Annotated in this window: 55 protein-coding genes and 1 riboswitch (2 of these 56 only partly in view); of the genes, 31 read left to right on the forward strand and 24 right to left on the reverse strand. The window is 68.5% G+C overall.

All coding sequences use genetic code 11. The features are described 5' to 3' along the window. On the forward strand, positions 1-129 hold the final stretch of the coding sequence (atpD, locus tag HHL15_RS05815) for a F0F1 ATP synthase subunit beta (RefSeq protein ID WP_169144885.1). Its footprint begins 1,248 nt before the window's first position; 129 of the gene's 1,377 nt are visible here — the last part of the coding sequence; its start codon lies beyond the left edge, outside the window; the stop codon is at positions 127-129. Between the two features lie 61 nt (positions 130-190). After that, complete coding sequence (locus tag HHL15_RS05820) at positions 191-616, forward strand: F0F1 ATP synthase subunit epsilon (protein ID WP_169144886.1); 426 nt, start codon at positions 191-193, stop codon at positions 614-616. Positions 617-691: 75 nt separating this feature from the next. Here the strand turns inward: HHL15_RS05820 and HHL15_RS05825 are convergent, their stop codons facing one another. From HHL15_RS05825 to HHL15_RS05835, 3 genes are read right to left on the reverse strand one after another with little or no spacing between them, the layout of a single operon-like run. After that, on the reverse strand, positions 692-1,267 hold the full coding sequence (locus HHL15_RS05825; RefSeq protein WP_169144887.1) for a ubiquinone biosynthesis accessory factor UbiJ: 576 nt from the start codon (positions 1,265-1,267) through the stop codon (positions 692-694). A gap of 11 nt (positions 1,268-1,278) precedes the next feature. Then, on the reverse strand, positions 1,279-2,016 hold the full coding sequence (ubiE, locus tag HHL15_RS05830; RefSeq protein ID WP_169144888.1) for a bifunctional demethylmenaquinone methyltransferase/2-methoxy-6-polyprenyl-1,4-benzoquinol methylase UbiE: 738 nt from the start codon (positions 2,014-2,016) through the stop codon (positions 1,279-1,281). A 56-nt stretch (positions 2,017-2,072) separates the two neighbouring features. After that, positions 2,073-2,498 carry a gamma-butyrobetaine hydroxylase-like domain-containing protein gene (locus HHL15_RS05835; RefSeq protein ID WP_169144889.1) on the reverse strand — a complete coding sequence of 142 codons (426 nt, stop codon included), beginning with the start codon at positions 2,496-2,498 and terminating at the stop codon, positions 2,073-2,075. Between the two features lie 156 nt (positions 2,499-2,654). Between HHL15_RS05835 and phoB the strand changes: the two genes are divergently transcribed. Together phoB and phoR are read left to right on the forward strand one after the other, a co-directional pair. Next, entirely contained in the window at positions 2,655-3,365 is a 711-nt protein-coding gene (phoB, locus tag HHL15_RS05840; protein WP_169144890.1) for a phosphate regulon transcriptional regulator PhoB, read from the forward strand. Between the two features lie 3 nt (positions 3,366-3,368). Continuing rightward, the gene (gene phoR / locus HHL15_RS05845) at positions 3,369-4,715 is read left to right on the forward strand and encodes a phosphate regulon sensor histidine kinase PhoR (RefSeq protein WP_169144891.1); all 1,347 of its coding nucleotides are present in this window, start codon (positions 3,369-3,371) and stop codon (positions 4,713-4,715) included. Between the two features lie 39 nt (positions 4,716-4,754). Here phoR and HHL15_RS05850 read toward each other — a convergent pair whose 3' ends face one another. The 3 genes from HHL15_RS05850 to HHL15_RS05860 all read right to left on the reverse strand — a co-directional run bounded on the left by HHL15_RS05850 (position 4,755) and on the right by HHL15_RS05860 (position 7,766). Next, positions 4,755-6,365: a hypothetical protein gene (locus HHL15_RS05850; protein ID WP_169144892.1), complete on the reverse strand. Its 1,611-nt coding sequence runs from the start codon at positions 6,363-6,365 to the stop codon at positions 4,755-4,757. 18 nt (positions 6,366-6,383) lie between these two features. Continuing rightward, a complete protein-coding gene (locus HHL15_RS05855; RefSeq protein WP_169144893.1) occupies positions 6,384-6,827 on the reverse strand; it encodes an HIT family protein in 444 nt (147 codons plus the stop codon). A gap of 81 nt (positions 6,828-6,908) precedes the next feature. Beyond that, complete coding sequence (locus tag HHL15_RS05860) at positions 6,909-7,766, reverse strand: class II glutamine amidotransferase (protein ID WP_169144894.1); 858 nt, start codon at positions 7,764-7,766, stop codon at positions 6,909-6,911. 118 nt (positions 7,767-7,884) lie between these two features. On the opposite strand from HHL15_RS05860, the gene HHL15_RS05865 reads away from it, so the two are divergent. Together HHL15_RS05865 and HHL15_RS05870 are read left to right on the forward strand one after the other, a co-directional pair. Continuing rightward, positions 7,885-8,700, forward strand: a complete 816-nt coding sequence (locus HHL15_RS05865) for an NAD-dependent deacylase (protein WP_169144895.1) — start codon at positions 7,885-7,887, stop codon at positions 8,698-8,700. Between the two features lie 75 nt (positions 8,701-8,775). Continuing rightward, complete coding sequence (locus HHL15_RS05870; protein WP_169144896.1) at positions 8,776-12,129, forward strand: DEAD/DEAH box helicase; 3,354 nt, start codon at positions 8,776-8,778, stop codon at positions 12,127-12,129. Between the two features lie 987 nt (positions 12,130-13,116). Here the strand turns inward: HHL15_RS05870 and HHL15_RS05875 are convergent. The 5 genes from HHL15_RS05875 to HHL15_RS05895 form a co-directional block, all read right to left on the reverse strand. Next, positions 13,117-14,067, reverse strand: a complete 951-nt coding sequence (locus HHL15_RS05875; protein ID WP_169144897.1) for a D-2-hydroxyacid dehydrogenase — start codon at positions 14,065-14,067, stop codon at positions 13,117-13,119. Positions 14,068-14,189: 122 nt separating this feature from the next. Then, a complete protein-coding gene (gene cobO, locus HHL15_RS05880) occupies positions 14,190-14,804 on the reverse strand; it encodes a cob(I)yrinic acid a,c-diamide adenosyltransferase (protein ID WP_169144898.1) in 615 nt (204 codons plus the stop codon). An 18-nt stretch (positions 14,805-14,822) separates the two neighbouring features. Further along, the gene (locus tag HHL15_RS05885) at positions 14,823-15,605 is read right to left on the reverse strand and encodes an ABC transporter ATP-binding protein (RefSeq protein ID WP_169144899.1); all 783 of its coding nucleotides are present in this window, start codon (positions 15,603-15,605) and stop codon (positions 14,823-14,825) included. Further along, positions 15,602-16,585: a FecCD family ABC transporter permease gene (locus tag HHL15_RS05890; protein ID WP_169144971.1), complete on the reverse strand. Its 984-nt coding sequence runs from the start codon at positions 16,583-16,585 to the stop codon at positions 15,602-15,604. Before HHL15_RS05890 ends, HHL15_RS05885 begins: the two co-directional genes overlap by 4 nt. 63 nt (positions 16,586-16,648) lie before the next feature. After that, positions 16,649-18,475: a TonB-dependent receptor domain-containing protein gene (locus tag HHL15_RS05895; RefSeq protein ID WP_169144900.1), complete on the reverse strand. Its 1,827-nt coding sequence runs from the start codon at positions 18,473-18,475 to the stop codon at positions 16,649-16,651. Between the two features lie 143 nt (positions 18,476-18,618). After that, a riboswitch (cobalamin riboswitch) is annotated at positions 18,619-18,865 on the reverse strand. A 98-nt stretch (positions 18,866-18,963) separates the two neighbouring features. On the opposite strand from HHL15_RS05895, the gene cobU reads away from it, so the two are divergent. The 11 genes from cobU (at position 18,964) to HHL15_RS05950 (ending at position 27,538) form a co-directional block, all read left to right on the forward strand. Then, complete coding sequence (gene cobU, locus HHL15_RS05900; protein ID WP_169144901.1) at positions 18,964-19,509, forward strand: bifunctional adenosylcobinamide kinase/adenosylcobinamide-phosphate guanylyltransferase; 546 nt, start codon at positions 18,964-18,966, stop codon at positions 19,507-19,509. A 123-nt stretch (positions 19,510-19,632) separates the two neighbouring features. Continuing rightward, positions 19,633-19,926 carry a protease inhibitor I42 family protein gene (locus tag HHL15_RS05905; protein ID WP_169144902.1) on the forward strand — a complete coding sequence of 98 codons (294 nt, stop codon included), beginning with the start codon at positions 19,633-19,635 and terminating at the stop codon, positions 19,924-19,926. Positions 19,927-20,046: 120 nt separating this feature from the next. Then, entirely contained in the window at positions 20,047-21,081 is a 1,035-nt protein-coding gene (gene cobT / locus HHL15_RS05910; protein ID WP_169144903.1) for a nicotinate-nucleotide--dimethylbenzimidazole phosphoribosyltransferase, read from the forward strand. Between the two features lie 27 nt (positions 21,082-21,108). Next, positions 21,109-21,879, forward strand: a complete 771-nt coding sequence (locus HHL15_RS05915; protein ID WP_169144972.1) for an adenosylcobinamide-GDP ribazoletransferase — start codon at positions 21,109-21,111, stop codon at positions 21,877-21,879. Continuing rightward, positions 21,864-22,445: an alpha-ribazole phosphatase family protein gene (gene cobC, locus HHL15_RS05920; protein WP_169144904.1), complete on the forward strand. Its 582-nt coding sequence runs from the start codon at positions 21,864-21,866 to the stop codon at positions 22,443-22,445. Before HHL15_RS05915 ends, cobC begins: the two co-directional genes overlap by 16 nt. A gap of 57 nt (positions 22,446-22,502) precedes the next feature. Beyond that, positions 22,503-23,357 carry an alpha/beta fold hydrolase gene (locus tag HHL15_RS05925; RefSeq protein WP_169144905.1) on the forward strand — a complete coding sequence of 285 codons (855 nt, stop codon included), beginning with the start codon at positions 22,503-22,505 and terminating at the stop codon, positions 23,355-23,357. A 124-nt stretch (positions 23,358-23,481) separates the two neighbouring features. Further along, positions 23,482-23,916 (forward strand): hypothetical protein, encoded by a 435-nt coding sequence (locus HHL15_RS05930; RefSeq protein ID WP_169144906.1) that lies wholly within the window; start codon positions 23,482-23,484, stop codon positions 23,914-23,916. Positions 23,917-24,014: 98 nt separating this feature from the next. Further along, entirely contained in the window at positions 24,015-24,659 is a 645-nt protein-coding gene (locus HHL15_RS05935; RefSeq protein WP_169144907.1) for a paraquat-inducible protein A, read from the forward strand. Next, complete coding sequence (locus HHL15_RS05940) at positions 24,656-25,330, forward strand: paraquat-inducible protein A (RefSeq protein ID WP_235943243.1); 675 nt, start codon at positions 24,656-24,658, stop codon at positions 25,328-25,330. Before HHL15_RS05935 ends, HHL15_RS05940 begins: the two co-directional genes overlap by 4 nt. Continuing rightward, a complete protein-coding gene (locus HHL15_RS05945) occupies positions 25,323-26,981 on the forward strand; it encodes a PqiB family protein (protein ID WP_169144908.1) in 1,659 nt (552 codons plus the stop codon). The genes HHL15_RS05940 and HHL15_RS05945 overlap by 8 nt, the downstream gene beginning before the upstream one ends. After that, positions 26,978-27,538: a PqiC family protein gene (locus HHL15_RS05950; RefSeq protein ID WP_169144909.1), complete on the forward strand. Its 561-nt coding sequence runs from the start codon at positions 26,978-26,980 to the stop codon at positions 27,536-27,538. Before HHL15_RS05945 ends, HHL15_RS05950 begins: the two co-directional genes overlap by 4 nt. A 14-nt stretch (positions 27,539-27,552) precedes the next feature. On the opposite strand, the gene HHL15_RS05955 is transcribed toward HHL15_RS05950, so the two are convergent. From HHL15_RS05955 to HHL15_RS05975, 5 genes are all read right to left on the reverse strand, one after another. Next, positions 27,553-28,032, reverse strand: a complete 480-nt coding sequence (locus HHL15_RS05955) for a c-type cytochrome (RefSeq protein ID WP_169144910.1) — start codon at positions 28,030-28,032, stop codon at positions 27,553-27,555. A 41-nt stretch (positions 28,033-28,073) separates the two neighbouring features. Beyond that, positions 28,074-28,862, reverse strand: coding sequence for a substrate-binding periplasmic protein (locus tag HHL15_RS05960; protein ID WP_169144911.1), 789 nt, complete (start codon positions 28,860-28,862; stop codon positions 28,074-28,076). A 60-nt stretch (positions 28,863-28,922) separates the two neighbouring features. Next, the gene (locus HHL15_RS05965; RefSeq protein WP_169144912.1) at positions 28,923-30,677 is read right to left on the reverse strand and encodes a PQQ-dependent dehydrogenase, methanol/ethanol family; all 1,755 of its coding nucleotides are present in this window, start codon (positions 30,675-30,677) and stop codon (positions 28,923-28,925) included. Positions 30,678-31,035: 358 nt separating this feature from the next. Beyond that, entirely contained in the window at positions 31,036-31,668 is a 633-nt protein-coding gene (locus HHL15_RS05970) for a Clp protease ClpP (RefSeq protein WP_169144913.1), read from the reverse strand. A gap of 82 nt (positions 31,669-31,750) precedes the next feature. Further along, positions 31,751-33,481 carry an Ig-like domain-containing protein gene (locus tag HHL15_RS05975; protein ID WP_169144914.1) on the reverse strand — a complete coding sequence of 577 codons (1,731 nt, stop codon included), beginning with the start codon at positions 33,479-33,481 and terminating at the stop codon, positions 31,751-31,753. 223 nt (positions 33,482-33,704) lie between these two features. Between HHL15_RS05975 and rfaE1 the strand changes: the two genes are divergently transcribed. The 5 genes from rfaE1 to HHL15_RS06000 are packed head-to-tail and all read left to right on the forward strand — an operon-like array spanning position 33,705 to position 39,714. Further along, a complete protein-coding gene (gene rfaE1, locus HHL15_RS05980) occupies positions 33,705-34,961 on the forward strand; it encodes a D-glycero-beta-D-manno-heptose-7-phosphate kinase (protein ID WP_169144915.1) in 1,257 nt (418 codons plus the stop codon). A 12-nt stretch (positions 34,962-34,973) separates the two neighbouring features. Next, positions 34,974-35,636: a tyrosine-protein phosphatase gene (locus HHL15_RS05985; RefSeq protein ID WP_235943244.1), complete on the forward strand. Its 663-nt coding sequence runs from the start codon at positions 34,974-34,976 to the stop codon at positions 35,634-35,636. Then, positions 35,633-37,375: a lipid A export permease/ATP-binding protein MsbA gene (msbA, locus tag HHL15_RS05990; RefSeq protein WP_169144916.1), complete on the forward strand. Its 1,743-nt coding sequence runs from the start codon at positions 35,633-35,635 to the stop codon at positions 37,373-37,375. Before HHL15_RS05985 ends, msbA begins: the two co-directional genes overlap by 4 nt. A gap of 1 nt (position 37,376) precedes the next feature. After that, a complete protein-coding gene (locus HHL15_RS05995; protein WP_169144917.1) occupies positions 37,377-38,432 on the forward strand; it encodes a polysialyltransferase family glycosyltransferase in 1,056 nt (351 codons plus the stop codon). Positions 38,433-38,436: 4 nt separating this feature from the next. Continuing rightward, on the forward strand, positions 38,437-39,714 hold the full coding sequence (locus tag HHL15_RS06000; RefSeq protein WP_169144918.1) for an O-antigen ligase family protein: 1,278 nt from the start codon (positions 38,437-38,439) through the stop codon (positions 39,712-39,714). 1 nt (position 39,715) lies between these two features. Here HHL15_RS06000 and HHL15_RS06005 read toward each other — a convergent pair whose 3' ends face one another. After that, positions 39,716-40,540, reverse strand: coding sequence for a DUF5672 family protein (locus HHL15_RS06005; protein ID WP_169144919.1), 825 nt, complete (start codon positions 40,538-40,540; stop codon positions 39,716-39,718). A 196-nt stretch (positions 40,541-40,736) separates the two neighbouring features. Here HHL15_RS06005 and HHL15_RS06010 point away from each other — a divergent pair, with 196 nt between their 5' ends. From HHL15_RS06010 to HHL15_RS06035, 6 genes are read left to right on the forward strand one after another with little or no spacing between them, the layout of a single operon-like run. After that, positions 40,737-41,471: a glycosyltransferase family 25 protein gene (locus tag HHL15_RS06010; RefSeq protein WP_169144920.1), complete on the forward strand. Its 735-nt coding sequence runs from the start codon at positions 40,737-40,739 to the stop codon at positions 41,469-41,471. Positions 41,472-41,511: 40 nt separating this feature from the next. Further along, positions 41,512-42,555, forward strand: coding sequence for a glycosyltransferase family 9 protein (locus HHL15_RS06015; RefSeq protein WP_169144921.1), 1,044 nt, complete (start codon positions 41,512-41,514; stop codon positions 42,553-42,555). Continuing rightward, positions 42,555-43,598 (forward strand): lipopolysaccharide heptosyltransferase II, encoded by a 1,044-nt coding sequence (gene waaF, locus HHL15_RS06020; protein ID WP_169144922.1) that lies wholly within the window; start codon positions 42,555-42,557, stop codon positions 43,596-43,598. The genes HHL15_RS06015 and waaF overlap by 1 nt, the downstream gene beginning before the upstream one ends. Next, a complete protein-coding gene (locus HHL15_RS06025) occupies positions 43,595-44,683 on the forward strand; it encodes a glycosyltransferase (protein WP_169144923.1) in 1,089 nt (362 codons plus the stop codon). Before waaF ends, HHL15_RS06025 begins: the two co-directional genes overlap by 4 nt. Further along, positions 44,680-45,750 (forward strand): glycosyltransferase, encoded by a 1,071-nt coding sequence (locus HHL15_RS06030; RefSeq protein ID WP_169144924.1) that lies wholly within the window; start codon positions 44,680-44,682, stop codon positions 45,748-45,750. The genes HHL15_RS06025 and HHL15_RS06030 overlap by 4 nt, the downstream gene beginning before the upstream one ends. Beyond that, a complete protein-coding gene (locus HHL15_RS06035; RefSeq protein WP_169144925.1) occupies positions 45,747-46,487 on the forward strand; it encodes a polysaccharide deacetylase family protein in 741 nt (246 codons plus the stop codon). Before HHL15_RS06030 ends, HHL15_RS06035 begins: the two co-directional genes overlap by 4 nt. Position 46,488: 1 nt before the next feature. Here the strand turns inward: HHL15_RS06035 and HHL15_RS06040 are convergent, their stop codons facing one another. Further along, positions 46,489-47,505 carry a transporter gene (locus HHL15_RS06040; RefSeq protein ID WP_328824995.1) on the reverse strand — a complete coding sequence of 339 codons (1,017 nt, stop codon included), beginning with the start codon at positions 47,503-47,505 and terminating at the stop codon, positions 46,489-46,491. Between the two features lie 88 nt (positions 47,506-47,593). Beyond that, positions 47,594-48,100 (reverse strand): HPP family protein, encoded by a 507-nt coding sequence (locus tag HHL15_RS06045; RefSeq protein WP_169144926.1) that lies wholly within the window; start codon positions 48,098-48,100, stop codon positions 47,594-47,596. 94 nt (positions 48,101-48,194) lie between these two features. Between HHL15_RS06045 and HHL15_RS06050 the strand changes: the two genes are divergently transcribed. Then, positions 48,195-48,812 carry a TetR/AcrR family transcriptional regulator gene (locus HHL15_RS06050; protein WP_169144927.1) on the forward strand — a complete coding sequence of 206 codons (618 nt, stop codon included), beginning with the start codon at positions 48,195-48,197 and terminating at the stop codon, positions 48,810-48,812. Here the strand turns inward: HHL15_RS06050 and HHL15_RS06055 are convergent. From HHL15_RS06055 to HHL15_RS06075, 5 genes are all read right to left on the reverse strand, one after another. Next, positions 48,803-50,089: a Glu/Leu/Phe/Val family dehydrogenase gene (locus HHL15_RS06055; protein WP_169144928.1), complete on the reverse strand. Its 1,287-nt coding sequence runs from the start codon at positions 50,087-50,089 to the stop codon at positions 48,803-48,805. The two genes, HHL15_RS06050 and HHL15_RS06055, sit on opposite strands and share 10 nt — an antisense overlap. A 73-nt stretch (positions 50,090-50,162) precedes the next feature. After that, complete coding sequence (locus HHL15_RS06060; protein WP_169144929.1) at positions 50,163-50,942, reverse strand: LamB/YcsF family protein; 780 nt, start codon at positions 50,940-50,942, stop codon at positions 50,163-50,165. Further along, the gene (locus HHL15_RS06065) at positions 50,939-51,973 is read right to left on the reverse strand and encodes a 5-oxoprolinase subunit C family protein (protein ID WP_169144930.1); all 1,035 of its coding nucleotides are present in this window, start codon (positions 51,971-51,973) and stop codon (positions 50,939-50,941) included. Before HHL15_RS06065 ends, HHL15_RS06060 begins: the two co-directional genes overlap by 4 nt. Beyond that, positions 51,970-52,668 (reverse strand): 5-oxoprolinase subunit PxpB, encoded by a 699-nt coding sequence (pxpB, locus tag HHL15_RS06070; RefSeq protein ID WP_169144931.1) that lies wholly within the window; start codon positions 52,666-52,668, stop codon positions 51,970-51,972. The genes HHL15_RS06065 and pxpB overlap by 4 nt, the downstream gene beginning before the upstream one ends. An 18-nt stretch (positions 52,669-52,686) precedes the next feature. Beyond that, positions 52,687-53,349: a DUF4197 domain-containing protein gene (locus HHL15_RS06075; protein WP_235943245.1), complete on the reverse strand. Its 663-nt coding sequence runs from the start codon at positions 53,347-53,349 to the stop codon at positions 52,687-52,689. Positions 53,350-53,397: 48 nt separating this feature from the next. Here HHL15_RS06075 and HHL15_RS06080 point away from each other — a divergent pair, with 48 nt between their 5' ends. Both HHL15_RS06080 and HHL15_RS06085 read left to right on the forward strand, forming a co-directional pair. Next, positions 53,398-53,892, forward strand: a complete 495-nt coding sequence (locus HHL15_RS06080) for a TlpA disulfide reductase family protein (protein WP_169144933.1) — start codon at positions 53,398-53,400, stop codon at positions 53,890-53,892. Next, positions 53,889-54,837, forward strand: the 5' portion of a protein-coding gene (locus tag HHL15_RS06085; protein ID WP_169144934.1) for an efflux RND transporter periplasmic adaptor subunit. The gene runs 290 nt beyond the window's last position; 949 of the gene's 1,239 nt are visible here — the first part of the coding sequence; the start codon lies at positions 53,889-53,891; the stop codon falls past the right edge of the window. Before HHL15_RS06080 ends, HHL15_RS06085 begins: the two co-directional genes overlap by 4 nt.

Genomic DNA, 54,837 nt, shown 5'->3' on the forward strand with positions numbered 1-54,837 from the left:
GTCCCCCTGAAGGAAACGATCAAGGGCTTCAAGACGATTCTCAGCGGTGAAGTGGACCACCTGCCCGAGCAGGCCTTCTACATGGTCGGCCCGATCGAAGAAGTCTTCGAAAAAGCGAAGACCCTCTGATCAATGCGACCATCGCCCGGCGGCGCTCTAGCGGGCCCGCCGGTTTGAGGAGGAAATAGCTATGGCAATGACTATTCACGTCGACATCGTCAGCGCAGAAGAGCAGATCTTCTCCGGCTTGGCCGAGTTTGTGGCGCTCCCCGGCGAAGCCGGTGAGCTGGGTATCCTGCCCGGCCACATGCCGCTGATGACCCGGATCAAGCCGGGTGCCGTGCGCGTCAAGGTCCAGAACCAGCCCGAAGAAGAACTCGTCTTCGTGGCCGGTGGCCTGCTGGAAGTTCAGCCCAACCTGGTGACGGTTCTGGCGGATACCGCTATCCGTGGCAAGGATCTGGACGAGGCCAAGGCACTCGACGCCAAGCGTATCGCGGAGGAAGCCATGCGTAACCAGGGTTCTGCCCTGGAATATGCAAAAGCCCAGTCCGAGCTGGCATCGGCGCTTGCGCAGATCGCAGCGATCAACAAGCTGAAGAAGCGCGGCCACTGAGCAAGACAGTCGCGGTAGCAAGACAAAAAGGGCAGACCATACGGTCTGCCCTTTTGTCGTTTACCGGACTCCGCTTCAGCGCTTTGCCGATTCCAGTTTTTTCAGGCGCTTGTCGAGGCGGGCGATATCATCCCGCAGGGCGGCAGCTTCGCCACCAAGATCTTCCAGGAGCGTCTTTTTCACGAGAACCGGCTGTTCCTCGCTGAAATACTCGGCCAGGTTATCGATCACGTTGCGGGCCGTCTGGCGCTGCCAGCCGATCACGTTCCTCGCCGTGGCTACGGCCCGGTGGGCGACGATGTCGCCGGTCAGGCGCGACAGGGCTTCCTCGCCATCCCAGCGCAGCTTGCGCAGCACGAAGCCGAGGGCGTCGGCGAGGTCGGCGTTGCCACTGATGCGGATGTCGGACATCAGCGCATCGGCGCCGCCGACCAGCTTGGGTAGGCTGCCGATCGGCAATTCCAGGGATACGTCGGGATCGTCGGTGGCAGACTCGGTGAAATAACCCGCCGCGTCGATGCCCAGGCTGATCTCGACGGGCTTGAGCACCACGCAGGCGCTCCGCCCGGCGAAGGGCATCAGGCGCTCGCGGGCCCAGGGGGCATCCTGCAGCAGGTGATTCAGGCCGTTGATCACGGGTGAGGAAAGCATGACGGCGCCGTTCAGAGTTTGTAGCCGCGGTGCAGGGCGACGACGCCTGCGGTCATGTTGAAATACTCGACGCGGCTCAGTCCTGCCTCTTCCATCAGGGTCTTGAGGGACTCCTGATCGGGATGCATGCGGATGCTCTCGGCCAGGTAACGATAACTGTCGGCATCCCTGGCAACTTTCTCGCCCATCATGGGCAGCAGCTTGAAGGAATAGAAATCGTAAGCCGGGGCAAGGGGCTTCCAGACCTTGGAGAATTCCAGCACAAGCAGACGGCCACCGGGTTTCAGCACACGCCGCATTTCTGCGATGGCCTGGTCCTTGTGGGTCATGTTGCGCAGCCCGAAAGCGACGGTCACGCAATCGAAGTGATTGTCGGGGAAGGGCAGCTTCTCGGCATCGCACTGGGCCACCGGAAGCAGGAAGCCCTTGTCCACCACCCGGTCACGACCGCGTGACAGCATCGCGTGGTTGATATCGGTCAGCCATACTTGGCCGCTCGGCCCGACCTTCTTGGCGAAGGCGAGGGACAGGTCGGCGGTGCCACCGGCCACGTCAAGCACCCGGTCGCCGGCGCGTACTCCGGCTATCTGCACGGTGAAGGCCTTCCAGAGGCGGTGCAGGCCGAAGGACATGAGGTCGTTCATCACGTCGTAGCTGCTGGCGACGGACGAGAACACGCCGCGAACCTTGCTGGCCTTTTCGGACTCGGCGACCTTCTGGAAGCCGAAATGGGTGGTCTTGTCGTTCATGATCTGCTTGCGGGATCGATATCGGTTGGCCGGCCCGGCGGGGCGTCGGCAGGAAATCAGTGGTGATGGCCGCAGCCACCGCCCTTGGGTACGGGAGCGGGCTGATCGGCGGGATCGCGGCTGCCCCCTGCTTCGGCGAGGCGCAGCAGATAGGTCTGCCACAGATCGTCGCGGGTCTCGCCGATCTCGTAGAGGTAATCCCAGGAATACAGGCCGCTGTCGTGCCCGTCCGAAAACACCGGGCGGATCGCGTAATTGCCTACCGGTTCGACCCGGACGATATCCACGTCACGCTTGCCCAACTGCAGCACTTCCTGGCCCGGGCCATGGCCTCGGACTTCGGCGGACGGGGAATACACCCGCAGGAACTCGAAGCTGTATTCAAAGCGCTTGCCGTCGTCGAAACTCACCTCCATGAGGCGTGACAGTTTGTGCAGCTTGATCTCGGTGGGGACGGGATCGTCCTTGCGAAGGCCTGCCATGGATCGCTCCGTATTCTGATTGCGCGAGCCCGAATGATACTCGAAGGCGGCCCGGCTTCCCGATACCGGGCAGGCATTGCAGACCTGTGACCTGTCATCAAAACTTCAACTTGCTGCAATACACTGGCCTGGTTGCCAGCATTCCTTGAGGTTTTCATGCCCGCCACCATCCTCCTCGTCGAAGACGAGCCCGCCATTCAGGAACTGATCGCCGCCAATCTCATGCGGGCCGGGCACCATGTGGTGCGGGCATCCGACGCCGAGACGGCCCAACGCATCGTGCGCGATGCCCTGCCAGACCTGGTCCTGCTGGACTGGATGCTGCCAGGCATGTCCGGTGTCGAATTCGCCCGCCGCCTGCGCGCGGAAGAACGCACCCGGGGCATTCCGCTTATCATGCTCACCGCCCGCGGCGAGGAGCAGGACAAGGTCTCCGGCCTCGAGGCTGGCGCCGATGACTACATCACCAAGCCGTTTTCGCCGCGCGAGCTGGTGGCCCGCATCAAGGCCGTGCTGCGCCGCCGTGCGCCGGAAACCACCGAGGATCCGGTGGAACTGGGCGGTCTGCGGCTTGATCCCTCCACCCACCGCCTGGCGGCTGCCGGTGTGCCGGTGACCCTGGGCCCCACCGAATTCCGCCTGCTGCATTTCCTGATGACCCACCCTGAGCGGGTCCATTCCCGTGCCCAGCTGCTTGATCAGGTGTGGGGCGACCACGTATTCGTCGAGGAGCGCACTGTCGATGTGCACATCCGTCGCCTGCGCTGCGCCCTCGAACCGAGCAACCACGACAACCTCGTGCAGACTGTGCGTGGCAGCGGCTACCGCTTCTCGACCCAGCAGGAATCCCCGGCCCCCGTGCGATAATCGATGACAGTCCAGTCAGTCGAAGGAGTACCGGTCATACGGTCGATCCGTTACATCATTGTCGCGGCTGTCCTGTCGCTGTTCGTGATGGTGCTTGCCGCCCTGGTGGTGTGGGCGGCCTGGGGGCCGCAGGAAGCGCTGCTGGCCTTTGCGGCGGCATCCATACTGCTGGGTGCCCATCACTTTGCCAACATCTACAAGCTTGTCCGCTGGTTGCGCACGCCGGTGGACAACGCCGTGCCCACCCCTCGGGCCATCGGCCTGTGGAATTACGTCTTTGCGGAGATGAACAGCCGGGTGCGCAGCGCCAACCGGCGCCAGCAGCATCTCTCGACCGCCCTCGAGCGCTTCCGCGAAGCCAGCCAGGCCATGCCCCATGGTTTGCTGTTCCTGTCCGACACCCATTCGATCGAGTGGGTCAATCACCAGGGGGAGCAGCATTTCGGGCTGGATCGGGCGCGGGATCAGGGAACGCCGATCACCAACATCGTCCGCCAGCCGGACTTCGTGCGCTACCTCCAGGAGGGCCGTTACGACAAGCCGCTGACCCTGAGCATGGGTCGGCCCATCGGCCGGACCCTGATGGTGCACGTCGTGCCCTTCAGCGAAGACATGCTGCTGCTGATGTCGGAGGACATTACCCAGGGCGAACGCCTGCAGACCATGCGGCGGGACTTTGTCGCCAATGTCTCCCACGAGATGCGCACGCCTCTTACCGTGGTCGCGGGCTTCCTCGAAACCGTCATCGACGGGCTGGATGATCTGGAGAAGGACGACATCTCCCATTATCTCGGCCTGGCCCATGAGCAGGCAGGACGCATGCAGCGCCTGATCCAGGACCTGCTGACGCTATCCGCCCTGGAGTCTGATGCCCCCATCCTCCAGGAGGAGGCCGTGGACGTCGCGTCCTTGCTGAAAGAAGTCCTGCAGGAGGCGCGGGTGGTCTCCGCCGGCCGCCATCGCATCGATCTCGACTGTGCTACCCACGCACGGCTGCTCGGCAATGCCAAGGAGCTCTACAGCGCCATGGCCAACCTGGCGATCAATGCGGTGCGCTACACACCCGAGGGAGGGCGTATCCAGATCAGCTGGCGTCAGCGGGGTTCGGTGGTTGAGTACGCCGTCAAGGACGACGGCATCGGGATTGCACCGGAGCACATTCCCCGCCTGACCGAACGCTTCTACCGGGTGGACCGCGGGCGCTCCCGCGAAACCGGTGGGACTGGGCTGGGACTGGCCATCGTCAAGCATGTGCTGAGCCGCCACCAGGGTGACTTGCTGATCGACAGCGAACCGGGCCGTGGGAGCACCTTTACGGCTTGCTTTCCGGCCCGGCGCCTGGTGGCCTGAGCGAAGGGACGATTGCCGGAGATTCCGGCAATCGTCGTTTCAGGTGGCGACCGACTCGTAGGTTGCCTGATCGAAGTTGGTACCGCGGGCCACCAGGCTGGTGAGTCGGACCTGGCGTGATTCACCTGTGTGCAGCTCGAGGACCCGGTCGGCCTGGAACCAGCCGGCCGGCAGCACGATGCTTGCGGGCGCGCGCATGGCCGCGATCTCCGGCAGCATGAAGCCCTGGATATAGGGCTCGTGCGATGCCACGTTGATGCCCGTGCCGCGGATGGCCACCGAGGATGGCAGCCCGGACAGCAGATGAATGCCTGCCATCAGGGTGCCGTCCGGCTCGTACATCAGCCAGCTGACCTGCCCAAGCAGGTACTGGTTGCCGTCGCCCGGCTTGATGCCCACCAGCTGGTGATGTTCGATCCGCTGCCCCGGGTGTCTGCGCTGCAGGCGGAATCCCGATACCGAATGATCCACCGTGGCCCATTCCTCGATGATGAAGCCACGCCGCCGGGCTTCAGCCTCGGCATCCAGGTCAGGCTGGGTCTCGTCGTCGGCCCGTGCCCCAAAGGTGAGCACGTTCATGTCGTAACGGTTGCTCATCAGCTGGCGCCGGTTGGGGGGCACGAACTCGCGCCCCGAAACCAGCAGTCCGATGGCTTCCCAGTCGGTGCTGATGAAATTGCCACCCCTCTTGCTCCGCCGCGGGAAGCGGCGTCCGGCCGCCGACATGCCCCACGGCCGGTAGAGGGACACCAGCAGGCGGGCGCAGGCGGGCTGGGCGCAATCGTCACCCAGGCCCAGGGAGGCCGGCGTGGTGCCCTGCTTGAACTCCGCCAGCATGGCCTTGATCTGGGCCGCCAGGCGATGCCCGTCAAAGCGGCGCATGCCGGGCCGGGTGCCGATCAGGGCGATCGGGCGCAGGCCATGATCTTCGTTGAGGTCGAGGCCGTAGGCACGGGCATCATCCTTGTCCCACTCGGACTGGAGGATGCAGTAAGGGGCAAAGCGCTGGGCCCAGCGGCAGATCCAGTTGAGTTCGCGCTGATTGCGGCCGTAGGGGTTGGTCAGGTCGATCAGCAGCAGGGCGATATAGGCTTCGTCGGGGCTCTGGGCCTTCCAGGTGTTGTTCAGGGGGTCAATGACCCGGCTGTGGGTGACGCCGGCACGTTCTGCCTCCTGGTAGGCCGCGTGCACCACCTGCCAGGCACCGGGCGGCTCAGCCCGGTGGGCGCGAAAATACTCGATGATGACCTGGCCCAGATACTGGATGCGCCGCTGGGCGAGGAGAGGCCACTGGGCACGGAACTCGTCGCCCGTGCTGCCGCTGTGCTCGGCGAGGCGGGCGTAGGCGGTGCTGAGGGCGGTCCACAGCTTGACCACCTGGCGCAGGGTGGCGTCTTCCGCGCTGTCGGGCGGCAGGGGATGGGCCGCATAGCGCGACGACATCTCGTGCTGCACGAAGGTGATGGTCTGGCGGGCCGACTCCAGGACCTCGAGTTGCTCCTCCGGCCCCAGGGGGCTGGCCAGCAGGCCCTCGAGCATGCGCACCAGCGTGGCGTGGCTTTCCCCTGCATTGAGGGTGTGCAGATTGCGCAGCAGCTTGCGGTACTGGTCCACGCTGCGCAATTCGGTGTAGTTCAGGGGAGTTTCCATGATCGGCGGATCTCCGCGTCAGCCGGCGATCTGCTCGGCGATGGCATTGCGCACGGCCAGTGCCAGGCGCGCATCATCAACTTCGGGTGCCGGGGAGCCCCGGCTCTTGCGCTGGGCCTGCCCCCAGACGGGCTGCGGGTAATGCAGGTCGTCCAGGTAACGGGGAATGACATGCCAGTGCAGGTGTGGAACGACATTGCCGAAACTCGCCAGATTGATCTTGTCGGGCCGGAAGCACTCCCTGACTGCGACTTCCACGGCCATCAGGATATTGAAGCAATGGCGTTGCTCGGCCGGCGTCAGGTCGCTCATCTCGGACACATGATCTTTCCAGATCAGGCGGCAATAACCCGGGTAATCCGCATCAGGAACCCGGATCACACGGCAGCTCGCATCGTGCCAGAGCACGATCTCCTGCTCGGGGAAGCACAGGGGGCAGTCTTTCGGAGCGTTAATCGGCATGAAGGTTTCGACCCGCGTTGGCAATATCCCTTGATTCTAGCCCGGATACCCTGCGATTTCTCATCGCGACCCGGTGTGAGTTTATTCCTTGAAACAAGTGCTTTCGTTGTCATTCGCGGGGGCCGGCGACCCGCATTCGCTGCGCACGAAGGCACAGGTTCCGGCGGGCCCGCAATCCACCGCCTCGCCATCCACAAACAGCATCAGGGTGCCGGGTGCGATGGGGGTCCAGGTCTCGTTGTCGGTGAGCGGCGTCGTCGCCACAACCGCCACCCGGTCGGCCGGCGAGGTCAGCTCCCGGAAGTCGACAGTGATGTCCTGATCCTTCAGGTGGGCCCGGTCGAAGGGAGCCTTTCTCACGATGTAGGCCAGCCGTGATGCGCAGTGGGCAAACAGGCAGGTGCCGTTGGAAAGCAGGAAGTTGAATTCTCCATGGGCGCCGATTTCTGCCGCGATGTCGCGAATGGCCACGAACAGGGTTTCGCGTGGCGGCTCTCCCTCGGGAAACTGGCGGCGCAGGGACTCCATCAGATAGCAGAAGGCCAGTTCGGAATCGGTCTGCCCCACCGGCTGGAAATAGCCCCGCAGTTCCGGTGCAAAGTCCTTCAGGTTGCCGTTGTGGGCAAAGACCCAATAGCGCCCCCACAGCTCCCGCTGGAAGGGGTGGGTGTTTTCAAGGCTGACGAAGCCCTGGGTCGCCTTGCGGATGTGGGCGATCACGTTGAGGGAATGGATGGGATAGCCACGCACCAGCTCGGCCACCGGGGAATGGGCGCTGGCCTTGGGGTCGAGGAAGAGGCGCACGCCGCGGCCCTCGAAGAAGGCAATTCCCCAGCCGTCGCCATGCACATCGGTCAGCCCGCCCCGCGCCTGGAAGCCGGCGAAGGAGAAGCAGATGTCCGTCGGTGTATTGCAGTTCATTCCCAGCAACTGGCACATTTTTGTTTGCGATTCCCGTATGGCTTGAGACCGTCACGCTGGTCCGGATTAAACTCACGGCGCTGCTTGCCGACAGCCTGCGTGCAAGAGCGCCGAATTTTCCCGCAAGGGACTTCCCATGACAAATCACACCTTAGCCGATCACGCGGACCGGATCACTGCCGCAGGTCGCCTGCTATCGACCGCAAGGCGCATCCTCTTCATCACCGGCGCCGGCCTGTCGGCAGACTCCGGCCTGCCCACCTACCGCGGGGTCGGCGGCCTGTATGAAGGCACCCTCACCGACATGGGCCTGCCCATCGAACAGGCCCTGTCGGGTGAAGTGTTCCGCCGTCGTCCCGACATCACCTGGCGCTACCTGGCGCAGATCGAGGCCAGCTGCCGCGATGCCCGCCCCAATGCCGGGCACTACGCCATCGCCCGCCTGGAAGCCCTGCACGGCCACGTGACCGTGCTGACCCAGAACGTGGATGGCTTCCACCTGATGGCCGGCTCGCGGGACGTGATCGAGATGCACGGTACGCTGCGCCGCCTGCGTTGCGTTGATTGCGGTCGTTCCCGCCATGTGGACAACTATGCCGGCCTGACGATCCCGCCCGAGTGCCCCTATTGTGGCGGCACCCTGCGGCCCGACGTGGTGCTGTTCGGCGAAAGCCTGCCCGATCCGGCGATGCACCGCTTCGAGGCGGTGCTGGCGGCCGGGCCCGATCTGGTGCTGTCGGTCGGCACCGGCAGCGCCTTTCCCTATATCGCCGGGCCGGTGCTGTGGGCGATCTCGGCCGGTGTGCCCACCATCGAGATCAACCCGGGTGAAACGCCGCTCAGCGACAAGGTGGACATCCGCCTGCGCCTGCGCGCCGCCGAAGCCCTGCCGGCCATGCTCGATGCCGCCGGCTATTCCCTGGACAGCGGCCGGGACGCCAGCGCCGGATAGAACATCACCGATCCACCGTTTCGCTGCAGCGCCGCAAAGCCTAGAATCGGAGGTTTTCGCCGCCCGGACGCAGGCATGGATCTCCCCCGACTCCTCGCACAGCTCGACGACACCCTGCTGGGAGAACTGTTTTCGGCCAATGCGTTGACGCGCGCCCGGACTTACGTGGGCCGGGTACGCAACATCGAGGTGGCCGGCAACCAGCTGCAAGCCCTGGTGCAGGGGTCGGAAGCCGCGCCCTACCGGGTCAGCGTGCGTCTCGAGCGGCGGGAGTTCTTCGGCAAGAGTTCGGTCGAGCTGGCCACCCGCTGCACCTGCCCGGTGGGCAACCGCTGCAAGCATGCCGCTGCCCTGGTGCTGGCGGCCCGGCGGCCGGGGGCGCTGGCCGACAACAAGCCGCGTGCCGAGGTGCTGGCCTGGGCCCGCGGTCTGCGCGAGCGCATGGACAAGGCCGGCAAGGCGCGCAAGGCGGCGGTGTCCAGGGAAGGCATCTTCTACCTGTGCTCGGTGCTGCATCTGCCCACGGGCGACGAGCTCGAGTTCAGCCTGCTCAAGGCGCGCACCGGCGCCGACGGTGAGCTGACCAGCGTGGCGGCCGAGTGGACCAACTACGAACAAGCCCTGCTGCGCCCGCCCGCCTTTGTGCGCGACGAGGACCTGCATGTCTTCCGCCTGCTGCGCGAGGCCAACCGGCGCACCGGCGGCTATGGCTGGCCCCACCTGGCGGGTGCGGCCGGACTGGCCCTGCTGGAGGCGGCCATGGCCACCAGCCGGTGTTATCTGCAGACCCTGTCCGACGGGCGGGTGCGCCCCCTGAAGGTCGGAACGGCGCGGCCGGCGGCCCTTGAGTGGGTGCCCGGCGAGAACGGCGTGCGCGCCCGGGTGGCCGTGGAGCCGCCGGCCGGCCTGGTGATCCGCACCGAGCCGCTGGCCTACATCGACATGGTGGGCAGCGAGGCGGGCCGCGTGCACATCGATGAGGCGCTGGTGATCGGCGAACTGCTGACTTTGCCGGCCCTCTCGTCTGCCGAACTCCCGGTGATTGCCGAGGCACTCGCCCAGGTGGCACCGGGGTTGCCGTCTCCCCAGGGGCGCGAGTCCGCCGAGCTGCCCCTGGTGGACCTGCCCTGTCAGCCGGTCTTGGGCCTGTCCAGCCTGTTTTGCTGGAGCTGGCGCAAGCATCGGGGCTACGAAGCCGACTTCGGTGGCCGCGAGTACGACGTGGCCACTCCGGTGTTCACCTACGGTGAGGCGCGCTTCGAGCCGGGCTCCACCGGCGACCTGGCCAGCCTCCCCGATGGCCGCGCGGTGCGCGTCAAGCGCGACCCGGCGGCCGAGGCGGCCGCCTGGCAGGCCTTCCTCGAGGTGGGCTTCCAGCCCCTCAAGCGGGGCTGGCTGATCAGCCCGGGAACGGTCACCGAAGGCCTCTACGGCCTCGACAGCGAAGCCCGCTGGGCCCATTTCTTCGGCCTCATCGCGCCCGACCTGCGCAGCGCCGGCTGGCGCATCGACGCCCCCAAGGATTTCCGCCACCGGGTGCTGGTGGCGAGCGGCTGGGAAGTGGCCATCGAGGAGAGCGACGACGGCTGGTTCGAGGTGTCGCTGGGGGTCGAGGTGGAGGGCCGCTGGGTCGACCTGGCGCCGATGCTGCACCTCGTGTTCCGCCAAGACGCCCGCTGGCTCGATCCGAAGCTCATCGATCAGATCCCCGACGAGGCCCAGGTCATCGTGCAGCTCGACGACGGCGACCGGGTGGCCCTCGCCGCCGAACGGGTCAAGCCGATCGCCCGCAACCTGGTGGATCTCTTCGACACCCCGTCGGCCACGCTGCGGGTCTCCCGTTTCGATGCGCCCAGGCTCTCCGAAGTGCTGGGCGAGGGCTGGCGGGCAGAAGGCCTGGCCAGCCTGGAAGACTGGATCAAGCGCATCCGCGGCGCCGGCAAGGTCAAGGCGGTGGCCGAGCCCAAGGGCTTCGGCGTGGCCCTGCGCCCCTACCAGCTGGAAGGCCTGGCCTGGCTGCAGCACCTGCGCCGGCATGGGCTGGCCGGCATCCTGGCCGACGACATGGGCCTCGGCAAGACCGCCCAGACCCTGGCCCACCTGCTCACCGAAAAGCGCGGCCGCCGGCTCGGCAAGCCGGCCCTGGTGGTGCTGCCCACCTCCCTGGTCTTCAACTGGCAGCGCGAGGCCGAACGCTATGCGCCGGACCTGAAGGTGCTGAGCCTGCGCGGCAGCGGCCGTGCCGAGGCGTTTGCGCAGATCCCCGCGCACGACGTCTGCCTCACCACCTACCCCCTGCTGTGGCGCGACCGGGAGCAACTGGCCGCGCACGAATACCACTCCCTCATCCTCGACGAGGCCCAGACCGTCAAGAACGCCGCCAGCCAGGCCGCCCAGGTGGTGCGCACCCTCAAGGCCGAACACCGCCTGTGCCTGACCGGTACCCCGCTCGAAAATCACCTGGGCGAGCTGTGGAGCCAGTTCGACTTCCTGCTGCCGGGCTTTCTGGGCGACACCAAGGACTTCACCACCCGCTGGCGCACGCCCATCGAAAAGCACGGCGACAACGTCCGCCGCGACCTGCTGGCGCGCCGCATCGCACCCTTCGTCCTGCGCCGGCGCAAGAACGAGGTGGCCAAGGAACTGCCACCCAAGACGGTGGTGGTGCGCAGCGTGGAGCTGGAAGGGCGCCAGCGCGACCTCTACGAAACCGTGCGCGCCTCGATGGACCAGCGCGTGCGCGACGAGATCGCCGCCCGCGGTTTCGCGCGCAGCCAGATCGTCATCCTCGATGCCCTGCTCAAGCTGCGCCAGGTGTGTTGCGATCCGCGCCTGCTGAAGACCGACGCCGCCGCCCGGGTCAAGGAAAGGGCCAAGCTCGACCTGTTGATGGACATGCTGCCCGAGCTGGTGGAGGAAGGCCGCAAGGTGCTGCTGTTCTCCCAATTCACCGGCATGCTGGCCCTGATCGCCGCCGAACTGGACACGCGCCGCATCGAATACGTCACCCTCACCGGCGACACCCAGGATAGGGAGGCCCCGATCCGTGCCTTCCAGGATGGCGATGTACCGATCTTCCTGATCAGCCTCAAGGCCGGCGGCGTGGGCCTCAACCTGACCGCCGCCGACACGGTGATCCACTACGACCCCTGGTGGAACCCGGCGGTCGAGAACCAGGCCACCGACCGCGCCCACCGGCTCGGCCAGACCAAGTCGGTCTTTGTTTACAAGCTGGTGGTGGCCGGCTCCATCGAAGAGAAGATCCTCGGCCTGCAGGAGAAGAAGGCCGAGCTGGCCGCCGGCATCCTGGCCGAAGACCATGAAGGCTCGGTCAAGTTTGGCGATGACGATCTGCGCGCCCTGCTCGAACCCCTGCCCGAAGCGGCGGGCGATACCCCTAACGCTCCGAGGAAGCGCGGGCGGGGCTAGGGTCCGTGCAGGGGGAGGCTTCAGCCGCCCGCGAGCTCGGATCAAGCACTGCGTCTGTGCCTTTACTGGGCGGCTTTCCGTTGTTCCGCGTTGAGTTGGCCGGGATTTCGCCCCGGCGGGCGACCCCTTTCTTTCCCCCTTTCTTTGCGTCGCCAAAGAAAGGGGGAAAGAAAGGCGACCCGGCTTCCCCGGTCGTCCGCTGCGCGAACGACTCCCCTGCGCTGCTCGCATCGGGCGGCCGGCGCGGAACTCGTCGGCTGCGCCTCCTCAGACAGCCGCGCCGGACTTCCCCGCCCGCTGCTGCGCTGCTCGGCGGGTCAGAACGGGCTTTCAACAAGCACCGAGCCTCTGCGGAAAATCCGGTGGATGCTAGACGCTGGGGTTTTGCTTGTGCGTTGATCATCACGCCCTGCTTCAGCAAACGCGCGGTGTTTGCGAAAAGCCCGTTCCGACCCGCCGAGCAGCGGAACGGCAGGCGGGGAAGTCCGGCGCGGCTGTTTGAGCCCGAAGGGCGAGTTCCGCGCCGGCCGCCTGGCGTGAGCAGCGCAGGGCAGTCATTCGCGCAGCGAATGACCGGGGAGGCGGGTCGCCTTCTTTGCCTCCTTTCTTGGCGAAGCAAGAAAGGAGGTCGCCCGCCGGGGCGAAATCCCGGCCAATTCAACTCAAAACAACGGAAAGCCGCCCCTGCAGCATGGCAGGCCCTGTCCGCACGTGCCTCGCGAGGGTTGATGGGACAGGCTGCCCCTGTCCCGCAGACCGGCCCACCCACACCTCGGAACCCTGGCGAGACACCTTGAGATCCTCCCGAGCACTTCCGGGATAGGGCCGGCCTGTCCGGGAGAGGGACAAGAGCAGCCCGCGGAATGGGCCGGCCTGTCCGGGAGTGGGAGCGGAGGGCGGCTGGGAGGGTCGCTTCGGTCGCCTGCCAGGGCGGGTCGAGCTGCGAGGGGGGCTGCTCCGTCCCCGCCGCCCTCGTTGCCCCCGCCCTCAGGCCACCCGGTTGCGCGCCTGCCCGGCGACGAAGGCCTCGATGTTGTCGATCAGCTGGTCGGCCAGCACCTGCATGGCCTCCCGGCTGGACCAGGCCACGTGGGGGGTGAGGATGAAGTTGCCCGCCGCGAGCAGGTCGGGGGCCAGCAGGGGGTTGTCCCGCGGGGGTTCCTCGGTCAGCACGTCGAAGCCGGCGCTGATGTGCCCGGCGCGCAGGGCGGTGGCCAGGGCCTGTTCGTCCACCAGCCCGCCCCGGGCCGTGTTGATCAGCAGGGCGCCGGGCTTCATGGCGGCCAGCTCGGCGGCGCCGATCAGGTGCCGGGTGGTTTCGTTGAGGGGGCAGTGCAGGCTGATCACGTCGGCTTCCCGGATCAACTGCGCGAAGGCCACGTAGCCCTCCCGGACCTCCGTCACGCCCTTGCGTTCGCCACGCAGGACCCGCATGCCGAAGGCTTCGGCCAGGCGCGCCACGCCATCGCCGAGCACACCGCTGCCGAGGATGCCCAGGGTGCGCCCGGCCAGGTCGCGGATCGGGTAATCGAAATAGCAGAACTGCTCGCTCTTCTGCCAGCGTCCGGCGGCCACCGACTGATGGAAGGGGCCGATCTGCCGAGCCAGCGCCAGGAGCAGCGCAAAGACATGTTCCGGCACCGTCTCGCGGGCGTAGCCGCGTACGTTGGACACCACGATGCCGCGCGCCCGGCAGGCGTCGAGATCGATGTTGTTGTAGCCGGTGGCGGCGATCGCCACCATGCGCAGCTCGGGCAGGGCCGCGATGGTGTCTGCGTCGAGGCGCAGCTTGTTGACCACCGCGATGCTGGCGCCGGCAAGGCGCTCGGCGACCTCCACCTGGGCCGTGGCGACGTGTTCCGTCCAGGTGTGGGGAAAGGCGGGGCGGCGCAGATCGGCGATGAGGGCGCCGGATTCGAGATAGACGATGCGGTGCATGGGCAGGCCATTCCGTGGACGGAGAGCGGCAGCTTAGCCTGCCCCGGTGCTTCTGCTGAACCGGGGTTTACCGCAGTGGGTTCTCAAGGAAAGGCCGGGCCGTAGCCCGGCCCTGGGGGCGCTTAGAACTCCACCCCCGGCTGGGCGGCGATGCCGGCCTTGAAGGCATGCTTCACCATGCCCATGTCGGTTACCGTGTCGGCGGCTTCGACCAGCGCCTCGGGGGCGCCCCGGCCGGTGATGATGACGTGCTGCAGGGGCGGGCGGGCCTGCAGGTCGGCGATGACTTCCTGCACGTCCAGGTAGGCGTACTTCAGCACGATGTTGAGCTCGTCCAGCACCACCAGGCCGATCGCCGGGTCGCGCAGGAAGGCGCGGGCCTGCTCCCAGCCGGCGCGGGCGCTGGCCATGTCGGCGCTGCGGTCCTGGGTGTCCCAGGTGAAGCCGTCGCCCATGACGTGCCAGCTGACCTCCGGCTGACGGCGGAAGAAGGCCTCTTCGCCGGTATCGGAGCGTCCCTTCACGAACTGCACCACGCCGGCCTGCATGCCATGGCCCAGGGCCCGGGCCAGCACGCCGAAGGCGGCGCTGGACTTGCCCTTGCCGTTGCCGGTGTTGACCAGCAGCAGGCCGCGGGTGTCGGTGGCGGCGGCGATGGCGGCATCGACCACCGCCTTCTTGCGTTCCATGCGGTTCTTGTGGCGGCTGTCGCGGTCGCTGGAGTTCTGGTCGGTCATCTGTTCTTCTCTCTTCTTTCAGGCCGGTATGAACAGGGTCTGTGCCCCGTCTGCAACGGCTCTCAGGGGGTGGCCGAAGGCGCTGGACAGGCGTTCGGTGGTCAGTACGTCATGGGCCGCACCAAAGACATGGCCGCCTGCGCCATCGAGCAGCAGCACATGGCTGGCGTAGCGGGCCGCCAGATTGATGTCGTGGAGCACCATCACGACGCCGGCACCTTCCGCCGCGAGCGCGCCGAAGTGGTCGAGCACGGCGACCTGGTGATGCAGGTCGAGATGGGCCAGGGGTTCGTCCAGCAGGTAAAGGCGCGGCCGCTGTGCCAGCAGCGCGGCAATCGCCAGGCGCTGGCGTTCGCCGCCCGACAAGGTGGGCACCTGGCGTTCGGCAAAGCCCTCCAGGCCCATGCTGGCCAGGGCTGCCAGGGCGATCGCCTCGTCCTCGGGGCTTTCCCAGTCCCAGCGGCCCAGGTAGGGGTGGCGCCCGACCAGGGCGGTCTCCAGCACCGTGGCGCTGAAGAAATCGGGCTGGCTCTGGGCCAGCAGGCCGCGCAGGCAGGCTTCGTGACCCCGCGGCCAGGCCGCGTAGGGTTGGCCGGACAGCAGCACCACGCCGCGGGCGGCGTCGCGCAGGCCGGCGAGGGTGTGCAGCAGGGTGGTCTTGCCGGCACCATTGCGCCCCAGGATCACCAGCGTGTCGCCGGGCTGCACGGTGATGTTCAGCTCCCGCAGCACATCGCGCCGGCCCACATGGACGGTGAGCTGCTCGGCCGCCAGCACGGGGGGGCGCACGTCCATCTTCATCGCGGGTGTCTCGCCAGCAGAAAGAGGAAGACCGGCACGCCGATCAGGGCGGTGAGCACCCCCACCGGCAGCTGGATCGGGGCCACCACGGTGCGCGCCGCGGTGTCGGCGGCGCACAGCAGCACGCCACCGGCCAGGGTGGCGGCAGGCAGCAGCAGGCGCTGGTCATTGCCGATGGCGAGGCGCACCAGGTGGGGCACGATGAGGCCGACAAAGCCGACCGAGCCCACCGTGGTGACCGCCACCGCGGTGAGCAGGGAGCCCAGCCCGTAGACCAGTCCGCGCAGGCGGGTGACCCGCACGCCGAGGGCGCGGGCGGTGATCTCGCCGCGGGCCAGCAGGTTGAGCTCCCGGGCGAAGGGCAGCACGCTGGCCAGGCCCACGACCAGCAGCCCTAGGGCCGGCCACGGGCGGGTGGCGCCGCTGGCGTCGCCCATCAGCCAGAACAGCATGCCCTTGACCCGACCTTCCGGGGCCAGGCTGAGCATCAGGGCCACGGCGGCGCCACAGCCGGCGGCCACGATGACCCCGGTGAGGAGCAGGCGGGTCTGGGTCCACGAACCGTCGCCGCGGGCCAGGCCGAAGACCAGCAGGGTCGCGCCGAGGGCGCCGATGAAGGCGCCACCGTCGATCCACCCCGAGGTGGCGCCGGCCACGATGGCGCCGAGGGCGCCCACCGCCGCACCGCCCGAGATGCCCAGCACGTAGGGGTCGGCCAGGGGGTTGCGGAGCAGCACCTGCATCAGCGCGCCAGCCAGGGCCAGCAGGCCGCCACAGGCAAAGGCCGCCACGGCGCGGGGCAGGCGCAGGCTGCGGATGATGTCCGCCTCCATGCTGCCGTCGCCGCCCTGCAGGGCGCCGAGCAGATCACCGGGGCCGACCGGCAGCGCGCCGGCTGTGAGGGACCACACGAAGGCTGCCAGCGCAGCCAGGACGAGGCCGGCCAGCACCTGTAGGGCACGCCGCCGCTGGACCGGCATGCCGCCCCCCGCGGGGTGTGTTGCGCTGTGGCCGTGGGCCATCGTCCCTCCGTGCATGGCGTCTTATTTCGGAGCGTAGCGTACGCCGAAGAAGACGTTCGCGCCGGCCGTCTGGAAGCCGCGGACGGTCTCGTACTGCTTGTCGAGCAGGTTGTTGGCGCGCGCCTCGAGCGCCCATTCATGCGTGACCGCGTACTTGGCGAAGGCGTTCAGGATGCCGTAGCCACCCATCGGGTTGATCTCGGCGGCCCGGTCGTAGCGGCCACCGGCACCCTGCCATTCGGCGCCCACGGTGAGGGCCTGGAAGCGCCGCGTGACGGCGAGGTTGGCGGTCTTGTTGGCACGCCGCTGGAGGCGCTTGTCGGTGTCCAGGTCCTTGGGGTCGAGGAAGTCGATGCTGCCGTTCAGGTCGAAGCCGGCCAACTGGCCGCCGTAGCCCAGGCTGATGCCTTCCAGGCGCGCATTGGCGATGTTCTGGGGGATGAAGTTCTGGTCGTTGGCGATCAGGTTGCTGATGCGGTTGCGGTAGTAGGTGGCGCTCAGGCTATGCCCGGCCTTCTCCCACAGCAGGCCGATCTCCTTGTTGTAGGCGCTCTCGGGCTTGAGGTTGGGGTTGCCGAAGCCCGGGTAGTAGAGCTCGTTGAAGGTGGGGGCGCGGAAGGCCGAACCGACGCTGCCCTGGACCCGCAGGCTGGGCAGGATCTGGTAGCCATAGCCGGCGTAGCCGGTGGTCTTGCCGCCGTACTGGCTGTTGTCGTCGTGGCGGGCGTTGAGCTGGACCTTGTGGGCGCCGAAGCTGGCCGTCCAGCCCAGCAGGGCCGAGTTGACGGTGCGGCCGACGTCGAAGGTGCCTTCATTGACGGCCTTCTGGTGCAGGTTCTCGAAAGCGGCCAGCAGGGTGCCGACGGGCAGGCCGATGTCGTTCTGCCACATCAGCTGATCCTGGGTGGTCTTGATCGTCGCGCCATTGGGGGCGTAGGACGCGAAGTTCCGGGCGTCGTCGATGGACTGGCCGAAGCGCAGGGTGCTGGTCCAGTTGTCGAGCAGGCGGTTGCGGCTGAAGACGTTCCAGGCGCTGGTGACGTTATTGGCGTAGTTGTCGAAGCCGGCGCCGGAGTCGTAGTGGTTGCGCGACTCGGCATACAGCACGGTGGCGCCCAGCTCGTGGCCGGCGGCCGGGCGGTAGCTCAGGTTGCCCGAGAAGCTGCTGTTGCGGTACGGGTCCTTGTCGCCGTTGTAATAGAAGGGCTGCTTGGCCTTGCTGTAGATGGCGCTGTAGCTCTTGCTCTCGGTGTAGGCGCCACGCAGGCTGTAGGACAGCTTCTCGGTGCCGCCGTACACGCCGGCCGCCACATCCTGGGTGCCGTAGCTGCCGGCGCCGAGGTAGGCGTCCACCTTCGGTGCGCCGCTGCCCTTCTTGGTGAACACCTGGATCACGCCGCCGATGGCGTCGGAGCCATACAGGGCCGAGGCGGGGCCACGCACGATCTCGATGCGTTCGATCTGCGACAGGGGAATGTCCTGCCAGGCCGCGGTGCCGAGGGTGGCGGAGCCGACGCGCATGCCGTCCACCAGCAACAGGCTCTGCTTGCTGCTGGTGCCGCGGATGAAGACGTCGGTGGCCTTGCCCGGGCCGCCACTGTTGCTCATCTGGATGCCCGGCTGGCGGGACAGCAGGTCGGGCAGCGAGAAGCTGGGGCCGGCCCGTTCGATCTGCTCGCGCTCGATCACGGTGATGTCGGCCAGGGCTTCATCGGCGCGTTGGGTCTGACGGGTGGCGGTGACCACCACGGTGGGCTGTTCGGCCGGTGCGGCGAAGGCGGGAAGGGCAAAGCCGAAGGGGAATGCGGCAGCGACCGCAAAGGCGGTGGCGGAAAGGCGGATGGTCATCGAAGGGGTCTCCCTGGCCCGGTGGCGTCCCCGCCGCCGGGTGGATTGCGTATGGAGGCGCCGGGGGAGAGGGGGAGAGAGAGGGAGAAAGGCCTGGAGGACACACCATGACCGCGCTCGTCGCCACCACCCCGTGGCACTTCCGCTTTCGTGTGGTCAAGGCCGGTATCCGGGCTCACAAGCTGTGCCGGTGCGGCAAATGCCGGACCGGACGCGGTGGGTCGCCTTCCCAGGCCTGAGGCCCAGTGGCGGAGTGACTCACCTTGCGCTTGCTTACCGTTGCGGGGGCAGCACAGGTATTGCGGCTTCGAAGACGGAGCACGCTCACCTGTTTCCCGTTTAACTCCTGGGCCGGAAAGCCCGTGGAGCACCTGGAGCACGTTTGCCTGCCGCGAAATGCTCCGCTGGCAGACAGGCTGCGATAATACCACCAAAATCATGGACTTCCATGAATTGGTTAACGTGCACGGAACTTGTGAAAGCCCCTTATGCCTTGTGAATTGATACTGGGCGGCGCCCGTTCGGGCAAGAGCCGTCATGCCGAGAGCCTGGCCGGTGCGGCGGGACTGGCGGTCTGCGTGATCGTCACCGCAGAGCCGCTGGACGAAGAGATGGCGGCCCGCATCGCCCGCCACCAGGCCGATCGTCCTGCCGGCTGGCAGGTGGTCGAGTCGCCCCGGGGGCTGGCCCGGACGCTCGCCCGGGAAGCCCGGGCGGATCGCTGCGTGATCGTGGATTGCCTCACTCTGTGGCTTGCCAATCTGCTGGAGGGCGCCGAGACCCTGCCTCCCGGCGTGGGCGGCGAAGGCCTGCCACAGCTGCTGGAGGAACGTGCGGCCCTGCTCGAGCTGATCCCCTCGCTGCCGGGCCGGGTGATCTTCGTGGCCAACGAGGTCGGCCTCGGTCTGGTACCCGAAACCGCGCTGGGCCGCCTGTTCCGCGACGAGGCGGGGCGGCTCAACCAGGCGGTGGCGGCGGCCTGCCCGCGGGTGACCTTCGTGGCTGCCGGCCTTCCCCTGGTGCTGAAGGGATAGGTTACAGATCGTGTCGTTGGAACTAAATCACATGGACGCCATGGTGTAGTTCATGGCGATGACGGGGCTGGGCGCGGAGGGTGAACGCGAGATACAAAAAGTCAGATTCAGGGAGCCCTACGCATGAACACCCAGCGCCTCGCCAGCCATATCGGCCAGCCTTGCCGGATCGTCCTGCCTGCCACCGCAGGCGCCACCTGGTATATCGATCCGGCTGGTGCGCCGGTGCGGGTCAGCCTCGAGCAGACCGGTGGCACGCGTCGGGACGGCCAGCAGACTTTCGTGCTGGTGGGCGAACTCCCCGGCAATCACGAACTGCATTTCGTCCTCAAGCGCGCCTGGGAGACCCGCGTCCGCAGCAGCCATCGCGTGGTCCTCCACGTTCAGCCGTCAGGGCGCCGGGCCCGCGCCAACTAAGGCTTTCCTCGGTTTCAGGGTGCCCTTTCCGGCGCCCCGCGCAGCCCGGGTGGGCTTGTGTTTGCTGCGTCCGCACCCTAGCATCCGCGGCCTCGACACCGTCTGCAGATGCCCTTTCCCATGTCTTTCGCCATCGCCCGCCCCGATCAGAACCTGGCCGCTGACCTGCAGCGACGCATCGACGCCAAGACCAAGCCGCTCGGCGCGCTCGGCCGTCTCGAGGCCCTGGCGCTGCAGATCGGCCTGGTCCAGCAGAGCCTGTCCCCGACCCTGCAGCAGCCCCACATGCTGGTCTTTGCGGGCGACCACGGGGCGGCGAAGGCGGGTGTGTCGGCCTATCCCCAGGACGTGACCTGGCAGATGGTGGAGAACTTCCTGGCCGGTGGGGCGGCGATCAACGTGTTCGCCCGCCAGATGGGCATGGCCTTGTCGGTGATCGATGCCGGGGTGGTCCATGATTTCGGCGAACGTGCCGGCCTGGTGTCGGCCAAGATCGCCGCCGGGACGGCCAATTACCTCGAAGAGCCGGCCATGGATGCGGCGCAGCGCGACCAGGCCCTGGCCCGCGGGCACGCGCTGGCCAGCGGGCTGGCGCGCCAGGGATGCAATGTGATGGGTTTCGGCGAGATGGGCATAGGCAACACCGCCGCGGCTTCGCTGCTGACCCATTGCCTGAGCGGTGTCGACCTGGACAGCGTGATCGGCCGGGGAACGGGGCTCGACGATGCCGGCCTGGCCCGCAAGCGCGAGCTGCTGGCTCGCGCCGTGGCCCGCGGCGGCCGTCCGGCGGACCCGCTCGAGGCGCTGGCCCAGTACGGGGGCTTCGAGATCGCCATGATGGCGGGGGCCATGATCGGCGCGGCGCAGGCCGGCTGCCTGCTGCTGATCGATGGCTTCATCGTCACCAGCGCGCTGCTGGTGGCCCATGCCCTCAGCCCGGAGATCCTCGACTATTGCGTGTTTGCGCATCGCTCCCACGAGCAGGGTCATGCGGTGCAGCTTGCCCACCTGCGGGCCGAACCGTTGGTCGAGCTCGACCTGCGCCTGGGCGAAGGCACCGGCGCTGCGCTGGTCTATCCCCTGGTCCAGGCCGCGGTGAACTTCCTCAACGAGATGGCCAGCTTCGAGTCGGCCGGCGTCAGCGGCAAGGCCTGAGCGCCCAGGTCGGCGACCTCTACCGTGATCCGTTCCCAGCTCGAGCTCTTCTTCATCGCCCTCGGCTTCTTCAGCCGCCTGCCGGTGCCCGGCTGGGTCGAGTTCAGCCCGGACAAGCTGGGCCGGGCTGCCCGCTTCCTGCCGCTGGTGGGGTGGCTGATTGCGGCCATCGGTGCGGCCGTGTTCTGGCTGATGGTGCAGGTCCTGCCGGTGGAGCTGGCGGTGGTGTTGTCGATGGCTGCCACGATCCGCGCCACCGGTGCCTTCCATGAAGACGGCTGGGCCGACACCTGCGATGGCCTGGGAGGTGGCTGGACCCGGGAGCAGGTGCTGCAGATCATGAAGGACTCGCGCATCGGCAGCTACGGGGCCATCGGCCTGGTGCTGATGCTGCTGGCCAAGTACCTGGTGCTGAGCGCGCTCGGGGCCGACGAGGACTACCCGGTGCTGGCCGCCCTGCTGGTGGCCCATCCTCTCTCCCGCCTCGCGGCGGTGAGCATCATGGCCGTGCTGGACTACGCCCGGACCGACAACAGTGCCAAGTCGGGCCCGGTGGCACGTCGCCCGGATGCCGGCGAGCTCGGCATCGCCACCCTGGCCGGGGTGCTGCCCCTGCTGCTGCTGCCGGGGACTGCGGCGCTGGCCGCCCTGGGGCTGAGCGTGGTGGTCGTGCTGATGGCCCTGCGGACCTTCGCGCGGCGCTTGGGCGGCTACACCGGGGATGCCCTGGGGGCGGTCCAGCAGCTGTCGGAAATCGCCATCTACCTGGGAGTCCTCGCCGCATGGAGCTCTACCTGATCCGTCACCCCCGGCCCGCCGTGGCGCCGGGGATCTGCTACGGCCAGACCGATCTCGGGCTGGCCGAGTCCGCCACGGAGGTCGCCCGGCGCCTGCTGCCGCTGCTGCCTTCCGCCTTCGCCCTGCATGCCAGCCCGCTGACCCGGGCCCGCCTGCTGGCCGAGGCCCTGGGGATACCCCGGCTCGATCCGCGCCTTAAGGAGATCCACTTTGGCGAATGGGAGGGGCGCAGCTTCGAGGACATCGGCCAGACCGCCCTGGATGCCTGGGTGGCCTCGCCCCTGGATTTTTCGCCCCCGGGCGGTGAGTCGCCCCGCGCCATGGCGGCGCGGGTACTGGACTTCGTGGCAACCCTGCGTGACGAGGCGCCCGCCGCGGCCGTGGTGGTGGCCCATGGTGGCCCGCTGCGGGCCATCGCCGGGCACCTGCTGGGCCTGCCGCCGGAGCGCTGGCTTGGGCTCGACTTCGCCTGCGGCGAGGTGTCCCGCCTCGATCTGCACGACTGGGGCACCGTGCTGCGCTGGTTCAACCGGCGGGACGCGGGCAGCGCCGCATCCGGCGCCTGATTGCGGCGCCGGACTCTCCGGTAGACTGCGGGCCTTCAAAGTGATCGGCCCGACACCATGGAGCACTTTCTCGCCGACGATGGCGAAAGAATCCATCTCCGCATCTCCGGCCAGGGGCGGCCCCTGGTGCTGCTGCATGGCTGGACCTCGACCCACCGGGACTGGACTCCCTTCATGCCGGCCCTGGAAGCGGGCTGCCGTGTCTTCCGCTGGGATGCCCGCGGCCACGGCGGCCATGCCCCCCGGAGCGCGGCGGTGCCGACCGTGGCGCGCATGGCCCGCGACCTGCACAACCTCATCCGCCATTACGGGCTGCAGGATGTGGCGATCGCCGGCCATTCGATGGGTGCCCTGACGCTCTGGCAATACCTGCGGGACTGGGGCGAGGAGGGCTTGTCCCACCTGGCCTTCATCGACCAGTCGCCACGCCTGTTGACGGACACTGGCTGGCGGTTCGGCATCTACGGCGATTTCGATGCCCACCGCAATGCCATTTTCATGGACGAGCTGGGGAAGGACCTGGCCGAGGCGGTGCTGCGCCTCGCCGCCTTCGGCAACAATGCCCGGGCCCGCGACAAATACCTGGAGAACGGTGCCGGCATCCAGCTCGCCCGCCAGCGTCTGGGCGCCCTCGATCCGCAGCCGCTGATCGACTGCTGGGCCAGCCTGACGGCGGCGGATTATCGGGATGTGCTGCAAACGATTACCCTTCCGAGTTTTCTCGTCTATGGTGACGAGAGTAATTTCTACTCGGTGGACACGGCGCGCCATGTGGCGGGCCAGATTGCCGGATCCCGGCTGCAGTTATATGCGGGACAGGACCATGCCCCCCATCTGGGCGAGCGCGAACGCTTCATCCGGGAATTGAGTGCATTCCTTGGCCTGTGCGGCGCTGCTGCCGGCCGCCCGTAGAATGGGTCAAGAATCGTGAAGCTCCCCCTGTGTGCAATGTCGAGGTGTTACGGTAATGCTCTCGAAGTGATCAACGATGACTTTCCCGCGGTCGGTCCGGCCGTGGCCGTGCAGGGAGTAAGGAATGGCGGGATTCAACATGGTCCGTTTGCAGCGCGCATTGCTGGGGCTGGGTGCGTTGATTGTGGTCGGTCTATGGACCGCCGAGGAAATCGGCATCCTCCATGTCGCCGCTCCCCAGCAAGGCAGCGCCTCACTGCCGGTGCTGCCGCCTCCGCCGGGGCTGGTATTGCAGGCCACCATCCCGGCCAGCGGTGCGGCGCCGGGCATGGCCATCCTGGCCGATGGCAACCACCCGCCCGTGCTGGTGCCTGAAGGCGCGGCCTTCAACGACGATCTGCGCGTCGACCGGGTGCTCAACGACAGGGTTGTCCTGCGTCATCGTGGGCTGGATGCTCCCATGGTCCTCATCGCCGGCGCCGTGCCGGTACCGGCGATCACGCCTGACGCGGCTCCTCGCCCCTCGCCGGCAGTGCCGGCCGTGCCTCCTGCACGCTGATCCGTCCGGCATCACGGATTTGGAGGCGGGTCGCGCCGATCCGCTTGCGGCGGCGGGCACTGCACCGCACAATTGGCCGTCATCTTCCGGGCCAAGCCATGACCGACCCCGACGCCCATGCGACCCCTCCCGCCGATCTGCTGGCCTGTCACGACTGTGACCTGCTCCAGACCGAACCTGCGCTTGCGCCGGGCGAGACGGCGCGCTGCGCGCGGTGCAACGCAATCCTGGCCCGCAATCCGCCGGACAGCCTGGATCGCACCCTGGCGCTGACCTTCACCGCCGCCGTGCTGTACCTGATCGCCAACCTGTATCCCCTGGTGGGGCTCGAAATGCAGGGGCGGCGGGTCGAGGTGAGCCTGTTCGAGGCCGTCCATATCCTCTGGCGTGACGGCGTGGAGCCCGTGGCCGCGCTGGTCTTCGTGACCGCGCAGCTGTTTCCGGTGCTCGAGCTGAGCATGATCCTCGTCGTGCTGCTGCCACTGCGCCTGGGCCGGGTGTCGCCCCGTCTGGCAACCTTCTTCCGCCTGGTCCGCTCGGTGCAGCCGTGGGGCATGGTCGAGGTCTTCCTGCTGGGCATGCTGGTGTCGCTGGTCAAGCTGTCCCACCTGGCCACCGTCATCCTGGGCACGGCCTTCTGGGCCACCGCCGCCCTCATCGTGGTCCTCACCCTGGCGGCCCGCGCCTTCGATACGCGCCTGCTGTGGCAGCTGGCGCCGGGCGACGAGGGGGCACGGCCTTGACGCGGCAGGTCACCGCCCGTGAAGCGGGCCTGATGAGCTGCCATGTCTGCGGCCAGCTCGCGCGCAGCCCCCACGGGGCCGCGCAGCGTCTGCGCTGTCCGCGCTGCGGCGCGCCGCTGCACCTGCGCAAGCCGGCCAGCATCACCACCACCTGGGCCTTGCTGCTGGCGTCGGCGCTGCTCTACATCCCCGCCAACCTGCTGCCGATGATGACCACCGCGTCCCTGACCGGCAGCCAGGAGGACACCATCCTGAGCGGGGTGGTCTTCCTGTGGGAGTCCGGTTCCTGGCCCCTCGCCCTGGTGGTCTTCTTTGCCAGCGTGATGGTGCCGCTGCTCAAGATCTTCGCCCTGAGCTACCTGACCGCATCGGTGCAGAGCCGGTCCCGCCGCGGCCTCCTGCAGCGGGCGCGGCTCTATCGGCTGGTCGAGTTTGTCGGGCGCTGGTCCATGCTCGACATCTACGTCATCACCATCCTGGTCGCCCTGGTCCAGTTCCAGGGGCTGGCCACCATCCAGGCGGGGCCCGCCGCCGTTGCCTTCGGGGCGGTGGTGGTGCTGACCATGTTTGCGGCCATGAGCTTCGACCCCCGCCTGATCTGGGACCCCCTTTCCGATCCCGTCGACGGCGATCCCGTCGACCCCGCACCCGAACGGCCTGCCCATGACTGATCCCGCTCCGTCCGCCATCCCTGTCGCCACCGTGGAGGCACACCGTCGTTTCCGCATTCCGCTGGTATGGATCATTCCCCTGGTGGCGGCCCTGATCGGGCTCTTCCTGGCGGCGCGCAGTTATTATGAGCAGGGCCCCACCATCAGCATCGTGTTCCGCACCGGGGTCGGCCTCGAGCCGGGCAAGACCCGCATCAAGTACAAGGACGTGGATGTCGGTCAGATCGCCTCGGTGGCGTTGGCCGAAGACGGCAGCCATGTGGTGGCCACCGCCCGCCTGGCCAAGGAGGCGACCCGCCTGCTGGTCGATGACACCCGCTTCTGGGTGGTCAGCGCGCGGGTCTCGGGGAGTTCGGTGTCGGGCCTCGAAACCCTGCTGTCGGGCGCCTACGTGGGCATGGATGCAGGCAAGTCGGAGGAGCCCCGGCGCAGGTTCCTGGCGCTTACGGAGGCGCCGGTGGTGACCTTCGACATACCGGGCCGTCATTTCAGCCTGGAGGCGGAATCCCTGGGGTCGATCGGCGTGGGGACGCCCATCTATTACCGGCGCATCGAGGCGGGCCAGGTCACGGGTTTCAAGCTCGACGAGAAGGGCAAGCACCTGGACATCCGGATCTTCATCAAGGCGCCCTACGACCGTTTCGTGACTGCCGACACCCGCTTCTGGAACGCCAGCGGCGTGGATGTGAAGCTGGGCGCGGAGGGCATCCAGGTCAATACCGAGTCCGTCACCTCGATCCTGGCCGGCGGGCTGGCCTTCCAGACCCCCGACAACAGCGTCGACGAGCCGGCTCCCGCCGAGCACGTGTTCCCGCTGCTGCGCAACCGTGACGAGGCCCTCAAGCAGCCCAGCAGCGTGCGCCAGCTTTACCTGCTGCGCTTCTCGGAGAGCGTGCGCGGGCTGTCGCCCGGTGCGCCGGTGGATTTCCGGGGGATCCAGCTGGGTGAGGTCGTCGCCGTTCATCCCGACATCGGGAGCGGGGCCGGCGATCTGGGCATGGTGGTCGAGGTCGCCATCTTTCCTGGGCGTATGCAGGCGCGTCCGGATGCCGGCAAGCCCACCTTCTTCGGCAAGGATTACCGCGACAAGGACTTCCGCAGTTTCATCGATCGCCTGATCACCCGCGGCATGCGGGCCCAGTTGCGCAACGGCAACCTGGTCACCGGCCAGCTCTACGTGGCCTTCGACTTCTTTCCGGCGGCCAAGGGCGGCAAGGCCGACTGGAACACCCAGCCGCCCAGCCTGCCGACCCAGCGGGGCAGCCTGGACGAGCTGCAGACGGCGCTCCTGCGCATTGTCGAAAAGCTCGACAAGCTGCCCCTCGACGAGATCGGCCAGGACACCCGCAAGGCCATCGTCGGGCTGGGCCGCACCATCGACGAGCTGGAAAGCCTGGTCAAGCGCATCGACAACCTGGTCGGCAGCGATGTCCGCGACACCCTCGGCGGGGTGCGCGAGACCCTCGCCGAGGCCCGCACGGTGATTGCCGACTCACGCAAGCTGGTGGCCAGCGATGCGCCCCTGCAGCAGGATCTGCGGGCGACGCTGCAGGAGGTGTCGCGCACGGCCCAGGCCATGCGCCACCTGGCCGACAGCCTGGACCGCCATCCCGAAGCCCTGCTGCGCGGCAAACCCGAGGACAAGCCATGAGAGCCTTCCCCCTGATCCTGAGCGCCTGCCTGCTGGCGGCCTGCGGCACGACGCCGGCCGTGCGTTACTACACCCTGGGCTCGGAAGGGCCGGCCGGGGCCGCCGCGCCAGCGTCCGGGCCGAGCCTGGTGGTGGGGCCGGTAGGTGTGCCCGCGGCCATCGACCGGCTCCTGATCGTGCGCCAGGTGGATGGGGTGCGGGCCGAGGTGGCGGAGGGCCACCGCTGGGCCGCGCCCCTCAAGACCGAGATTGCCCGCCGGGTCGCTGTCGAGCTGGCCCGCAGCACGGGCAACGGCCGCATCGTCGCGTGGCCCCAGGGCAGCATCGTCGAGCCGGACATGACCCTGCCCATCGACGTGCAGCGCTTCGAGGCCGAGGGCTTCGAGCGGGTCACCCTGGAAGCCGTATGGACGCTGCGCAAGGCGGGGAAGGATCTGGCCAGCGGGCGCTTCGCGGCCACCGAGAGCGTCACCCAGCCCGGCTGGGACGGGCTCGCCGCCGCCCACGGGCGCCTGGTGACGGCCTTGGCGCGGGATGTGGCCCGCGCCATTCCCTAGCGGCGCCGCGCGGCTCAGTACCAGCTGGCGTCGTCGTCGTCGGCCGCTTTGCGGGCGGTGGCCTTCACACGGACGGCTTCTTCCCGCAGGAAGGTGACGATCTGCCAGATCTCCTCCTCGCTGAGGGCCAGGCCGAAGGAGCCCATCTGGGTGTTGGGGCGCCCCTTGGAGATCGTGTCGAACATGAACCTGTCGCTGTTGGGGCCGCCGGGTGCCCACGCGCCGCGTACGAGTTGCGGGCATTTGCCGCCGTGTCCGCGTGTGTTGTGGCACTGCTGGCAGTTGCGGCCGAACAATTCCTCGCCCTTGCGGGCGGCTGCCACGTTGCCGGCGAGGGGGTTGGCCGATGTTGCGGCGGGGCCACCACCGGCGGGTGTCACACCAAAGCCATGGGCGAGGCCGCTCAGTCCGAGGATGAGGCAGGTGCCGATGGCGAGGGCCCGGCGCCGTGCGGCGCGGGGGTGGGAGGAGCAGGGGAGGGTGGGCTCTTTCATGGTCTTCTGGTGAGGCTCTCGTTGGAGGGTTCCGGCAGGTGTCACGGTGCGAGGCCGTGGGTCTGCAGGATGGAGGCAAGGCTGCCGTCGGTCCGCAGGTGGGCCAGGGCGGCGTTGACCCGGGCCAGCAGGGCCGGGTCCTTGCGCGGCAGCGCAAGAACGAAACGGGTCCGGCTGGCGCCAGGCAGCTGAATGCCGTTTGCGGTGGGGGCCTTCCCCTGCAGGCGTGCGCGGGCAAGGGCCGGCTGCCACAGCACGGCGGCATCCACGCTGCCCTCCGCGAGGGCGGCCAGCAGCGCCTCGTTGCTGCCATGGGGTACCCGCCGCAGCTGTTGCTGGAACAGGTAGAGGTCGGCCGGTGTGGCCGTCACCACGCCGATCCGGTTGAGCCGGCGCGCTTCGTCGAGGCTGCGCAGGCTGCCATGGGCGGCGATCAGGACGTAGCCGGTTTCCAGGTAGCCGTCGCTGGCCATCAGGTTTTTTTCGGTGAGGTCCTCATTGGGGCCGCCGCTTTCGGGGATGCCGGCAAACAGGCTGCAGGCGCCGCCGCCGAGCTGCTGTCCGAGGGCCTTGCCGAGACCACCCCGGTTCGGGATGGTCACCCACACCAGGCGGATCTCCCGGCCGAGTTGCCGGCCGATTGCGCGGGCCAGCTCGGCATCGAGGCCGCCATCGGGCAGGCTGCTCGCCGAGAACGGTGGGTTGGCATCGGCGAGGCAGACGGTCAGCGGGCCCTCGGTCTGTTCTGCCGGGAGGGGCGCACTGCCGGCGGGGTGGCTGTGGGCCAGCACCGCCAGCAGCGCGCCGAGAAGGCGCGTACGCGTTGTCATGGGGGAGCTCCACGGGCGCAGCAGCGTGTGCTGGTTGGCTGCCACGCCCGCTGCTAGGGGTCAGCGATACTGGGGGGCGAGGGCGAAGACCATCATGCCGCCGCCCCGGTTCTGGTGCTTGAACAGCTCGCCATACACCAGCGGCCACAGGCTGCCGCCACCGGGGCCGTACACGATCGCCACGTACTGCTGGCCATTCACGTTGAAGGTCGTCGGGTTGCCATGGATGCCGGTGCCCACGTTGAAGCGCCACAGGGTTTCACCCGTGTCGTCGCGCATCGCCGAGAAGTAGCCTTCAGCGTCGCCGGAGAAGACCAGCCCGCCGGCGGTGGCGAGCAGGCCGCTGGTGGCGGGGGTGCTCTGCGGGCGCGTCCACGCCAGCTTGCCGGTGGTGGCATCAAACGCCTTCACGCCACCGGTGTAGGGGTTGGCCTTGAGGACCTTGGATGACAGGAACCACTCACCCTGCTTCCATTCCATCTTTTTGGCCTGGATATCCATCGAGCTGTCGATATAGGGCACGTAGAGCAGCTTGGTCAGCGGGCTGTAGGCAGCCGGGTGCCATTCCTTGCCACCGTCGAGGATGGGCGCCACGTCGGTGGCAACCTTGTCGTAGCCGGGCACCTTGTCCGGATTGACGATCGGGCGACAGTTGCCCTGGAAGCCGGTGACCCAATTCACCCGGGCGATCGGTACCACCCAGTTGCATTTGCCGGTATCCCGGTTGATGGAATAGACATGGCCGTTGCGGTCGGCGTGCAGCCACACCTTGCGCCCCTGTTCGTCGTCTACCAGGATGGTCTCGTTGTTGCCGTCGTAATCCCAGGAGTCGTTGGGGGTGTATTGGAAATGGTGCTTGATCTTGCCGGTGTCGGCGTCGAGGGCCAGCGTGGAGTTGCTGTAGAGGTTGTCGCCGGCGCGTACGCGCGGGTCGAAGTCCGGTGAAGGATTGCCGACGCCCCAGAAGATGGTCTTGGTCCTGGGGTCATAGTTGCCGGTCAGCCAGGCAGAGGCACCACCGGTCTTCCAGGAGTCGTTGGCCCAGGTCCTGGCCACCGGGTCCCTGGCATCGGTGGGGCGGGTGGTGGTCTGCCAGACGATCTTGCCTGTGTCCGGGTTGAGGGCGGTGATCTTGCCGACGTTGCCACCGACATCCGAGCCGGAGTTGCCGACCACGATCATGCCGTTGGCGACCAGCGGCATGGACGTGTAGATCTCGCCGGTGCGGTAGTCGCCGAGCTGTACGTCCCAGACGACGCGGCCGGTCGTGTTGTCGAGGGCGACGACGTGGCTGTCGAGGGTGGCCATGTAGACCATGTTCTTGAACACCGCGACGCCCCGGTTCACCGCCTCGCAGCACAGACGCGGGCCCAGGTCGCCGGGTAGCGGGTGCTCGTACTTCCAGAGCATGCGGCCGCTTTCTCCATCCAGGGAGAAGACCTTGTTCTGGCTGGCCGTCACGTAGACACGGCCGTTGACGACCGTGGTCTGGCTGTCCTGCGCATCATTCACGCCGAAGGACAGGTTCCACTTGGGAACCAGCCGCACTGCGTTGTCCCGGGTGATCTGCCGCAGCTGGCTGAAGCGGGTGGCCTGGTAGTCCTTGCCGTAGTGCAGCCAGTTGTTGGCGTCCTTGTCCGCGTGGATCAGCATGTCTTCGGAAACATAGTTCGGCCGCCACTTGAAACTGGCTTCCAGGACGTCGACACCGAGAGGAGGTTCCGGGTCGGCGGCCGGAGTGTTGTCGGCCGCCAGGGCATTGGTGGCGAACAGGATCGCCAGCAAAGACCCGGAGATGCGCTGGGTTTTCATCATTTTTTTGTCTCCCGCATTGAGCGTGGTGTGGTGGATGTGGTCGTCGGACAGGACAGGGCTGCGTCGGACAGGGCCACACTCACCGCTAGCCATCTTTGTGCCAGACGGGAAAGTTCATTCTAAACAGGGGTTTGTGATCGAACGGCGGGGGGCGGATGAGACAGGTCTCTCAGTCCGGGAGTTTCGATCGAGACGGGCGAGACAGCTGTCTCAATGTGGAATGGCCTCTTCAAGGGAGGCGGAGGGGCGCTGGGGCCGGTTCAGCTTCGGTCGAGGCTGTCCTGGCAGGTTCGCCGGCCAGATCGCCGGGGCCGCGGCATGAGTGGCAGGGCGAGTGCGTCGGGCGTGCGTTGGGGCGTCAGTCCTGCGCCGGCTTTTTGGGGGCCCGGCTGCGCGGGGTCGCCTTGGGGTGTTTGACCCGTCCCAGGCGCCGCCGGATCTCGTCTGAATCCATCCACAGGTCGCTGCCCTGCAGGATGTGGGCAATGTCGGTGGGGCTCAGGAAGGGCGTGCACAGGCGGGTGGTGACCTTTTCGAACCAGGTGCCCAGGGCATGCACCTCCGCCAGCTGCTCGCTGCCCTTGCCGGCGAAGCTGCTCGAATAGGTGTGGAACATCAGCTGGCAGTTGTCATGCACGATCAGCTCGTCGCCCGACAGGAAGATGAAGGCGGCCATCGAGTAGGCCCGGGCTTCGAGCACCGTCACCACCTGGGCATCGGAGGCCAGGATGTTGTTGATGATCTGCAGCCCGGTGTTGAAGTCGCCGCCCGGCGAATTGATGTGCAGGTAGATCAGATCGGTCTCTGCCGCCGTGCGCAGGGTGTAGAAGAGCTCGGTGTAGAACTGGGGCGCCTGGATCTCCCCGCACAGGTAATACGACACCTGGTGGATGGGCATGTGGCGCTCGTAGCGCACCAGCCCGCCGAAGGGCTCCTCCTCGTCTTCTTCCGGTTGCGCGACCCGGCCGAGGCCCGTCTTGTGTTCAACCATGCTGCTCTCCCCGTTCTGCTGCAGACGCGGCCAGTATGCGTCCGGGACGCGCGACGCGGCAAGGCGGGGAGAAGGCCTCATTTCACTTCCACGGGTTGTGCTTTGGAGGCAGCGCCAGCAGCGCAATCCAGAGGGAGAGGGCCGACAGCAGCAGGCCCCAGAAGGACAGCGTCGGTATCGCAGCGATGGGTGCGCCTTGCACGTCGACGATGGCCGTGGCGTCGTCACACAAGCTTGGCGACGCCTGGCTGCAGATACGGTAGGTCACGGTGTAACTGCCCGCTGGTGTGTTGGCGGGCACGGTGAATGCACCCGCCGGGTTGAGTATCAAACCCGTCAGCCCGCCGTTGTTCACGATGCTCAGTGTGACAGCGCCGGCGCTGGCGGGATTGCCGGCCAGCGTGTCGTTGCCCAGCACGCTGGGCGTGGTGCCACCGGCAGGTGAAACGGGTGTTGCGGTGAAGTTGTCGTTGACGGCGTCGATGGCCGGTGTCTGCACCCGGATCAGCACGGTGGCGTTGTCGCACAGCGCCGGTGTTGCTGCATCGCAAATCCGGTAGGTGACGGTGTAGTCGCCCGCCGGCGTGTTGGCGGGCACGGTGAATGTGCCCGCCGGGTTGAGTATCAAACCCGTCATGCCGCCGTTGTTCACGATGCTCAGTGTGACAGCGCCGGCGCTGGCGGGACTGCCGGTCAGCGTGTCGTTGCCCAGCACGCTGGGCGTGGTGCCACCGGCGGGTGAAACGGGTGTTGTGGTGAAGTCGTCGTTGACTGCGTCGATGGCCGGTGTCTGCACGCGGATGATGGCCGTGGCCTCGTCGCAGACGTCCGGCTTGTTCGGATCGGAATCGCAGATCCTGTAGGTGATCGAGTGGTCACCTGCCTGAGCGCCGGCGGGTACCGTGAACGTCCCGTTGCCATTGAGCACCAGGCCGGGGATGCCGCCGTTGTCGAGGAGGCTGGGTGTCACTGTGGACGGGGTGGCCGTGACAGGAGGGCTTGAGCCCAGCGTGTCATTGCTCAGTACGCTGGCAGTGTTGCCGCCAGTTTGCGGTATCACAGCGGCGCTGAAATCGTCGTTGACCGCGTTGATGCTGCAATCGCCGTGAACGAACTGGATGTCCCAACTCCCCGGGGAGGGCGTACGACCGGTGAGCACGACACGACTTATTGCCGTACCCGCCGCCGGCATGACCAGATACGTCGCATCGGGCGTGTCCTGGGTGTCGCCCACTATGGTGATGCTGGTGCCGTTGTTGCTGAGCGTGCCTGATCCGGTCACGGACCGGATCAGCGGGGTGGACCACCCCGCGGTGGACAGCAGATTGTTGGCTGCGTCATAAAACTCAAGGGTGACGACCTCGTTGAGATCCGTGTCCATCACCAGGATGCCATCGTTGGCGCCCAGTGGCGTGGCGAAGTCGTACCGCATGGTGCCAGGCCCGGGGCGCTGGCCGTAATCGACATAATTGATGGTGTTGTTCGACAGCGGCCCGGCGCCTGTAAATGCGTACGATCTGGGGTAGGGGCCAGGTGCATGACCGTAGGCTGCCGCATCACTGAGCATGCTGACGGTGTTGGTGTAGCCGCTGACATTGGTGGTGAATGCAAATGCCTGGCTGAAAATACCGCCAGGGCCGACGCTGTTGAAGCCGGCGCTGACGGCTGGATATGCAACCTGCGCGAAGGCGTCGGCGACGGGGATTCGGCAACTGGCGGCCTGGGCCCCCGCGGCCATGCCCAAAAGAGCCAGGCTTGATGCCACCGTCCTCATTCTCTGGATGAGCGAGTGCTTTCTGCAGACCATTTTCATTTTGGGTTCCTCGTTGATTTTTATGTGATGGTCTTATTCATCGGCATTTCTTGCAATGATTTTCCCCAAAATGGGTTTCTCTGCCGGAAAAAGGCACGGGGGCCCGGTCCGGTCCGCCATGCCGCCACGAGAAAGTCCGCCCCTCCCGACCCTCCTCCCTTGATGCGATAATCGCGACTTTCGTCTTCCGGTGCCTCCTCCCGTGGAGGGCCGTTTCGTCTCCATGCATTTCCCCCTGCCGGACTTTTCCGCCTGCCGTGTGCTCGTCTGCGGTGACGTGATGCTCGATCGCTACTGGCACGGCGCGACGGCGCGCATTTCGCCGGAGGCCCCGGTGCCGGTGGTCACCGTCCGCAATGACGAGTTGCGGGCCGGCGGTGCGGGCAACGTCGCCCTCAACGCCGCATCACTGGGCGCGCAGGCGCGGGTGATCGGGCTTGTGGGCGAGGACGAGGCCGGCCGCCTGCTGGAGGACAGCCTGATGTCGCGGGGCGTCGCCTGCGCCTTCGAGCGCGTCTCCGATGCGCCGACGATCACCAAGCTGCGGGTCATCTCGCGCCACCAGCAGCTGATCCGCCTGGACTTCGAGGAGCGCTTCGACGCCTGCCATGCGGCCCGCGTGGCGGCGGCGCTCGAGGCGCACCTGGAAGGCGTCAGCGTGCTGGTGCTGTCCGATTACGCCAAGGGCACCCTGGCCGACGTGCAGGGCCTGATCCGCGCCGCCCGGGCGCGTGGCGTGCCGGTGGTGGTGGACCCGAAGGGCACGGATTTCAGCCGTTACCGGGGCGCCACCCTGGTCAAGCCCAACCTGTCGGAATTCGAGGCGGTGGTCGGCCCCTGCCCGGACGAGGCCACCCTGATCGCCCGTGGCGAGGCGCTGCGTGCCGAGCTGGACCTGGAGGCGCTGCTGGTCACGCGCAGCGAGCAGGGCGTGACCCTGATCCAGCGTGGCCAGCCGGCACATCACCAGCCGACCCGGGCGCGGGAGGTCTATGACGTGACCGGCGCCGGCGACACCGTGTCGGCGGCGCTGGGCTGCGGCATCGCGGCGGGCCTCAACCTGCGCGAGGCGACGGCCCTGGCCAATCTGGCGGCGGGCGTGGTGGTGGGCAAGCTGGGTACGGCCACGGCCACCCTCGAGGAACTCCGCGACGCCATGGATGCCCACGCCCCGGTGGCCCGCGGCCTGCTCGGTGTGGACGCGGTGCTGTCCGCCTGCCAGCGTGCGCGTGCCGCCGGCGAGCGCCTGGCGGTGCTGCAGGGGCCGGTGGGAGTGCCCGGAGCCGCTTTGCTGGCCCGCCTCGAAGAAGCCGGCCGGCAGGCCGACCGGGTGCTGGTGCTCGAACCCGCGACGGCAGCGCCCGACAGCCTGGCCGTGCTTGCCGCGCTGCGCCCGGTGGATTGGGTGGTGGCCGTCGACGCGGCCGGCCGCGACGATCTGCTCGCCCGGCTGCAACCCGACCTGCTGCTGCAGGCCTGAGGACCCCGCCCGATGATCATGGACATCTCGACCACCAGCGGCCGCGTCCGCGCCTGGCTGGACATGCACCTGGTGGACCACGGGGCGATCCGCGCCGTGTACAACAACTTCTACGACCTGGGCGGCGGAATGTACCGCAGCAGCCAGCCCAGCCCGGCCCAGTTGCGCAAGTACCGCGAGAAGCTCGGCCTGCGTACGGTGATCAACCTGCGCGGCGCGCACGGTTATGGCTCCTACGCCCTCGAGAAGGAAGCCTGCGAACAGCTCGGCATCGTCCTGCACGACATCAAGCTGTACTCCCGCACGCCGCCCGAGGTGGAGGAAGTCCACGCCATGGACGATCTCTTCAAGTCCATTGAGTACCCGGCCCTGCTGCACTGCAAGTCCGGCGCCGACCGGGCCGGCATTGGCGCGGCCCTGTACCGCATCCTGCACCTCGGCCACCGGGTGGAGGACGCGATGAGCGAGCTGGGCTGGAAGTACGGCCACTTCAAGGGCGCCAAGACCGGCGTGCTCGATTTCTTCTTCGCCACCTACGTGGCCCGCAACGCGAAGAGCCCGATCGGCTTCCTGGAGTGGGTCGACACCGAATACAACCGTCTCGAGATCCACCACCGCTTCCGGGAGGAAGGCTGGGCCAGCCTCATCGTGGACAAGGTCCTGCACCGGGAATGAACGACTCCTTCCAGCTCTACAAACGCCTGCTCGGCTCCATCCGTCCCTATGGCCGGGTGGTGGCCCTGTCCATCCTGGCGATGATCGCCGCCGCCTCCCTCGAGCCGGTGCTCCCCAGCCTGCTCAAGCCGCTGGTGGACGACAGCCTGATCAAGAAGAGCCCGGTGGCCCAGTGGCAGGTGCCGCTGTTCCTGATGCTGGCCTTCCTGGCCAAGGGGGTAGCCGAGTACGTGGCCAACGTGTCCAGCCAGTGGATCGCCAACAAGGCCATCACCGACCTGCGCCAGCAGGTCTTCCGCCACCAGATGCACCTGCCCATCCCGGTGCACCAGGCGGAGACCGGCGGGCGCATGCTGTCGCGCATCCTCTACGACATCCCCCAGGTGGGCGCGGCCCTGTCCAACGCCTGGATCATCGTGGTGCGCGACACCCTGATCATCATCGGCCTCACCGGTTACCTGATCTACACCGCCTGGGAACTGACCCTCGTCATCGTCGCCATCGCCCCGGTGGTGGCCTGGCTGATCCGGGTGGCCAGCCGCAAGCTGCGCGGCTCCAACCAGGAGATGCAGGAAACCACCGGCCGCCTCACCGGGATGGTCGAGGAGACCCTCGGCGGGGTGCGCGAGATCAAGCTCTTCGGCACTCACGACCACGAGGACCGGCGCTTCGCCGAGGTGGCCGAGCGCCTGCGCAGCCAGACCATGCGCACGGTGCGCGTGTCGGCGGTGAACGTGCCCCTGGTGCAGGTGCTGGCGGCGGCGGCGGTGGCCACCGTGATCTGGACCGCCAGCTCCCTGTCGGCCCAGGACAAGCTGACCCCGGGCGAGTTCGTCGCCTTCGTCACCGCCATGTCGATGCTCTTCGAGCCGATCCGCCGCCTGACCAATATCAACGCGGTGATCCAGCGCGGCCTGGCCGGCGCCCAGAGCATCTTTGCGCTGCTCGACACCCTGCCCGAGGTGGACACCGCCAGTGGCAGCCGCCCGCGGGCCATCGGCGAGCTGCGCTTCGACGACGTGAGCTTCAGCTACCCGGGCCAGGCCGAGCAGGCCCTGCAGCATTTCAGCCTGGACGTGCATCCCGGCCAGACGGTGGCGCTGGTGGGTGCATCCGGCAGCGGCAAGTCCACCCTGGTCAACCTGATCGCCCGCTTCTACGAGCCGGGCAGCGGCCGCATCCTGCTCGACGGCGCGGCGCTGGACAGCCTGCCCCTGGCCCACCTGCGCGCCCAGCTGGGCTGGGTCGGCCAGCAGGTGGTGCTGTTCGACGACAGCATCGCCGCCAACATCGCCTACGGCCGGCCCGACGTGCCGGAGGCCGACATCGTCGCCGCGGCCCGCGCCGCCCATGCCCTGGAGTTCATCGACACGCTGCCCGACGGTCTCGCCACCCGGGTTGGCGCCAATGGCAGCCAGCTCTCCGGCGGCCAGCGCCAGCGCATCGCCATCGCCCGCGCCTTCCTGCGCGACGCGCCTATCCTGCTTCTCGACGAAGCCACCTCGGCCCTCGACAACGAGTCCGAGCGGGCGGTCAAGGATGCCCTGGTGGAGCTGCGCCGCAACCGTACCGTGATCGTCATCGCCCACCGCCTGTCCACCATCCGCGATGCGGACCTGATCGTGGTGATGGAGCGCGGCCGCATCGTCGAGACCGGCACCCATGACGAACTGGTCGCCCGTGGCCAGGCCTATGCCCGCCTGCTGGCCAGCGGCGAGCAGCTCAAGGACGAGACCTGAGGTGGGCAGTCGGGAGCGTGCCGGGCGGGTTGCCGTCTATTTCGTCGCCTCGCCGCTGCAATACCTGGCCGCGCGGCGCATCGCCGAGAACTTCGAGGCCGGTGCCCGCCAGGTGCTGGTGTGGTACAAGCCCGGCGTAACCCCCATCGTCCGCCAGGAAGATTGGGACGCTGCCGCCTACATGCCGTGGCCCCGCTGGGAGCCGCTGCCCGGCCCCTTCGGCCGGCTGCGCCGGCAGCGCGACAACATCCGCCTGGTGGCCGGCCTGGTGGGGCCCTGCGAGAGTCTGCACATCCACAGCGCAGTCTTCGACACCGAGGCCATCAACTACTTCCTGCGGGCCCTGCCGAAGGCCAGCGGCGCACGCAGGATGCATGCCCGCATCCTGCCCGACGGCATCATCAGCATCCGCCGCTATCCCCTGTCCCTCACCAAGCGCCTGGCCCAGTACGCCCGCAAGTTGCGCCGCCTGCTGGCGCCGGAGCTGGACTACTGGTGCTTCTCCGGCGACCGCATCGGCTCCGACGCGCTCTTCTGCGACCGGGTCTATGTGATTCCCGGTCTGCCCCACGAGTACGCCCTGGACAAGGCCGTGGTCCTGCCGCCGCTGGTCACCCCGCGGGCCGGTAGCCGCGCCGCCTCCGGTGCTGCGCGCAGTGCCCTGGTGATCGGCCAGCCGCTGGTCGGGGCGGGCCTGATGAAGGCGGCCGACCGGGACGCGGTGAGCAGCGCCATCCACACCTGGCTGGCCGCCGAGGGGATCACGCAGGTGTTCTACAAGGGCCATCCCAAGGATCCCGAAAAGGAACTCAACCACCCCGATTACACCGTCGTGACCCTCGATGAGCCGCTTGAGGTGCACCTTGCCAACACCGCCTACGATGCGGTGGTCGGGGTCCGCTCCAGCGCCCTGCTGTTTGCCCGCCAGACCGCTCCTGCCAGCACCCGCGTGGTGGCCTTCGGCTGGGAGCGGGTGCGCTTCAAGTCCGACGATGAACGCCGCCAGATGGAAGAGGCCTTCCGCGCCACCGGTGTCGACCTGCTGTCCGTTCCGTGAATTCATGATGTCCCTTCCCTCCGCCCTTGTCCGGCGTCCCGAATGGGTGGCCGCGCGGCTGTCCTGGGTGTTGCCCCTCTTTTTTGCCGGCCTGGTGGTCTCCGCCGGGCTGGCCAAGGCCTGCGCCATCCTGCTGGCCCTGCTCGGCGTGGTGGCGGCCTGTGCGCCGGGGCGTCACATCGATGCTCTGGATCGCCGTTTCATGCTGGCGGCAGCCATCCTCCCGGCCGCCTACCTGCTCAACATGGCGCTGCTCGGCTGGAACTTCCGGCTGCTCGACCGGCCTGCCCACCTGCTGGCCGGTGTCGCGGTCTATCTGTTGTTCCGGCGCTTCGGCGTGGCACGGGTGTCGGTTCTCCGCGGCCTCGCCATCGCCGGCCTGGGCGGCATGCTGGTGGCACTGGCAGCCCTTGCCTGGGGGGGCGGAGAAGGTCTCCTGGCGCTCAACTCGGGCCGGCCGATGGGGCCGTTCTCGAGCCCCGGGCCCTTCGGCAATTACAGCGCGGTGGTGGCCATGGCGGCCCTGGCCGGAGGGCTGGCGGCGGGCAACGGACGTACCCAGGGTGGCCCGCCGATGCTGGTGCCGCTGGCGATCATCGGGGGGACGGCCGCGGCCATTCTTTCCGAGACGCGTTCGGCCTGGGTGGCGCTGCCCTTGATGGGATTGCTGGCCCTGCAGATGCCGGGGCGCCGGCGTCTGCCGCGCCGTCCGTTGGCGCTGGCCGGCGTACTCTTGCTGCTGGTGGCGGTGCTGATCGGCCAGCGGATCTGGGGGCGGGTGGAAGAAGGGGTTTTCGAGGTGCTGGCCTACCAGGCCGATCCGGCGGCGACGAGTGCCCGCGAAACCTCACTGGGGCTGCGCCTCCTCAGCTGGCAGTGGGGTTGGGAGCAGTTCCTGGCCCATCCGCTGCTGGGCCTTGGCATGGCCAATTTCCGAGGCGCGGTGGCGGCCGGGGTGGCGGCCGGTGTGCTGCCGCCGATCCTGATGAACTTCGGCGGTCTGCACAACCTGTTCATCGATCACCTCACCACCACCGGCCTGGTGGGTCTGCTGGCGATGCTGGCCTTCTGGATCGGGATGCTGGGCTTCTTTGCCTCCCAGCGCCGTGCGGCGGACCCGGACAAGCGCCTGTTTGCCACCTGGGGGCTGATGCTTCTGCTTGGCGAGTTCGTGTTTTCCAATGTGGGCTCGATGTTCGCATCGTCGCTGGGGGCGCTGGCCTTCACGGTGATGCTGGCGGTGTTTGCTGCCGGCGCGCATCCGGCCACGCCGGCCCGCTAGTTCAGTCGTCGCAGTCCTGGCCACGCCAGCGGCGCAGGGCCAGCATGCCGTTCAGTTTGCAGGTGTCGAGCTTCATCGGCAGCGGGCCTTCTCCACGCACCCGCAGGATGTAGCGTGCCGCGGCGTGCCGATTGCTGTGGATCAGGTTCTTCAGCAGGCGTCGGGCGGGCACCGACTTCAGCAGCGCGGGGGGCGCCACAGCCAGCCAGGCATTCAGGGCGTCGTCGGGCAGGGCGCGGTGAAAGTTGAACAGGCCGTGGAAGCCGAAGGTCGGCCCTTGGGGCGTCTCCAGCTCGAAGGCGAAGCGGCGGGCCAGCTCGAGGGGCGCAAAGCGGATCCCGTGACGGGCTTCCAGCAGGCTGCGATAGCGCTCGCAGATGCACGCGTCCTCCGGCAGCAGGTCCTGGATCTCCGGGTCGGACAGGGCCTTGAGCAGGCGCCGCGAGCGCAGGGAGAAGCCACCGTTGCCCACGGGTTGGGCCCGATGCGGCCAGGGCGCGCCGATGTAGTCATAGTCGAGGAAGGCCGGATCCCAGGCGGCGGGATCGAGCAGGAAACCGTCCCATTGCACCACCAGCACGTGGCTGCCCGAACAGAGCTCGCCGAGCTCTTTGACCATGAAGGCCGAGTAGGCATCGCGGCTGTTGATCCGATCGGTGGCGACCACCTCGATGCGCGGATCCGTCGAGCGGAAGCCCGGGCGGGTCAGCAGCTTGGCCTCGCCGAAACAGGCGTGTTGCAGGCAACGCTCCATCGCCTCGACGGCCAGCTCCGGATGGAGGGTGTCGACGCAGGCGAGGCTGACGGTGGATAGATCGAGTTTCAAGGAAAGTGCCGGGAATCAGGTGCTGCTGGGGATCGGCCGGCAGAGTAACCCAATCCCGTCCGGTGGGGTATGGCTCACCTGGCCTGGCACCATGACCTTTACCGCCTGTTACCATTCGCGCCTCTATCTTTACAGAAACATCCCGGCAGCGGGCCGCCCTGCGGGAGATGCTTCTGCCGAACGGCGTTTTTTCATCATGAAGATCTTTGTGCTCAATCTCCCTCGTGCCACGGAGCGTCTGCGGACCATGCGCGAGCGGCTGACCGCGCTCGGGCTGGAGGCAGAGGTCCTGCCTGCGGTCGAGGGCGCACGTCTCGACCGGGCCCGCCTGCCGGCGGGCACCGAGCCCGGCCTGTCTTCGGGGGAGTTGGGCTGTTACCTGTCCCATGTGCGTTTCTGGGAGACCGTGGTGGAGCAGGGGTTGCCGGCCGCCATCATCCTGGAGGACGATGTGCTGCTTGATCCGGCGCTGCTCGAGGTGGCCCAGGCTGCACTGGCTCTAGATTATCCGGTGGATGCGGTGCGTTTGTCGGCCCTGCGCCCGGTCCGTGGCATCACCCTTGGGGCCCTGCCCGGCGGGCGCCGTCTGGTGTTGCCCAACAAGAACCCCAGCGGGACCCAGGGCTACCTGGTGACCCAGGCTGGCGCCCGGCGCCTGCTGGCCACCCTGCCGGTGCCCCGGGCACCCATCGACACCACGCTGGATGCCTACTGGAAGCATGATCTGTATGTGCCGGTGGTCACTCCTGCAGTAGTCGAGGAGGACAGCACCATCGCCAGCAGCATCCAGGGGCGTTTCGGCAGCGGGCGGCGCAAGACCCTGGTGCGTCACCTGGCCCAGGTCACCGAGGCCCAGCGTCGCAAACTGCGGGTCTTCCTGCTGGCGCGCCGCTTGCAGCGACGCAGCCGCGCGGCCGATCAGGCAAAATGACGGATTGACGTGCCCTGGCGTGCCGCCGCTCCCTGTCCCGATGCTCCAACCCCCCTCGTTTCCTCGCACCGTCGTCGTCCACCATCGCAGTGGCATCGGTGATCTGGTCTGGCATATACCCTATCTGCGGGCCATCGCGGCCGTCAGCGCCGGTGGCAAGCTCAGCGTGATCGCCCGTCCGTCGTGTCGCGCGGCGGAGGTTCTGGCGGCCGAGGACTGCATCGAGAAGGTCATCGAGTTTGATCGCAAGCCGCGCAAGAGCGAGCGCCGGGCCGGCCGTCACGACGGCCTGGCGGCTCAGCTGGCTTTCGTCGGCGAGTTGCGGGCAGAGGGGTTCGAGCGCATCTACATCTTCTCGGGCCGCGCCCGCTACGCCCTGCTGGCCCTGCTGGCGGGAATACGGCAGCGGGCGGGTTTCGGTTTCAGCATGGGTGAGCGCCTGCTCCTCAATCTGCCGCCCTACATCCGTCCCTACAGCGGCCCGGGCAACTGGGTCTATCCGGAGGCCACCGCCTTCTGTGTGGCCCACGGGCTGGTCGACGGGCCGGTGGTGCCGCGCATGAAGGTGCTGCCCGATGCCCTGGCGGGCGCCGAGCGTGATCTGGCCGCCTACCCGGCGCCGCGCTACGCCTTCTCCATCGGGACCTCCGAGCCGCGCAAGAACTGGGGGGCCGAACGTTTCGCCGCCCTCGCCAAGGCCATCGCGGAGCGGGGCGGCAGTGTGGTGCTGCTTGGCGGGCCCGCAGAGGCAGAACCCGCCAAGGCCATCCTGCAGGCCTTGATTGAGCCGCTGCGGGCCAGCGTATTTGTCTCCACCCAGCCCTCGGTGCAGCGCTCGGCGGCCTTGTTGCGCCACTGCCAGTACTGTGTCGGCAACGACACCGGCGTGCTCAACATGGCGGTGGCCAACGGCATTCCCGCGCTGGGGCTGTTCGGTGCCACGCCGCCGCTGGCCCATGACCCCCTGCTCCAGGCCCTGGCCGGCGACGGCATGGCCGCCATCACGGTGGAGGCGGTGCTGGCACGCCTGATCGAACTGGATGCGCCCGGCCTGCGAGCTGTTGCGGCGGGAGCGGCCTCCTGATGCGCATCCTGATCGTCCGTACCTCGGCCATCGGCGACGTGGTGTTTGCTTCGGCGCTGCCGGGCGCCATCCGCCGCGCCCATCCCGATGCCCACATCGCCTGGCTGGTCGAGCCGGGGATCCACGAACTGTTGTTGCCTGATCCGGCCATCGACGAGGTCATCACCTGGTCGAAGGGAGAATGGGTGAAGCTCTGGAAATCCGGCCGCAGGCTCGAGCTGCTGGGGCGGGTACGCCAGCTGCGGCGCGAGCTCCGGGCGCGGCGCTTCGACGTAGCGGTGGACCTGCAGGGCCTGCTGAAGAGCGGCTTCCTCACCTGGCTGTCCGGTGCGCCGCGGCGGGTCGGCCTGGGGTCCAAGGAAGGCAGCCAGTGGTTGATGAGTGAAGTCATTCCACGGGGCGGCGAGAAGGCGCGCATCGGTTCCGAATACCAGTACCTGGCGCAGCAGCTGGGTTTTGACGCCGGCGATTTCCTGCCCACCCTCACGGTGGCGCCGGAGACGGAGGCTGCCGTCGCGGCCAAGCTCGAAGCCCATGGGCTGCAGGTGGGACGCTTTGCGGTCTTCGCCCCCTTCACCACGCGCCCCCAGAAACACTGGTTCGAAGACGCCTGGCAGGCCCTGGCGCCGCAACTCATCGAGGCCACCGGCCTGACCCCGGTGATCCTCGGCGGCCCCGCCGACCAGCAGGCTGCTGCCCGCATCGCCGCTGCCGATCCGCGCATCGTCAACCTGGCCGGCCAGACCCGCCTGCCCGAGGCGGCCGCGGTGATCGCCCACGCGGCCCTGCTGATCGGGGTGGATACCGGCCTCACCCACATGGGCACGGCCCTGGCCCGGCCCACCGTGGCGATCTTCGGTTCCACCTGCCCCTATCAGAACACCGGGCGGTCCACCGGCAGCGTGATCTGGTTGGGCATGCCATGCTCCCCGTGCCGGCGCCGTCCCACCTGTGGCGGCAAGTTCACCTGCCTGCGCGACATCACCCCGCAGCGGGTGCTGCAACAAGCCCAGGCCATGCTGGCCGCGGAGCACGCCCGATGAAGATCCTCCACGTGGAATCCGGCAAGCACCTGTATGGCGGCGCCCGCCAGGTGCTCTACATCACCGAAGGCCTGGCCGCCCAGGGGGTCGATAACCTGCTGGCCTGCCCCCTCGGCAGCGAGATGGCCCGCCAGCAGCCTGCCGGCACCCGGGTGCTGGCCATGAAGATGGGCGGTGACGCGGACATCGGCCTGGCCTTCCGGCTGGCCCGCCTGATCCGCGCCGAGAAGCCCGACCTGGTGCACCTCCACAGCCGCCGCGGTGCCGACACCTGGGGCGGGCTGGCGGCCAAGCTGGCCGGCGTGCCCTGCGTGCTGTCGCGGCGGGTGGACAACCCTGAGTCGCGCCTTGTCGTGGCGCTGAAGTACCGCCTGTACGACCACGTCATCACCATCTCCGAGGGTATCCGCCAGGTCCTGCTCGACGAGGGCCTGCCGGCCGGCAAGGTCACCTGCGTGCGCAGTGCGGTCGACCCGGCGCCCTTCCTGCCGGAGGTGGATCCGGAAGCCTTCCGCGCCGAGTTCCGCCTGCCCCGGGACGCCCTGGTGGCCGGGGTGGTGGCCCAGATGATCCCGCGCAAGGGCCACCGTTATCTCTTCGCAGCGCTGCCCGAACTGGTGGAGCGCTATCCCGAGCTGCACGTGCTGGTCTTCGGCCAGGGGCCGCTGCAGGCCGAGCTGCGCGCCGATGTGACGGCCCGCAGGCTGGACGGCAACGTCCATTTCGCCGGCTTCCGACACGATCTGGCCCATTGGATCGGCGGTCTCGACATGCTGGTGCATCCCGCCGAGATGGAAGGCCTGGGCGTCTCCCTGCTGCAGGCGGCGGCGGCCGGCGTGCCGGTGATCACCAGCCGCGCCGGAGGCTTGCCCGAGGCGGTGCTCGATGGTGTCACCGGCATCCTGTGCCCGCCCGGCGATGTGGCCGCCCTGGCCGAAGCCGTGGAACGCCTGGCTGGCGACGCGGATCTGCGCCGCCGCTACGGCGAGGCCGGCCGCGCGCGCATCCTGGCCGAGTTCTCCATCGACGGCATGGTCGAGGGCAACCGGCGCATCTATGAACACGTCCTGGAGAACCACCGATGAAGGTGCTGATGGTCCTGCACAGCCATGACAGCGGCGGTGCCGAGCGCCATGCCCTGCAACTCATGGGCGGCCTGCGCGAGCGCGGCCACGAGCCGGTCTTTGCGGGCCCGATGGACGGCTGGCTGGGTGACCAGGTCAAGGCGGCCGGCCTGCCCCATCACCATATTCCGCTGCATGGGCTGATCGACCTGCCCTCCCTGTGGAGCCTGGCGGCCCTGGCCCGCCGCGAGAAGGCCGACCTGATCCACGGCCACCTGACCCGCGGGGCGTATTACGCCGGCCTGGGCGGCCGCCTGGCCGGTGTGGCCAACGTGGCCACGGCCCACTCCACCAATGCCGGCAAGCACTTCGGCCGGGCCGACCGCATCATCGCGGTGGCCGGGGCGGTGGAGAGCTTCCTGCTCGACCGGGGCTACGAGGCCGAGCGCATCCAGGTGGTGCACAACGGCATCCCCGACGTGGCAGCCCTGCCTCACACCGGGCGCGAGCAGATGCGCCGGGAGCTCGGCCTGGGCGACGAGCCCTGCCTGCTGATGGCCGCGCGCTTCATCCATGCCAAGGGCCACGACACCTTGCTCAAGGCTCTCGCCGGCCTGCGCGAGCGCCCCTGGACCCTGCTGCTGGCCGGTGACAAGGGCAGCGAACTGGGGCAGCGCATGGAAGCCCTGGCCGGGGAACTCGGGCTGGCCGGGCGGGTCCGTTTCCTGGGGCTGCGCGAAGACGTGCCGGCGCTGCTGGGCGCCGCCGACATCCTGGTTGCACCGTCGCGCCGCGAGGCCTTGTCCCTGGCCCTGCTGGAGGCCTCGGCCTTCTCGCTGCCGATTGTCGCCACCTGGGTGGGCGGCACCGGCGAGGTGGTGAAGGAGGGCGACAACGGTTTCCTGGTGCCGCCGGATGATCCCGCGGGGCTGGCCACGGCGCTCGCTCCGCTGCTCGAGGACCCGGCCCTGCGGCGCGACTGCGGCGCCCGGGCGCGGGCCCGCTTCGAGGATGGCTTCACCCTGGAAGCCATGCTGGACAAGACCCTGGTGGTTTACCGCCAGGCCCTGGAGGCCCATTCCAAGTGACGCAAGTTCAGATCCTGATGTACCACCGGGTGGGCCACTTTCCCGGCCGGGTCAAGGCGCATGGTGCGCTCTACTGCCACCTGCCGCGCTTCCGTGCCCAGATGAAGATGTTCCGGGTGATGGGCTACACCGTGATCGGCCTCGACGAGGCGGCGGCCGGCCTGCGCGGCGAGCAGGTCTTGCCCGCCCGGCCCCTGGTGCTGACCTTCGACGACGCCTACGTGGATTTCCTCGAGAACGCCGCGCCGGTGCTCAAGGCCCATGGCTACCCGGCCACCGTGTACGCGGTGAGCAGCCTGGTGGGCGCCACCTCGTCCTGGGTGGCCCCGGAGGGCCTCGAGCCAGCCCCCCTGATGAACGCCGCCCAGCTCCGTGAGATCCAGTCCCTGGGTTTCACGGTGGGCTCCCACACGGTCAGTCATCCGCGCCTGGCCCAGGCCGACGACGGCCGCATCCGCAGCGAGTTGCAGGACAGCAAGGTGGCCCTGGAAGACATCCTCGGCCAGCCGGTGAAGCACTTCTGCTACCCCTACGGCAGCCACGACATCCGCGCCGTGAATGCCGCTGCCGAGGCTGGCTATCTCACCGCCACCACCTGCGTACGCGCCGCCGCCACGCCTGCCGACGACCTGCTGACCCTGCCGCGCAAGGCGGTGTCCCGCGGGGACGATGTCTTCGGCGTGGCGTGGAAGCTGCTGACCAAGAATACCCCCAAGAACCCGCAGCTCCGGCGCTAGCCTAATCCTCCCGTCGCCGGAAGGCCCACCACGCTGCCGCCAGCGTGAAGCTGGCGATGATCGCCACCACGATCCAGAAGCCGTGCTCGTGCTCGGCCAGTGGAATGCCGCCCACGTTCATGCCGAGCAGGCCGGCGATCATGTTGATCGGCAGGGCCAGCACGGTGACCATGGTCAGCACGAAGACGCTGCGGTTGGTTTCCTCGGTGACCCGCGCCGCCACTTCCTCCTGCAGCAGTTTGATGCGTTCCTGCAGGGCCGTCATGTCGCCCAGCACGGCGGAGAACTCTTCGGTGGAATGGCGCAGCTCCTGCACGTCGCGGGTGGCGATCCAGGCCGGTGGCTGGTTGAGCAGGCGGAACAGGGCGCCGGGCTCGGGCGCCAGCAGGCGGCGCAGGCGCACCAGCACGCGGCGCAGCGAGCCCAGGCGGCTCCGGCTCTGATGCACCCGGTCGGCCAGCAGGCTGTCCTCGATCTTGTCCACCCGGGCCGTTGCCGACCGCACAATCTGCACCAGGACGTCGGCCTGGTCGCGCAGCAGATGGGTCAGCAGGGCGGTTGGCGACTCGAAGGTCTCGCCGCCCTTGACGGCTTCGCGCAGGCGGTCGATGGAGCGCAGCGGCTGGAGGCGGGCGCTGAGCAGGGTGCGCTGGTCCACCCACAGCCATTGGGTGGCGATCTGCGAGGGCTCGAAGTCGAACTGGTAATGCACGTCGTTGACCACCGCGATCAGCGCTTCGTGGGCGTACTCGATGCGGGTGGACCGGGAGCCCTCGTGCAGGGCATCGAAGAAGGCCTCGGCCTCACCCAGGTGGTCCCGCAGCCAGCGCTCGGTGACCGCGTTGGCCAGGTTGAAGTGCAGCCAGGCGAAGCTGCCATCCGGCGCGGGGCCGTTGCCCCGCAGCCAGGCGGCCGCGGCCTGGGTGTCCATGGTTTCGCCGCTGGCGCCGGGGCGGAACAGGAAGCCGGAGATCAGGCCCGAGCGGTCGGAGCCATAGGAAGCATCGGAAGGCAGCACGGTGGGGGCGTCGGGGCTGGCGCAGAAAAAGGCTCGGACCGCGAGCCTGAACGATGCACATGACGCGGCCGTGACAATCCATCCATCCTCACCAGTAGGCCGGGTAGCGCCCGGGCCCGCGCAGGTTGTTGTAGACCAGGGCCACCGCCACCAGCACCAGGGCGCCGGCGAGGGTCGGGGTGAGCAGGAAGGCCCAGCCCGGCGTCGCCAGGAAGACGATCACCGGGTTGGAGCCGGCCGGTGGATGCACGCAGCGCAGGGCCATCATGCCCATGATGGCCAGCGCCACGGCCACGGCGGCGGCCCACCAGTGCGGCCCGAACACGGCCAGGCAGGCCAGTCCGGTGAAGCTGCTCAGGACGTGCCCGAAGACCACATTGCGGGGCTGCGAGAAGGGCACGTCGGGAAAGCCGAAGACCAGCACGCAGGAGGCACCGAAGGAGCCCAGCACCAGGGCTTGCGACAAGCCTTCGGCCAGCCCCGCCACCACGGCGATGGCCAGGAAGCCGCCGAGGCCGGAGAGGGCGATGACGCGGGCAGGAGGCACCGGGGGCAGGGCAGCACCCCCGCGCAGGCGGGACAGGAAGGCGGACATGGGAACCTCGTCGCTAGAGTGGTAGACAGATCTGTCTACTCTAACGGTTTGCCGCTGCTTTGCAAGCCTGCCCGGGAGGCGTTATGGTGCGCCCATGCCCCGTCGTCCCGCTGCCCGTCCGCTCTCCGAAACCCCTGTGCGTGTCGATCGCCGTGCCCACCTGGTGGATACCGCCCTGCGCCTGTTTGCCGCCGGGGGCTACCACGGGGTCGGCATCGACACCATCCTGGCCACTGCCGGGGTGGCCAAGAAGACCCTGTACAGCCATTTTCCGTCCAAGACCGAGCTGATCGCCGAAGTGCTGCGGGAGCGCGACCGCCGCTTCCGGGCCAGCCTGGAGGCCGGCGTGGCCGGGCGGGAGGCGCCGCTGGAGCGCCTGCAGGCGGTGTTCGAATGGCATGCCCGCTGGTTCGCCGAACCGGACTTTGCCGGCTGCATGTTCCTCAACGTGGCGGCGGAATTCCATGCCGGGGAGGCCGGCCTGGCGCAGATCGCCCGGGATCACAAGCAGGCCCTGGAGACCTTCCTGGCCGGGCTGCTGGTGCCGCTGACGGGGGCGGAGGCTGCCCTGGCCCGGGCGGCGGAGTTCAACCTGCTGCTCGACGGGGCGATCGGCGTGGCCCTGGTCAGCGGTGACGGTGCCGGGGCGGCGGCGCGCGCCTGGGACATGGCGCGCCGCCTGCTGGCGCCCCTGCCGGCGGCTCAGGGGTAGAGGCCGCGCACCTTGTGGGCCAGCAGTACCCGCTCGCAGCCCAGCACGAAGGCGGCGGTGCGCAGCGGGATGCCCTTGGCCCGGGCGGCGTCCCACACCGCCGTGAAGGCTTCACGCATGATCCGGTCGAGGCGGGCGTTGATCTCGTCCTCGGTCCAGAAGAAGGCGCTGATGTCCTGCACCCACTCGAAGTAGCTCACCGTCACGCCGCCGGCGTTGGCCAGCACGTCGGGGATCACCGTGATGCCGCGCTCCTGCAGGATCAGGTCGGCTTCCGGGGTGGTCGGGCCGTTGGCGCCTTCGACCAGGATGCGCGCATGGATGCGTTCGGCGACGGCCGGGGTGATCTGGTTTTCCATGGCGGCGGCCACCAGGATGTCGGCCTCCACGCTCCAGAAGCGGTCGGCGTCGATGGTCTCGGCGCCTGGGGCACCGCTCAGGCGGCCCTGCTGCTGGCGCCAGGCCTTGGCGGCGTGCACATCGAGACCGGACGGGTTGGCGATCGCGCCCGAGCTGTCCTGCAGGGCCACCACCCTGGCGCCCGCCTCGGCAAACAGGCGGGCCGCCGCCTCGCCGACATTGCCGAAGCCCTGCACCGCCACCCGCGCGCCGTTGATGTCCATGCCCAGGCGTTTGGCGGCTTCCACGGTGCTCACGAAGACGCCGCGCCCGGTGGCATCCTTGCGGCCCAGGCTGCCGCCCAGGCTGATCGGTTTGCCGGTGACCACGCCCATCGAGGTCCGCCCTTCATTCATGGAGTAGGTGTCCATCATCCAGGCCATCACCTGCTCGTTGGTGTTGATGTCCGGCGCCGGAATGTCCTTGTCCTGGCCCAGCAGGATGTGGATCTCGCTGGTGTAGCGGCGGGTCAGGCGCTCCAGCTCGGCCAGGGAGAGCTGCTTGGGATCCACCCGCACGCCGCCCTTGGCGCCGCCGAAGGGCACGTTCACCACGGCGTTCTTCACCGTCATCCAGGCCGACAGGGCCATCACCTCGGCCAGGGTCACGTCCGGGTGGAAGCGGATGCCGCCCTTGCCGGGCCCGCGCGCCAGGTTGTGCTGCACCCGGTAGCCCTCGAAATGGGCCATCTCGCCGTCGTCGAGGCGGATCGGCACATTGACGATCAACGCCCGCATGGGGCGGGTGAGCAGCGGGGTGAGGGGACGCAGCTCGGCGGACAGGTGGGGTTCGACCCGGTCGATCTGGACCAGGAAGGTCTCCCAGGGGCCGAGGTGCTCGGCGGACAGGTAGGACGGGATGTGCGCGACGTTGTTCATGTTGTGCCTCCTCCTTGTGCCGATTGGACGGCTGATGCAGCGATGCGGTTCCGGCCGGGCGTGGCCGTCCGTGTCAGATGACGCGGTCCAGGTCCACCAGGCTGACCAGCCGGTAGCCCTGGCGACCCAGGCCGTCCCGCAGCAGGGCGGCGGTGGCGACCGCCTCGGGGCTGTCGCCATGCACGCAGATGCTGCCGATGGAAGTGGGCCGGCGGACGCCATTGACCGAGATGAGGGCCTGTTCGGCGAGCATGGCCGTCACGTGGGCGAGGGCGGCCTCGGCGCCGTGGATCATGGCGTCGGGCCGGCTGCGCGGCACCAGGTTGCCATCGTCCAGGTAGGCCCGGTCGGCGAAGATCTCCTGCACCACCCGCAGGCCGGCGGACTGGCCGGCGTGGACCAGCTCGGAGCAGGCCGGGGCGAGCAGGATCAGGCCGGGGTCGAAGGCCTTGATCGCACGGGCCACCGTGGCCGCCAGCGCGGCGTCCCGGCAGGCCATGTTGCTGAGGGCGCCGTGGGGCTTGACGTGGGCCATGGCCAGCCCTTCAGCGCGGGCCATGCCGGCCAGGGCTGCCATCTGGTAGAGCAGGATGGCCTCCAGCTCGTCGGCGGGCAAGGTCATGGGCCGGCGGCCGAAGCCCTGCAGGTCGGGGAAGGAGGGGTGGGCACCGATGCCGACGCCGGCGTCGCGGGCCAGGCGCAGGGTGCGCCGCATCACCAGCGGGTCGCCAGCGTGGAAGCCGCAGGCCAGGTTGGCGCTGCCGACGATGGCGAGCAGGGCGGCGTCGCTGCCCATCTCCCAGGCGCCGTAGCTTTCGCCGAGGTCGGCATTGAGATTGATCGTGGCTGTCATGGCTGGGTCTGGAGAGGGTCTTCGTCGCCGCGGACGGCGGCGCCGGCCAGGTTGGCGGCGAGCAGGGCGGCGCTGTCGGTGAGGCCGCCACGCGGCCGGATCGAGGCCTGCCAGGCCTGCAGCCGACTTGCCAGGTCAGCCCGGGCGGCGGCGGCCTGGCGGGCATCCACGGCCGCAAAGCGCAGGCTGTCGCCGGCTTGCAGGTGGGCGATGCGGGGCAGGTCGGCGCGGATCACGGTGGCGATCTTGGGGTAGCCGCCCACGGTCTGGCAATCCGCCAGCAGCAGGATCGGGCGGCCGTCGGCAGGCACCTGGATGGCCCCCGGGGCCACCCCGTCGGAGACGATGTCGGCGCCGAGTTCGCTGTGAGCGAGGGGCGGGCCGTCGAGGCGGATGCCCATGCGGTCGCGCTGCTGTCCGATCCGGTAGGGCTCGGACAGGAAGGTGGCGAGGGCGGAGGGGGTGAAGTGCCCGGCCTGGGGGCCGGGGATCACGCGGATCGGGCCGTCGGGGTGGAGCAAGGAGTCGGCCTGCAGGTCGGGCTGTGCCCTGTCGGTGGCCTGCCGGCAGGGCAGGCGCTGGCCGGCCTGCAGCGGCGGAGGGCCCAGCCCGGCCCGCGGATAGCTGGCGCGGCTGCCCAGGGCGGGCATAACCTGCAGGCCGCCGCTCACCGCCAGGTAGCCCGCGCCCGGGGCGTTGACCAGGTGCAGGGTGTCACCCGCCTGCAGGGTGAGGGCGGACCACGCGGCAACCGGGCGGGGCGGGCCGTCCCGGGGGATCAGGCGGCCAGCCAGGGAACCGCCCAGGGCGATGCGCAGGGGGGCGTCGACGGCCCGCAGCACGGGGCCGGCGAGGAGCACCTCCAGGCCGGCCGCGCCCGCCTCGTTGCCGGCCAGCAGATTGGCGGCGGCGAGGCCCGTCGGATCCAGTGCGCCCGAGAGCGGTACGCCGATGGCCCGATGGCCGCTGCGTCCGGCGTCCTGCACGCTGACCCCGAGCCCGGGCGAGACGATCTCAAGCCAGGCGTTCACCGGACGCCCTCCGCCGCGAGCGCCTCCGGCCCCACCACCTGCCAGCGGATCCGATCGCCGGGGGCGAACAGGGCAGGGCGCTCGGCCCGGCTGGCGTCGAAGAGGCGCAGCGGCGTGCGGCCGAGCAGGCGCCAGCCGCCGGGGCTGTCCCAGGGATAGATGGCCGCCATGCGCCCGGCGATGGCCACCGAGCCGGCCGGGACGCGGCTGCGCGGCGTGGCCAGGCGGGGCATTTCGAGTTCGGCAGGGAGGCCTGAAAGGTAAGGAAAGCCGGGCAGGAAGCCCAGCATGCAGACCGTGAATTCACTGGCCACGAAGCGCTCGATCACCTCTTGCGGATCCAGGCCGCGGGTCGTCGCCACCGTGTCCAGGTCGGGGCCGCAGTCCGGGTCGAAGCACACCGGCACGGTCCACAGGCGGCCCGTGCCGTGATGCCCCCGGGCTTCGCCGGCAAGGCTCAGCAGGCTGGAGGCGAGCGCCCCGGTGTCGGCCAGGTCCGGGTCGAAATGCACGGTGACGCCACAGAAGGTGGGCACCCATTCGATCACCCCCGGCAGGTTTCCGGCAGCCCTGGCGGCCTCCAGCGCCGCCGCAAGGCCGAACACCCGCGCCTGGGTGGCCGGCTCGATCAGCCGGCCGAATTCCACCGTGAAGGCGCAGTCACCCAGCGGCAGCAGGCGGGGATGGCCGGTCACGGGGGCTGCCCGGGCGTCTTACTGGCCGAGCGCCCCGAAGACCTTCTTGGCCAGCCCGCCGGCCGCGCCGACCGGGTCCTTGCGGATGGCCTTCTCTTCCTCGGCGATCATCAGGTAGAGGCCGTCGAGGGCCTTGCGGGTCACGTAGTTCTCGATCTTCAGGTCGTCGCCCTTGGCCAGGCCGAACTGGCCGGCCTTGCTGGCCAGCTTGTTGTACTGGGCCGACAGGGCAAGCTTGTCGGTGGCTTCCTTGACGGTCGGCAGGAAGGATTCGGCCAGCTGGGCGGCGGTCTTGTCCTTGAAATAGCGGGTGGCCGAGTCGTCGCCGCCGGTGAGGATCTTCTTGGCATCGTCCACGCTCATTTTCTTCACCGCTTCGACCAGCAGCGGCTTGGCCTTGGGCACCGCCTGCTCGGCGGCCTTGTTCATGGTGGCGACCAGGGCGTCCAGGTCCTTGCCGCGGCCCATGGTGCGCAGCATGCCTTCCAGCGGGGCGAGGCTGTCGGGCAGGCCGATCTTCACTTTCGGGTTGTTCAGGAAACCGCCCTCGTTGCCCAGTTGTCCAACTGCGCGTTCGGCGCCCTGGGCCAGGGCTTCACGCAGGCCGCCGGAGGCGTCCTTGTCGGTGAGATCGGCCAGGCCGAAGGCCCAGGCATGACTGCAGATGACAAGCAGCAGCAAAGCTCGCAGAATTCCACGCACGGCAAACCCCTTTCCGGTCAAACAAGAATGTTTCCCAAGGCTATCACGCGTCTCCTGGCTGCTGTCTTCCTCCTTGCAGTCCTTAACGCTTGCAGCAAGCCCGCAGCGCCGGATGTGGGCTACACCACCCTCGACGGCCAGGCAGCCCGCCTGTCGGCCCTGCGCGGCAAGGTGGTGCTGGTGAACTTCTGGGCCACCACCTGCACCACCTGCGTGGCCGAGATGCCGGCCCTGGTGGACACCTACAGGCGCTTTTCCGGGCAGGGCTTCGAGACGGTGGCGATTGCCATGAACTACGACCCGGCCGACTACGTGCGCAACTACGCCAGCAAGAACGGCCTGCCCTTCACCGTGGGCCTCGACACCAGCGGCGACGCCGCCAAGGGCTTCGAAGAGGTGCGCCTGACCCCCACCACCTTCCTGATCGACCGCAAAGGCCGCATCGTCCAGAAGTTCCTCGGTGCGCCGGACTTCCCCAAACTCCACGCCGATATCGAAAAGCTGCTGGCGGAATCGGCATGAAGCGCCGCAGCCTGATCGTGGCGCTGGTTGCGGCCGGCGCGCTGGCGGCTGCCGTGCTGTGGCCGCGTGGCCGGACGGTGGATGTGGTGGTGGTGGCCAAGGCGCCCCTCACCCAGTCGGTGGTGGCCACCGGGCGCATTGCGACGCCGGCACGCATCTCCATCGGCAGTCCGATCGCCGTCACCGTACTGGAGGTGACCGTACGCGAGGGTGATGTGGTCAAGGCCGGCCAGGTGCTGGCCCGCCTCCGCGCCGATGATGCCGAGGCCCTGGTGAACCAGGCCGCCGCGGCCCTGGCTGAGGCCGAGGCGCGGCGCGTGCAGATCGACCGGGTGGGCCAACCGGTGGCCGCGCAGCAACTCGTCCAGGCCGAAGCCAACCTGTCGGTGGCCAGTGCCGAGGCCGAGCGGGCCCGCCAGCTGGTCGCCCGGGGTTTCTATTCCCAGTCGAAGGCTGATGACGCGCTGCGTAACCAGGCCACCGCCCGCTCTGCCGTCGACACGGCGCGTGCCCAGCTGGCTGCCCAGGCACCTCATGGCACCGAACGTGAGGCGGCGCAGGCCCGCGTCGAGCAGGCTCGCGCCCAGCTCGCCAACGCCCGCGCCCGGGCGGCGCAGCTGACCCTCACCGCACCGTCGGCGGGGATGGTGCTGACCCGCAAGGCCGAGCCCGGCGACGTGGCGGCGGCCGGCAAGGTGCTGCTGGAGCTGGCCGAGGCGGGCGAGACCCGCGTCTATGCCACGGTGGACGAGAAGAACCTGCGCCTCCTCGACAAGGGCCAGAAAGCCCGTGGCGTGGCCGATGCCTTTCCCGGCCAGCCTTTTGATGCCGAGCTGTACTACCTGGCTCCGGCGGTGGACCCCCAGCGGGGCACCGTGGAGACCCGCTTCCGCGTTGCCTCACCGCCCCCCTTCCTGCGCCCGGACATGACCGTTTCGGTGGAGA

Origin of the sequence: Zoogloea dura (assembly GCF_012927165.1) — a bacterium.
GTDB lineage: Bacteria > Pseudomonadota > Gammaproteobacteria > Burkholderiales > Rhodocyclaceae > Zoogloea > Zoogloea dura.

What these genes read in the sequence shown, in the direction of transcription:
- HHL15_RS05860 (WP_169144894.1), bottom strand. Translation starts at nt 7,766, where the DNA reads ATGTGCCAGTTGCTGGGAATGAACTGCAATACACCGACGGACATCTGC.
- cobO (WP_169144898.1), bottom strand. Translation starts at nt 14,804, where the DNA reads ATGACCGACCAGAACTCCAGCGACCGCGACAGCCGCCACAAGAACCGC.
- msbA (WP_169144916.1), top strand. Translation starts at nt 35,633, where the DNA reads ATGAACGACTCCTTCCAGCTCTACAAACGCCTGCTCGGCTCCATCCGT.
- HHL15_RS05970 (WP_169144913.1), bottom strand. Translation starts at nt 31,668, where the DNA reads ATGGTTGAACACAAGACGGGCCTCGGCCGGGTCGCGCAACCGGAAGAA.
- HHL15_RS05875 (WP_169144897.1), bottom strand. Translation starts at nt 14,067, where the DNA reads ATGCACCGCATCGTCTATCTCGAATCCGGCGCCCTCATCGCCGATCTG.
- phoR (WP_169144891.1), top strand. Translation starts at nt 3,369, where the DNA reads ATGACAGTCCAGTCAGTCGAAGGAGTACCGGTCATACGGTCGATCCGT.
- rfaE1 (WP_169144915.1), top strand. Translation starts at nt 33,705, where the DNA reads ATGCATTTCCCCCTGCCGGACTTTTCCGCCTGCCGTGTGCTCGTCTGC.
- HHL15_RS05965 (WP_169144912.1), bottom strand. Translation starts at nt 30,677, where the DNA reads ATGATGAAAACCCAGCGCATCTCCGGGTCTTTGCTGGCGATCCTGTTC.
- HHL15_RS06030 (WP_169144924.1), top strand. Translation starts at nt 44,680, where the DNA reads ATGAAGGTGCTGATGGTCCTGCACAGCCATGACAGCGGCGGTGCCGAG.
- cobU (WP_169144901.1), top strand. Translation starts at nt 18,964, where the DNA reads ATGCCTTGTGAATTGATACTGGGCGGCGCCCGTTCGGGCAAGAGCCGT.
- HHL15_RS06000 (WP_169144918.1), top strand. Translation starts at nt 38,437, where the DNA reads ATGATGTCCCTTCCCTCCGCCCTTGTCCGGCGTCCCGAATGGGTGGCC.
- HHL15_RS06010 (WP_169144920.1), top strand. Translation starts at nt 40,737, where the DNA reads ATGAAGATCTTTGTGCTCAATCTCCCTCGTGCCACGGAGCGTCTGCGG.
- HHL15_RS06060 (WP_169144929.1), bottom strand. Translation starts at nt 50,942, where the DNA reads ATGACAGCCACGATCAATCTCAATGCCGACCTCGGCGAAAGCTACGGC.
- HHL15_RS06050 (WP_169144927.1), top strand. Translation starts at nt 48,195, where the DNA reads ATGCCCCGTCGTCCCGCTGCCCGTCCGCTCTCCGAAACCCCTGTGCGT.
- HHL15_RS05960 (WP_169144911.1), bottom strand. Translation starts at nt 28,862, where the DNA reads ATGACAACGCGTACGCGCCTTCTCGGCGCGCTGCTGGCGGTGCTGGCC.
- waaF (WP_169144922.1), top strand. Translation starts at nt 42,555, where the DNA reads ATGCGCATCCTGATCGTCCGTACCTCGGCCATCGGCGACGTGGTGTTT.
- HHL15_RS05945 (WP_169144908.1), top strand. Translation starts at nt 25,323, where the DNA reads ATGACTGATCCCGCTCCGTCCGCCATCCCTGTCGCCACCGTGGAGGCA.
- HHL15_RS05985 (WP_235943244.1), top strand. Translation starts at nt 34,974, where the DNA reads ATGATCATGGACATCTCGACCACCAGCGGCCGCGTCCGCGCCTGGCTG.
- HHL15_RS06015 (WP_169144921.1), top strand. Translation starts at nt 41,512, where the DNA reads ATGCTCCAACCCCCCTCGTTTCCTCGCACCGTCGTCGTCCACCATCGC.
- cobT (WP_169144903.1), top strand. Translation starts at nt 20,047, where the DNA reads ATGTCTTTCGCCATCGCCCGCCCCGATCAGAACCTGGCCGCTGACCTG.
- HHL15_RS05975 (WP_169144914.1), bottom strand. Translation starts at nt 33,481, where the DNA reads ATGAAAATGGTCTGCAGAAAGCACTCGCTCATCCAGAGAATGAGGACG.
- HHL15_RS05835 (WP_169144889.1), bottom strand. Translation starts at nt 2,498, where the DNA reads ATGGCAGGCCTTCGCAAGGACGATCCCGTCCCCACCGAGATCAAGCTG.
- HHL15_RS05855 (WP_169144893.1), bottom strand. Translation starts at nt 6,827, where the DNA reads ATGCCGATTAACGCTCCGAAAGACTGCCCCCTGTGCTTCCCCGAGCAG.
- cobC (WP_169144904.1), top strand. Translation starts at nt 21,864, where the DNA reads ATGGAGCTCTACCTGATCCGTCACCCCCGGCCCGCCGTGGCGCCGGGG.
- HHL15_RS05950 (WP_169144909.1), top strand. Translation starts at nt 26,978, where the DNA reads ATGAGAGCCTTCCCCCTGATCCTGAGCGCCTGCCTGCTGGCGGCCTGC.
- HHL15_RS05890 (WP_169144971.1), bottom strand. Translation starts at nt 16,585, where the DNA reads ATGCCGGTCCAGCGGCGGCGTGCCCTACAGGTGCTGGCCGGCCTCGTC.
- HHL15_RS06045 (WP_169144926.1), bottom strand. Translation starts at nt 48,100, where the DNA reads ATGTCCGCCTTCCTGTCCCGCCTGCGCGGGGGTGCTGCCCTGCCCCCG.
- HHL15_RS05895 (WP_169144900.1), bottom strand. Translation starts at nt 18,475, where the DNA reads ATGACCATCCGCCTTTCCGCCACCGCCTTTGCGGTCGCTGCCGCATTC.
- HHL15_RS05820 (WP_169144886.1), top strand. Translation starts at nt 191, where the DNA reads ATGGCAATGACTATTCACGTCGACATCGTCAGCGCAGAAGAGCAGATC.
- HHL15_RS05935 (WP_169144907.1), top strand. Translation starts at nt 24,015, where the DNA reads ATGACCGACCCCGACGCCCATGCGACCCCTCCCGCCGATCTGCTGGCC.
- HHL15_RS05885 (WP_169144899.1), bottom strand. Translation starts at nt 15,605, where the DNA reads ATGAAGATGGACGTGCGCCCCCCCGTGCTGGCGGCCGAGCAGCTCACC.
- HHL15_RS06080 (WP_169144933.1), top strand. Translation starts at nt 53,398, where the DNA reads ATGTTTCCCAAGGCTATCACGCGTCTCCTGGCTGCTGTCTTCCTCCTT.
- phoB (WP_169144890.1), top strand. Translation starts at nt 2,655, where the DNA reads ATGCCCGCCACCATCCTCCTCGTCGAAGACGAGCCCGCCATTCAGGAA.
- ubiE (WP_169144888.1), bottom strand. Translation starts at nt 2,016, where the DNA reads ATGAACGACAAGACCACCCATTTCGGCTTCCAGAAGGTCGCCGAGTCC.
- HHL15_RS05870 (WP_169144896.1), top strand. Translation starts at nt 8,776, where the DNA reads ATGGATCTCCCCCGACTCCTCGCACAGCTCGACGACACCCTGCTGGGA.
- HHL15_RS06025 (WP_169144923.1), top strand. Translation starts at nt 43,595, where the DNA reads ATGAAGATCCTCCACGTGGAATCCGGCAAGCACCTGTATGGCGGCGCC.
- HHL15_RS06055 (WP_169144928.1), bottom strand. Translation starts at nt 50,089, where the DNA reads ATGAACAACGTCGCGCACATCCCGTCCTACCTGTCCGCCGAGCACCTC.
- HHL15_RS05925 (WP_169144905.1), top strand. Translation starts at nt 22,503, where the DNA reads ATGGAGCACTTTCTCGCCGACGATGGCGAAAGAATCCATCTCCGCATC.
- HHL15_RS05865 (WP_169144895.1), top strand. Translation starts at nt 7,885, where the DNA reads ATGACAAATCACACCTTAGCCGATCACGCGGACCGGATCACTGCCGCA.
- HHL15_RS05930 (WP_169144906.1), top strand. Translation starts at nt 23,482, where the DNA reads ATGGCGGGATTCAACATGGTCCGTTTGCAGCGCGCATTGCTGGGGCTG.
- HHL15_RS05825 (WP_169144887.1), bottom strand. Translation starts at nt 1,267, where the DNA reads ATGCTTTCCTCACCCGTGATCAACGGCCTGAATCACCTGCTGCAGGAT.
- HHL15_RS05905 (WP_169144902.1), top strand. Translation starts at nt 19,633, where the DNA reads ATGAACACCCAGCGCCTCGCCAGCCATATCGGCCAGCCTTGCCGGATC.
- HHL15_RS05850 (WP_169144892.1), bottom strand. Translation starts at nt 6,365, where the DNA reads ATGGAAACTCCCCTGAACTACACCGAATTGCGCAGCGTGGACCAGTAC.
- HHL15_RS05955 (WP_169144910.1), bottom strand. Translation starts at nt 28,032, where the DNA reads ATGAAAGAGCCCACCCTCCCCTGCTCCTCCCACCCCCGCGCCGCACGG.